General features: G+C 69.9%; 52 protein-coding genes and 5 pseudogenes (2 of these 57 only partly in view). 37 read left to right on the forward strand and 20 right to left on the reverse strand.

Annotated features, from left to right (window positions below):
- The 3 genes from P3H78_RS12240 to P3H78_RS12250 form a co-directional block, all read left to right on the forward strand.
- Window positions 1–1147 carry the 3' portion of an ABC transporter transmembrane domain-containing protein gene (locus P3H78_RS12240; RefSeq protein ID WP_276108947.1) on the forward strand. 869 nt of this gene lie to the left of the window's left edge, so only the last 1147 of its 2016 coding nucleotides appear in the window; its start codon lies off the left edge, out of view; its stop codon occupies window positions 1145–1147.
- The gene (locus P3H78_RS12245) at window positions 1144–3006 is read left to right on the forward strand and encodes an ABC transporter ATP-binding protein (protein ID WP_276108948.1); all 1863 of its coding nucleotides are present in this window, start codon (window positions 1144–1146) and stop codon (window positions 3004–3006) included. The genes P3H78_RS12240 and P3H78_RS12245 overlap by 4 nt, the downstream gene beginning before the upstream one ends.
- Before the next feature lie 244 nt (window positions 3007–3250).
- Window positions 3251–3724: a DUF5709 domain-containing protein gene (locus P3H78_RS12250; protein ID WP_276108949.1), complete on the forward strand. Its 474-nt coding sequence runs from the start codon at window positions 3251–3253 to the stop codon at window positions 3722–3724.
- A gap of 119 nt (window positions 3725–3843) precedes the next feature.
- Here the strand turns inward: P3H78_RS12250 and P3H78_RS12255 are convergent, their stop codons facing one another.
- Complete coding sequence (locus P3H78_RS12255) at window positions 3844–4638, reverse strand: metal-dependent hydrolase (protein ID WP_276108950.1); 795 nt, start codon at window positions 4636–4638, stop codon at window positions 3844–3846.
- 85 nt (window positions 4639–4723) lie between these two features.
- Between P3H78_RS12255 and P3H78_RS12260 the strand changes: the two genes are divergently transcribed.
- Window positions 4724–7297, forward strand: coding sequence for a DEAD/DEAH box helicase (locus tag P3H78_RS12260; protein WP_276108951.1), 2574 nt, complete (start codon window positions 4724–4726; stop codon window positions 7295–7297).
- A gap of 19 nt (window positions 7298–7316) precedes the next feature.
- Window positions 7317–8183: an acyl-CoA thioesterase gene (locus P3H78_RS12265; RefSeq protein WP_276108952.1), complete on the forward strand. Its 867-nt coding sequence runs from the start codon at window positions 7317–7319 to the stop codon at window positions 8181–8183.
- Between the two features lie 25 nt (window positions 8184–8208).
- Here P3H78_RS12265 and P3H78_RS12270 read toward each other — a convergent pair whose 3' ends face one another.
- Window positions 8209–9135: a DUF6397 family protein gene (locus P3H78_RS12270; RefSeq protein ID WP_276108953.1), complete on the reverse strand. Its 927-nt coding sequence runs from the start codon at window positions 9133–9135 to the stop codon at window positions 8209–8211.
- Window positions 9136–9256: 121 nt separating this feature from the next.
- Window positions 9257–9670: a roadblock/LC7 domain-containing protein gene (locus P3H78_RS12275; RefSeq protein WP_276108954.1), complete on the reverse strand. Its 414-nt coding sequence runs from the start codon at window positions 9668–9670 to the stop codon at window positions 9257–9259.
- A gap of 92 nt (window positions 9671–9762) precedes the next feature.
- Between P3H78_RS12275 and P3H78_RS12280 the strand changes: the two genes are divergently transcribed.
- Window positions 9763–10191 (forward strand): PPOX class F420-dependent oxidoreductase, encoded by a 429-nt coding sequence (locus tag P3H78_RS12280; protein WP_276108955.1) that lies wholly within the window; start codon window positions 9763–9765, stop codon window positions 10189–10191.
- Window positions 10192–10244: 53 nt separating this feature from the next.
- On the opposite strand, the gene P3H78_RS12285 is transcribed toward P3H78_RS12280, so the two are convergent.
- On the reverse strand, window positions 10245–10850 hold the full coding sequence (locus P3H78_RS12285) for a GTP-binding protein (RefSeq protein WP_276108956.1): 606 nt from the start codon (window positions 10848–10850) through the stop codon (window positions 10245–10247).
- Window positions 10851–11069: 219 nt separating this feature from the next.
- On the opposite strand from P3H78_RS12285, the gene P3H78_RS12290 reads away from it, so the two are divergent.
- Window positions 11070–11669, forward strand: a complete 600-nt coding sequence (locus P3H78_RS12290) for a class I SAM-dependent methyltransferase (RefSeq protein WP_276108957.1) — start codon at window positions 11070–11072, stop codon at window positions 11667–11669.
- A gap of 84 nt (window positions 11670–11753) precedes the next feature.
- Here the strand turns inward: P3H78_RS12290 and P3H78_RS12295 are convergent, their stop codons facing one another.
- Entirely contained in the window at window positions 11754–12509 is a 756-nt protein-coding gene (locus P3H78_RS12295; protein WP_276108958.1) for an alpha/beta fold hydrolase, read from the reverse strand.
- 126 nt (window positions 12510–12635) lie between these two features.
- Between P3H78_RS12295 and P3H78_RS12300 the strand changes: the two genes are divergently transcribed.
- Window positions 12636–13169: a PadR family transcriptional regulator gene (locus P3H78_RS12300; protein ID WP_276108959.1), complete on the forward strand. Its 534-nt coding sequence runs from the start codon at window positions 12636–12638 to the stop codon at window positions 13167–13169.
- Here the strand turns inward: P3H78_RS12300 and P3H78_RS12305 are convergent.
- A complete protein-coding gene (locus P3H78_RS12305) occupies window positions 13146–14051 on the reverse strand; it encodes an oxygenase MpaB family protein (protein ID WP_276108960.1) in 906 nt (301 codons plus the stop codon). The genes P3H78_RS12300 and P3H78_RS12305 overlap by 24 nt on opposite strands.
- Before the next feature lie 99 nt (window positions 14052–14150).
- On the opposite strand from P3H78_RS12305, the gene P3H78_RS12310 reads away from it, so the two are divergent.
- From P3H78_RS12310 to P3H78_RS12320, 3 genes are all read left to right on the forward strand, one after another.
- Window positions 14151–14459 (forward strand): hypothetical protein, encoded by a 309-nt coding sequence (locus P3H78_RS12310; protein ID WP_276108961.1) that lies wholly within the window; start codon window positions 14151–14153, stop codon window positions 14457–14459.
- A gap of 119 nt (window positions 14460–14578) precedes the next feature.
- Window positions 14579–15445: a hypothetical protein gene (locus tag P3H78_RS12315; protein ID WP_276108962.1), complete on the forward strand. Its 867-nt coding sequence runs from the start codon at window positions 14579–14581 to the stop codon at window positions 15443–15445.
- Between the two features lie 186 nt (window positions 15446–15631).
- On the forward strand, window positions 15632–17020 hold the full coding sequence (locus P3H78_RS12320; RefSeq protein WP_276108963.1) for a tannase/feruloyl esterase family alpha/beta hydrolase: 1389 nt from the start codon (window positions 15632–15634) through the stop codon (window positions 17018–17020).
- Between the two features lie 4 nt (window positions 17021–17024).
- Here P3H78_RS12320 and P3H78_RS12325 read toward each other — a convergent pair whose 3' ends face one another.
- Both P3H78_RS12325 and xylA read right to left on the reverse strand, forming a co-directional pair.
- Window positions 17025–17207 (reverse strand): tail-anchor membrane protein, encoded by a 183-nt coding sequence (locus P3H78_RS12325; RefSeq protein ID WP_276108964.1) that lies wholly within the window; start codon window positions 17205–17207, stop codon window positions 17025–17027.
- A gap of 271 nt (window positions 17208–17478) precedes the next feature.
- Window positions 17479–18645 (reverse strand): xylose isomerase, encoded by a 1167-nt coding sequence (gene xylA / locus P3H78_RS12330; protein WP_276108965.1) that lies wholly within the window; start codon window positions 18643–18645, stop codon window positions 17479–17481.
- A 186-nt stretch (window positions 18646–18831) separates the two neighbouring features.
- Here xylA and xylB point away from each other — a divergent pair, with 186 nt between their 5' ends.
- From xylB to P3H78_RS12365, 7 genes and pseudogenes are all read left to right on the forward strand, one after another.
- The gene (gene xylB / locus P3H78_RS12335; protein ID WP_276108966.1) at window positions 18832–20277 is read left to right on the forward strand and encodes a xylulokinase; all 1446 of its coding nucleotides are present in this window, start codon (window positions 18832–18834) and stop codon (window positions 20275–20277) included.
- A gap of 130 nt (window positions 20278–20407) precedes the next feature.
- Window positions 20408–21616 (forward strand): ROK family transcriptional regulator, encoded by a 1209-nt coding sequence (locus P3H78_RS12340; protein ID WP_276108967.1) that lies wholly within the window; start codon window positions 20408–20410, stop codon window positions 21614–21616.
- Between the two features lie 602 nt (window positions 21617–22218).
- On the forward strand, window positions 22219–22815 hold the full coding sequence (locus P3H78_RS12345) for an N-acetylmuramoyl-L-alanine amidase (RefSeq protein WP_276108968.1): 597 nt from the start codon (window positions 22219–22221) through the stop codon (window positions 22813–22815).
- Between the two features lie 133 nt (window positions 22816–22948).
- Entirely contained in the window at window positions 22949–24259 is a 1311-nt protein-coding gene (locus P3H78_RS12350) for a GAF domain-containing protein (protein WP_276108969.1), read from the forward strand.
- Window positions 24260–24353: 94 nt separating this feature from the next.
- Complete coding sequence (exaC, locus tag P3H78_RS12355) at window positions 24354–25877, forward strand: acetaldehyde dehydrogenase ExaC (protein WP_276108970.1); 1524 nt, start codon at window positions 24354–24356, stop codon at window positions 25875–25877.
- A gap of 1249 nt (window positions 25878–27126) precedes the next feature.
- Window positions 27127–27228: pseudogene (locus tag P3H78_RS12360) on the forward strand (IS5 family transposase); the annotation flags it as partial.
- A 127-nt stretch (window positions 27229–27355) separates the two neighbouring features.
- Window positions 27356–27505: a hypothetical protein gene (locus P3H78_RS12365; protein ID WP_276109241.1), complete on the forward strand. Its 150-nt coding sequence runs from the start codon at window positions 27356–27358 to the stop codon at window positions 27503–27505.
- A 238-nt stretch (window positions 27506–27743) separates the two neighbouring features.
- Here P3H78_RS12365 and P3H78_RS12370 read toward each other — a convergent pair whose 3' ends face one another.
- Complete coding sequence (locus tag P3H78_RS12370; RefSeq protein WP_276108971.1) at window positions 27744–28262, reverse strand: hypothetical protein; 519 nt, start codon at window positions 28260–28262, stop codon at window positions 27744–27746.
- A gap of 119 nt (window positions 28263–28381) precedes the next feature.
- Between P3H78_RS12370 and P3H78_RS12375 the strand changes: the two genes are divergently transcribed.
- The 4 genes from P3H78_RS12375 to P3H78_RS12390 all read left to right on the forward strand — a co-directional run bounded on the left by P3H78_RS12375 (window position 28382) and on the right by P3H78_RS12390 (window position 31308).
- Window positions 28382–28891: a tyrosine-type recombinase/integrase gene (locus P3H78_RS12375; RefSeq protein WP_276108972.1), complete on the forward strand. Its 510-nt coding sequence runs from the start codon at window positions 28382–28384 to the stop codon at window positions 28889–28891.
- Window positions 28891–29217: a helix-turn-helix domain-containing protein gene (locus P3H78_RS12380; protein ID WP_276108973.1), complete on the forward strand. Its 327-nt coding sequence runs from the start codon at window positions 28891–28893 to the stop codon at window positions 29215–29217. The genes P3H78_RS12375 and P3H78_RS12380 overlap by 1 nt, the downstream gene beginning before the upstream one ends.
- Window positions 29218–29220: 3 nt before the next feature.
- Window positions 29221–30681: a site-specific integrase gene (locus P3H78_RS12385; RefSeq protein WP_276108974.1), complete on the forward strand. Its 1461-nt coding sequence runs from the start codon at window positions 29221–29223 to the stop codon at window positions 30679–30681.
- Between the two features lie 84 nt (window positions 30682–30765).
- Window positions 30766–31308, forward strand: a complete 543-nt coding sequence (locus P3H78_RS12390) for an SUKH-4 family immunity protein (protein WP_276108975.1) — start codon at window positions 30766–30768, stop codon at window positions 31306–31308.
- A 217-nt stretch (window positions 31309–31525) separates the two neighbouring features.
- Here the strand turns inward: P3H78_RS12390 and P3H78_RS12395 are convergent, their stop codons facing one another.
- The 3 genes from P3H78_RS12395 to P3H78_RS12405 form a co-directional block, all read right to left on the reverse strand.
- Window positions 31526–31834 carry a hypothetical protein gene (locus tag P3H78_RS12395; protein ID WP_276108976.1) on the reverse strand — a complete coding sequence of 103 codons (309 nt, stop codon included), beginning with the start codon at window positions 31832–31834 and terminating at the stop codon, window positions 31526–31528.
- A 75-nt stretch (window positions 31835–31909) separates the two neighbouring features.
- Window positions 31910–33307 carry a DUF4331 domain-containing protein gene (locus P3H78_RS12400; RefSeq protein ID WP_276108977.1) on the reverse strand — a complete coding sequence of 466 codons (1398 nt, stop codon included), beginning with the start codon at window positions 33305–33307 and terminating at the stop codon, window positions 31910–31912.
- 75 nt (window positions 33308–33382) lie between these two features.
- The gene (locus tag P3H78_RS12405; RefSeq protein ID WP_276108978.1) at window positions 33383–33709 is read right to left on the reverse strand and encodes a hypothetical protein; all 327 of its coding nucleotides are present in this window, start codon (window positions 33707–33709) and stop codon (window positions 33383–33385) included.
- Between the two features lie 1053 nt (window positions 33710–34762).
- Between P3H78_RS12405 and P3H78_RS12410 the strand changes: the two genes are divergently transcribed.
- Together P3H78_RS12410 and P3H78_RS12415 are read left to right on the forward strand one after the other, a co-directional pair.
- The gene (locus P3H78_RS12410) at window positions 34763–35347 is read left to right on the forward strand and encodes a sigma-70 family RNA polymerase sigma factor (protein WP_276108979.1); all 585 of its coding nucleotides are present in this window, start codon (window positions 34763–34765) and stop codon (window positions 35345–35347) included.
- Entirely contained in the window at window positions 35344–36093 is a 750-nt protein-coding gene (locus P3H78_RS12415) for an anti-sigma factor (RefSeq protein WP_276108980.1), read from the forward strand. Before P3H78_RS12410 ends, P3H78_RS12415 begins: the two co-directional genes overlap by 4 nt.
- Window positions 36094–36395: 302 nt before the next feature.
- Here the strand turns inward: P3H78_RS12415 and P3H78_RS12420 are convergent, their stop codons facing one another.
- Window positions 36396–37439 (reverse strand): saccharopine dehydrogenase family protein, encoded by a 1044-nt coding sequence (locus P3H78_RS12420; RefSeq protein ID WP_276108981.1) that lies wholly within the window; start codon window positions 37437–37439, stop codon window positions 36396–36398.
- A gap of 127 nt (window positions 37440–37566) precedes the next feature.
- Here P3H78_RS12420 and P3H78_RS12425 point away from each other — a divergent pair, with 127 nt between their 5' ends.
- Complete coding sequence (locus P3H78_RS12425) at window positions 37567–38502, forward strand: helix-turn-helix domain-containing protein (RefSeq protein ID WP_276108982.1); 936 nt, start codon at window positions 37567–37569, stop codon at window positions 38500–38502.
- Between the two features lie 357 nt (window positions 38503–38859).
- Here the strand turns inward: P3H78_RS12425 and P3H78_RS12430 are convergent, their stop codons facing one another.
- From P3H78_RS12430 to P3H78_RS12450, 5 genes are all read right to left on the reverse strand, one after another.
- On the reverse strand, window positions 38860–39519 hold the full coding sequence (locus P3H78_RS12430) for a fasciclin domain-containing protein (protein WP_276108983.1): 660 nt from the start codon (window positions 39517–39519) through the stop codon (window positions 38860–38862).
- Window positions 39520–39620: 101 nt separating this feature from the next.
- Window positions 39621–41252, reverse strand: coding sequence for a molybdopterin-dependent oxidoreductase (locus P3H78_RS12435; protein ID WP_276108984.1), 1632 nt, complete (start codon window positions 41250–41252; stop codon window positions 39621–39623).
- A 227-nt stretch (window positions 41253–41479) separates the two neighbouring features.
- Window positions 41480–41716 carry a chaplin gene (locus P3H78_RS12440; RefSeq protein WP_276109229.1) on the reverse strand — a complete coding sequence of 79 codons (237 nt, stop codon included), beginning with the start codon at window positions 41714–41716 and terminating at the stop codon, window positions 41480–41482.
- 478 nt (window positions 41717–42194) lie between these two features.
- Window positions 42195–42995 (reverse strand): transposase family protein, encoded by an 801-nt coding sequence (locus P3H78_RS12445; RefSeq protein WP_276108985.1) that lies wholly within the window; start codon window positions 42993–42995, stop codon window positions 42195–42197.
- A gap of 302 nt (window positions 42996–43297) precedes the next feature.
- Entirely contained in the window at window positions 43298–44227 is a 930-nt protein-coding gene (locus P3H78_RS12450) for a transposase family protein (protein ID WP_276108986.1), read from the reverse strand.
- A gap of 137 nt (window positions 44228–44364) precedes the next feature.
- Between P3H78_RS12450 and P3H78_RS12455 the strand changes: the two genes are divergently transcribed.
- From P3H78_RS12455 to P3H78_RS12475, 5 genes and pseudogenes are all read left to right on the forward strand, one after another.
- Window positions 44365–44940 carry a TetR/AcrR family transcriptional regulator gene (locus tag P3H78_RS12455; RefSeq protein ID WP_276108987.1) on the forward strand — a complete coding sequence of 192 codons (576 nt, stop codon included), beginning with the start codon at window positions 44365–44367 and terminating at the stop codon, window positions 44938–44940.
- A gap of 93 nt (window positions 44941–45033) precedes the next feature.
- Complete coding sequence (locus P3H78_RS12460) at window positions 45034–45366, forward strand: cupin domain-containing protein (protein WP_438827961.1); 333 nt, start codon at window positions 45034–45036, stop codon at window positions 45364–45366.
- A 27-nt stretch (window positions 45367–45393) separates the two neighbouring features.
- Window positions 45394–46002, forward strand: coding sequence for a DUF4865 family protein (locus P3H78_RS12465; RefSeq protein WP_276108988.1), 609 nt, complete (start codon window positions 45394–45396; stop codon window positions 46000–46002).
- Between the two features lie 292 nt (window positions 46003–46294).
- Window positions 46295–47532 (forward strand): annotated as a pseudogene (locus P3H78_RS12470) (IS701 family transposase).
- Between the two features lie 142 nt (window positions 47533–47674).
- Window positions 47675–47988 (forward strand): annotated as a pseudogene (locus P3H78_RS12475) (transposase); the annotation flags it as partial.
- Between the two features lie 318 nt (window positions 47989–48306).
- On the opposite strand, the gene P3H78_RS12480 reads toward P3H78_RS12475, so the two are convergent.
- Window positions 48307–48978, reverse strand: coding sequence for a LysE family translocator (locus P3H78_RS12480; RefSeq protein WP_276108989.1), 672 nt, complete (start codon window positions 48976–48978; stop codon window positions 48307–48309).
- Between the two features lie 63 nt (window positions 48979–49041).
- On the opposite strand from P3H78_RS12480, the gene P3H78_RS12485 reads away from it, so the two are divergent.
- Window positions 49042–49614, forward strand: a complete 573-nt coding sequence (locus tag P3H78_RS12485; RefSeq protein WP_276108990.1) for a CGNR zinc finger domain-containing protein — start codon at window positions 49042–49044, stop codon at window positions 49612–49614.
- A gap of 780 nt (window positions 49615–50394) precedes the next feature.
- Here P3H78_RS12485 and P3H78_RS12490 read toward each other — a convergent pair.
- Complete coding sequence (locus P3H78_RS12490) at window positions 50395–51273, reverse strand: LysR family transcriptional regulator (RefSeq protein ID WP_276108991.1); 879 nt, start codon at window positions 51271–51273, stop codon at window positions 50395–50397.
- A 112-nt stretch (window positions 51274–51385) separates the two neighbouring features.
- On the opposite strand from P3H78_RS12490, the gene P3H78_RS12495 reads away from it, so the two are divergent.
- The 6 genes and pseudogenes from P3H78_RS12495 to P3H78_RS12520 all read left to right on the forward strand — a co-directional run.
- Window positions 51386–52390, forward strand: a complete 1005-nt coding sequence (locus tag P3H78_RS12495) for a DMT family transporter (RefSeq protein WP_276108992.1) — start codon at window positions 51386–51388, stop codon at window positions 52388–52390.
- Between the two features lies 1 nt (window position 52391).
- A pseudogene (locus P3H78_RS12500) lies at window positions 52392–53905 on the forward strand (leucyl aminopeptidase).
- A gap of 47 nt (window positions 53906–53952) precedes the next feature.
- Window positions 53953–54303 (forward strand): annotated as a pseudogene (locus tag P3H78_RS12505) (RidA family protein); the annotation flags it as partial.
- Entirely contained in the window at window positions 54300–55202 is a 903-nt protein-coding gene (locus tag P3H78_RS12510) for a PhzF family phenazine biosynthesis isomerase (protein ID WP_276108994.1), read from the forward strand. The pseudogene P3H78_RS12505 and the gene P3H78_RS12510, both read left to right, overlap by 4 nt.
- Before the next feature lie 171 nt (window positions 55203–55373).
- The gene (locus tag P3H78_RS12515) at window positions 55374–56291 is read left to right on the forward strand and encodes a cyclase family protein (RefSeq protein ID WP_276108996.1); all 918 of its coding nucleotides are present in this window, start codon (window positions 55374–55376) and stop codon (window positions 56289–56291) included.
- A gap of 413 nt (window positions 56292–56704) precedes the next feature.
- Window positions 56705–56726 carry the 5' end (the start) of an ester cyclase gene (locus P3H78_RS12520; RefSeq protein WP_276108997.1) on the forward strand. Its footprint extends 395 nt past the window's final position, so 22 of the gene's 417 nt are visible here — the first part of the coding sequence; it begins with the start codon at window positions 56705–56707; its stop codon lies off the right edge, out of view.

The raw sequence follows: 56726 nt of genomic DNA on the forward strand, positions 1-56726 counted from the left end.
CACGGTCTACAGCTCGGTCATGGTGCTCACCTACCCTCTCCGGTACTTCGAGGAGATCGCCATGGCCTACTCCTTCTCCCGCCCCTCGGCCACCAGGACGGCCGGGGTGTTGTCCCTGACGCGGTCCACGGAAACCGCCGGGAGCGGGACGACGGACGAGGTCCCCCGAGGGGATCTGCACGACCCGCTGACCGGCCTGATCGCGCCGTCCGGCCGGCTGACCGCCGTGGTGTGCGGCGACCCGGACGCGGCGGGCCGGCTGGCGGAGCGGCTCGGTGGCCACCCGGCCGAACGCAGCACCTCGGCCCGGCTCGGCGGTGTCCCGCTCGACGAGCTGTCCCTGACCTCCGCACGCACGGCCGTCCTGGTGCAGGACAAGGACCCGGTCCTGCTGTCGGGGTCGCTGCGCTCGCTGCTCGACGTGCCGCGTTCCGGCGCCGTGGACGCGGAGGACGCGCTGACGGCCGCTCAGTGCGGAGACGTCCTGGAAGCACTGGCGCAGGCGTCGGTGGGCGCCGAGGACCCGATGGACGTACGCATCACCGAGCGCGGCCGGTCCCTCTCCGGGGGCCAACGCCAACGTCTGGCGCTGGCCCGTTCCCTGGTCACCGACCCGGAGGTGCTCGTCCTCGACGAACCGACCTCCGCCGTCGACTCGCACACCGAGGAGCGGATCGCCGCGGGCGTGCGCGATCTGCGCTCCGGGCGCACCACGGTGGTGTTCACCTCCTCGCCGCTCGTTCTGGAGCTCGCCGACCGGGTGGTGCTGGTGCAGGAGGACGCGGTCGCCGCCGTCGGCACGCACCGCGAGCTTCTGGGGGCCGAGCCCGCGTACCGGGCGGTCGTGACGCGGGAGACCGACGGGGAGCCTGCCGCCCTGGCGGCACAGGTGGCCGGTGCCGGCATGCCGGGCGCCGGTGCGAGCACGTCGTCCCGGCAGACCGCCGAAGCGGCGCCCGGCCGGGACGACGCGGCCGGAACGCTCGGTCCGCACCGGGACGGTCGGGACGGTCTGCCCGAGGCCGGGCACGCTCCCGGCCGCCGCCGACCCGTGGAGGACGACGAGGGCGCGCTCGCCCGGTCCGCGCCGCCTGACGCCCGGACCGCGCCGCGCGGGCTCCGGCACGAGATCGAGGAGAACGCATGATCGGCGTGGCCCCGCCGGCGTACGACCCGGCGGCTCCGACGACGGCGAGCACTCTGCCCGTCGGCGCCCCCGCGACCGTGCGCGCCTACGTCGCCGAACTGTTCCGCCGCCATCGGCGTGCCTTCCTGCTGCTCGTCGCCGTGAACACCGTGGCCGTGCTGGCCTCCATGGCGGGTCCGTGGCTGCTGGGCGATCTGGTGGAGCGGGTGTCGGACCGGTCCGCCCCGTGGCATCCGGGGCTCACCGTGACCCTCTTCCTGCTGGCCCTGCTCGTCCAGGCCGTCTTCGTGCGGCAGGTGCGGCTGCGCGGGGCGATGCTCGGCGAGCGGATGCTGGCCGACCTGCGCGAGGACTTCCTCGTCCGCTCGGTCGGGCTGCCGCCCGGTGTCCTGGAGCGCGCGGGCACCGGCGACCTGCTGTCCCGCATCACCACCGACATCGACCGGCTCGGCAACGCCATGCGCGAGGCAGTGCCCCAGCTCGCGATCGGAGTGGTGTGGGCCGTGCTGCTGCTCGGCGGTCTCGTCGTCACCGCGCCGCCGCTCGCCGCCGCGGTCCTGCTTGCCCTGCCGGTGCTGGTGGCCGGCTGTCGCTGGTACTTCCGGCGCGCACCGTCCGCCTACCGGGCGGAGGCCGCCGGGTACGCGTCCGTGGCCGCCGCCCTCGCCGAGACCGTCGACGCCGGACGCACCGTGGAGGCGCACCGCCTCGGCGACCGGCGCCGGGCCCTGTCGGACCGGCGGATCCGGGAGTGGACCGCCTGGGAGCGCTACACGCTGTGGCTGCGGTCGGTGCTCTTCCCGGTCATCAACGTCACCCATGTGACCGTCCTCGGATCCGTGCTCATGGTCGGCGGCGTGTTCGTCCTGCACGGCTGGATCGGGGTGGGCCGGATGACCACGGGCGCCCTGATCGCGCAGATGCTGGTCGACCCGGTGGGGCTGATCCTGCGCTGGTACGACGAGCTGCAGGTCGCGCAGGTGTCGCTGGCGCGTCTGGTCGGGGTGCGGGACATCGAGCCGGACGCGGGGGACGCCTCGGCGGAACCCGGCGGACGGGACGTGCACGCGGACACGGTGCACTTCGGGTACCGGGAGGGCGTCGACGTGCTGCGGGAGGTGTCGCTGCGGGTCCCGCCCGGCACCCGGATGGCGCTGGTCGGACCCTCGGGCGCCGGCAAGTCCACACTGGGCCGGCTGCTGGCGGGGATCTACGCGCCCCGCGCGGGCCGGATCACCCTTGGTGGCGCCGAGCTGTCCCGGATGCCGGCCGAGGTGGTGCGCTCCCATGTAGCGCTCGTGAACCAGGAGCACCACGTCTTCGTCGGCTCCCTCCGCGACAACCTCCTGCTGGCGCTGCCGCCCGCCCGGCTGGGCCCGTCCACGGAGTCCCACGGTGCGGCCGCCGACGGGGACGGCGGCGTCGGCACCGGCTCCGCCGCCGGGGGTGTGGAAGCCGAGCTGTGGGCGGCGCTGGCCGCGGTCGACGCCGACGGCTGGGCGCGGGCTCTCCCCGAGGGCCTCGACACCGAGGTCGGCTCGGGCGGAACCGCGCTCACCCCGGCCCAGGCCCAGCAGATCGCGCTGGCCCGGCTGGTGCTCGCGGATCCGCACACGCTGGTCCTGGACGAGGCCACCTCGCTCCTCGACCCGCGGGCGGCCCGCCATCTGGAGCGGTCGCTGGCCCGCGTGCTCGACGGCCGCACCGTGGTCGCCATCGCCCACCGGCTGCACACGGCCCATGACGCGGACGTCATCGCCGTCGTCGAGAACGGCCGCATCAGCGAGCTCGGCGGCCACGACGAGCTGGTGACGGCGGGCGGTCCCTACGCGGCCCTGTGGAGGTCCTGGCACGGCTGAACGGGACCGCACCCGGCCGGTCGCGGGCACATCGGCCCGCGGCGCCGGGCGGGGACGTCGTCACGGTTCGGCGCCGTGCCGTTGCGCGGTGGCGAACAGGGGTGGAAGTCTGGGAAGGGGCACCGGCCCGGGGAAGGCCGGGGAGCCCCCGGGATCGCGCAGAGCACGACCCGTGCCCCGTACGTCGGCGGCCGCCGGCCGCCGACGGTGAGCACGGGCCCGTCCCCACCCCCTGGAGGTACTCGTGGACAGCGCCGACGGATGGGGAGACGACGTCTACCAGCCCGATGACGGTGCCGAGGTCAAGGATGACGCCGGGCTGCTCGACGTGGAGGACACGCTGGAGAACGACGGCGTCGACGATCCCCTGGACCGGGGCTGGTCCCCTCCGGAGCGGCCCTGGGCGGTCGAGCACACCGGTGTGACCGCGGCGGAGGGCCGAAGGGGCGAGACGCTGGATCAGCGGCTCGCCGAGGAGCTGCCGGACGTTCTCCCCGCTGACGGCGACGACCTCGGCGACTGCCAGGGCACCGACGGCGAGCTCCTGGACAACGAGGTCGGGGCGGCCCGCTCCGGCCGTCTCGTCGCACCCGACGAGGGGGCTCACGAGGACGAGGAGAGCGCGCTCGTCGCCACCGATGTGGGCATCGACGGGGCGGCCGCCTCCGCGGAGGAGGCGGCGATGCACGTCGTGGACGAGGGGCCCCTGTCCGGCTGACCGTTCCGGGCGCCTGCCGGTGACTCCCCCGTGTCCGTGGCGTGCCAGGCCGCGCCGCACCTGCCGTGCCGGCCCGGGCATCTGCCGTTCCGCCCCACGAGCCGGAGGCCGCGGAGTCCTCAGATGAAGTTCAGCGCCGCAGCGCAGCCCACTCCGCCCAGCAGCATGAACGCCGGCATGAGCACCTTCAGCTCCACCCAGCTGCCGGCCCGGAACCGCATCACCTTCGGCGGCCCCAAGGGGTACCAGCGCTTGCGGCCCACCGGTATCGGCCACAGGATCGGGCAGCCCGAGACCGTCAGGGCGTCCCCGATGTCGTGCACCAGCGCCCCGAGCACGATCGGCAGCCCCAGCCACAGGTACCCCTGGCCCGGCGCCGTGAACAGCCAGTGCGCGCCCTTGCCCGGCTTGGCCAGGATCCCGCCGAGGATCCACGCACTGGTCGCGGCCAGCAGCCATACCAGGACATCGCTGCTGGAACCGCGGGCGGCCCGCCACAGCAGACCCTCGATGGCCAGCACCATATGGACGAAGAGGATGCCCAGCACCGCCCAGCGTCCGCCGGTGATCGCCGCGACCGAGGAGCCCGCGCCGACCAGCACCGCCCACAGCCAGGTGTGCGTCAGCGTCCGGTGGCCGCCGGAGCGGCGGGCGTCGCCCGGCTTCCTGGTCGCCTTGTAGACGGCGTACGACAGCCTGTCGACGATCTCGCAGATCCAGCGGGAGATGGGTCCGAAGGCGCGCGAGATCGTCGCGGCCTTGTGATCGAGATCGGGGGCGAGGGCGGCGCCCGCGCAGATCAGCGCTCCCACCAGCAGTACCGGCCAGGGCATCGGATGACCGGCGGCTGCGGCCGCCGCTCCGACGCCGAGCCAGGCGGCGGCCCCCGACAGTGAGTGTGCTGGTCCCATCATGGCCGTTCCCCGCCCCGTTCCTCTTGCACCGCTGTCGAGTTGACCCGCTGCGTCGTTGATCCGTCGACCGCCCAGCGTATCGTTCATGATCTTCGAACCGGCAGCCGATTCCCGTCTCGGACGGGTCGGCAGGCAAGATGGGGGCGTGACCCTCATCGATCAGCTGCCGCCGACCGCCGACCCCGACGCCCTCTACGAAGCCTTCGAGTCGTGGGCCCAGGAGCGCGGTCTCACGCTCTACTCCCATCAGGAGGAGGCGCTGATCGAGGTGGTCTCCGGCGCGAACGTGATCGTGTCCACGCCCACCGGCTCCGGCAAGAGCATGATCGCGGCGGGTGCGCACTTCGCGGCCCTCGCCCGCGACGAGGTCACCTTCTACACGGCGCCGATCAAGGCCCTGGTGTCGGAGAAGTTCTTCGAACTGTGCAAGATCTTCGGCACCGAGAACGTCGGCATGCTCACCGGCGACGCCTCCGTCAACGCCGACGCCCCCGTGATCTGCTGCACCGCCGAGGTGCTGGCGTCGATCGCGCTGCGTGACGGCAAGGACGCCGACGTCGGTCAGGTCGTGATGGACGAGTTCCATTTCTACGCGGAGCCCGACCGCGGCTGGGCCTGGCAGATTCCGCTGCTCGAACTGCCGCAGGCGCAGTTCGTCCTCATGTCCGCCACGCTCGGCGACGTCTCCTTCTTCGAGAAGGACCTCGCCCGGCGCACCGGCCGTCCCACCTCCGTGGTCCGCTCGGCCACCCGCCCGGTCCCCCTCTCCTACGAGTACCGGCGCACCCCCCTCACCGAGACGCTCACCGACCTGCTCGACAGCCGGCAGTCGCCCGTCTACATCGTCCACTTCACCCAGGCGCAGGCGGTGGAGCGGGCGCAGGCGCTGATGAGCATCAACATGTGCTCGCGCGAGGAGAAGGAGCAGATCGCCGAACTGATCGGCAACTTCCGTTTCACCACCCGCTTCGGCCGCAACCTCTCCCGTTACGTCCGGCACGGCATCGGCGTCCACCACGCCGGCATGCTGCCGAAGTACCGGCGTCTGGTGGAGAAGCTGGCGCAGGCCGGCCTGCTGAAGGTGATCTGCGGTACCGACACCCTCGGCGTGGGCGTCAACGTGCCCATCCGCACGGTGCTGTTCACGGCGCTCACCAAGTACGACGGCAGCCGGGTGCGGACCCTGCGCGCGCGGGAGTTCCACCAGATCGCGGGCCGTGCGGGGCGTGCCGGCTTCGACACCGAGGGCTTCGTGGTGGCACAGGCTCCTGAGCACGTCATCGAGAACGAGAAGGCTCTCGCCAAGGCGGGCGACGACCCGAAGAAGCGTCGGAAGGTCGTCCGCAAGAAGGCGCCGGATGGCTTCGTCGCCTGGTCCGACACCACCTTCGACAAGCTGATCACCTCCGAGCCGGAACCGCTGACCTCCCGCTTCCGGGTGACGCACACGATGCTGCTGTCGGTGATCGCCCGTCCCGGCAACGCCTTCGAGGCGATGCGGCGGCTGCTGGAGGACAACCACGAGCCGCGCAAGCAGCAGATCCGGCACATCCGGCGGGCCATCGCGATCTACCGCTCGCTGCTGGACGGTGGAATCGTCGAGAAGCTCGACCAGCCGGACGCGGAGGGCCGCATCGTCCGCCTCACGGTCGATCTGCAGCAGGACTTCGCGCTCAACCAGCCGCTGTCCACCTTCGCTCTCGCCGCGTTCGAACTCCTCGACCCGGAGTCCCCGTCGTACGCCCTCGACATGGTGTCCGTCGTGGAGTCCACGCTCGACGACCCGCGGCAGATCCTCGCCGCCCAGCAGAACAAGGCGCGCGGCGAGGCCGTGGCCGCGATGAAGGCCGACGGGGTCGAGTACGAGGAGCGCATGGAGCGCCTCCAGGACGTCACCTACCCCAAGCCGCTGGAGGAGCTGCTCTTCCACGCCTACGACACGTACCGCAAGAGCCATCCGTGGGTCGGGGACCATCCGCTGTCCCCGAAGTCGGTGATCCGCGACATGTACGAACGGGCGCTGTCCTTCACGGAATTGGTCTCGCACTACGAGCTGGCTCGCACCGAGGGCATTGTCCTGCGCTACCTCGCCAGCGCCTACAAGGCCCTGGAGCACACCGTCCCGGACGACCTGAAGTCGGAGGACCTGGAGGACCTGATCGCGTGGCTGGGTGAGATGGTGCGCCAGGTGGACTCCAGCCTGCTGGACGAGTGGGAGCAGCTGGCCAACCCGGCGGAGATGACCGCCGAGGAGGCCCAGGAGAAGGCCGACCAGGTCAAGCCCGTCACGGCCAACGCGCGCGCCTTCCGTGTGCTGGTGCGCAACGCCATGTTCCGCCGGGTCGAGCTCGCCGCGCTGGACCAGGTCGACGAGCTGGGCGGGATGGACGCGGAGGCCGGCTGGGACGCCGAGGCGTGGGGCGCGGCCATGGACGGCTACTGGGACGAGTACGACGACCTCGGTACCGGCCCCGACGCGCGCGGCCCCAAGCTGCTGGTGATCCAGGAGGAGCCGCAGAACGGGCTGTGGCGGGTGCGCCAGATCTTCGACGACCCCAACGACGACCACGACTGGGGGATCAGCGCGGAGGTCGATCTCACGGCCTCGGACGCGGAGGGCCGCGCGGTCGTCCGCGTGACCGCCGTCGGACAGCTGTGAGCAGCGGAGAGGCCCGCCCATGACGAACCCGGCCGAAAGACTCGTCGACCTGCTCGACCTGGAGCAGATCGAGGTGAACATCTTCCGCGGCCGCAGTCCGCAGGAGTCCCTGCAGCGCGTCTTCGGCGGCCAGGTCGCCGGGCAGGCGCTGGTGGCCGCCGGGCGCACCACCGACGGGGACCGTCCGGTGCATTCGCTGCACGCGTACTTCCTGCGGCCCGGCCGGCCCGGGGTGCCGATCGTGTACCAGGTCGAGCGGGTCCGGGACGGCCGGTCCTTCACCACCCGCCGGGTCACCGCGGTGCAGCAGGGCCGCACGATCTTCAATCTGACCGCCTCCTTCCACAAGCCTGAAAAGGGAGATTTCGAGCATCAGCTGCCTCCGGCCCGCACGGTGCCGGACCCCGAGACCCTGCCGACCGTCACGGACGAGATCAGGGAGCATCTGGGCACGCTGCCGGAGCAGTTGGAGCGGATGGCGCGACGCCAGCCCTTCGACATCCGCTACGTGGACCGACTTCGCTGGACGAAGGGGGAGGTCGAGGGGGCCGAGCCGCGCAGCGCCGTGTGGATGCGGGCGGTCGGACCGCTGGGCGACGATCCGCTTGTGCACACCTGCGCGCTGACCTACGCCAGCGACATGACGCTCCTGGACGCGGTACGGATCCCGGTCGAGCCGCTGTGGGGCCCGCGGGGCTTCGACATGGCCTCCCTGGACCATGCCATGTGGTTCCACCGGCCGTTCCGTGCGGACGAGTGGTTTCTTTACGACCAGGAGTCCCCCATCGCCACCGGCGGGCGCGGTCTGGCCCGCGGACGCATCTACGACGTGGAGGGGCGGCTGCTCGTGTCGGTCGTCCAGGAGGGACTCTTCCGCTCGCTGTAGGGGCGGATGCCGCCGGGCCGCGGGCTCAGGCGGATCTGTGGAAGATGCGCCGCATCAGGCCGCAAGCACGCCGGGGACCATCGGGCACGCCGCGGTGGTCGTGTCCTGCCCGGCGACCCCCGGACGAGTGCCCGACGGCCGGGTCCGGGCCGCGGTCGTGCGCTCGCGCCTCGTCGACGGCGTTCGTCAGATCGGCCCGGAGCCAGGCGACTTCGTCGGGCTCGTCGGCCGTCATGAGGCGCTCCACTAGCCGGGCGGCGGGCGAACCGGATGTGCCGAGCGGAGAGTGCCGGGACCGCAGGCGGTCCAGTACCGCGCGTTCGCGGGGATCCGTGACCGCATGGGCCACCTGGTCCGGGGTGAGGAGCGAGGCGATGGCGGCGGCCCTGGCCCAGGGATCGTCGGTCACGCGGAGCAGGAAGCCCAGGTGCCGTCCGCGCCAGTTGCGCGGACGGAGATCGAGTCCCCCGGCCAGCTGGTCCCTCAGGCCTTCGGGCAGCGCGCGGTTGAGGAGCGGCGCGTTCCTCTCGTCGGCGGCGAATCGCTCCAGGTCGTCGGTGAGATACAGCCACACGACGGCCCGGTAGCGATTCAGGTAGAAGGAGACCGGGACCAGGAGGCCGAGGCGGGCGAGCCGGGTGAACCGGGCTCCGGTGATCCCCAGGCGGGCCGCGCCCGCGCGGGTGCCTGCGGTGGCGACGCGCTGCCGGAGGCCTCCCGGGAAGCCGTCCTGGGCGCGCAGCCGGTCGATCTCGGCCCGGGCGACGCGGCGGCCTCCGCCGCCTTCGTCGGGCAGGGTGCGCAGGAGGCCCAGGTGGACGGCCAGGTCGTACTCGCTGCGCCTGAGGCCCAGTTCCCGTGCCGCGCGGCCGGGGGCGAAGGACGTTCCCCCGTCCCTCGTCCCCGATGCCTCCGCGGCCGGAGCGTCGTGCGTGATGGTGTCGCCGGACATGTGTGCCCCCGTGGTGAGTGCGGCCCGCGCCGTGTGCGTCCGCCTGCGAAAAACCGTAGCCGGGATCGCACGCTGCGCGCCGAGCCTGTGGACAACTCCACCGCGGTGACGAAACTGCAGGTCAGAAGTCGGTGGCGCGAGCACGCTCGGGTCGGCGTTCACCGACGTCGAGGTGTTCGCCGACCCGGTTCACCAGCAGGGTCATCTCGTAGCCGATCTGGCCGATGTCGGCCTCGGCGCCGCTGAGCACGCACAGGCAGCTGCCCGTGCCGGCCGCGGTGACGAACAGCACCGCGTCGTCGAACTCGACCATGGTCTGGCGCACGGTGCCTGCGCCGAAGTGGCGTCCCGATCCCTTGGCGAGGCTGTGCAGCCCGGACGACACCGCGGCGAGGTGTTCCGCGTCCTCGCGCCGCAGCCCCGTGCTGGCCCCGGTGACCAGCCCGTCGTTGGACAGGACCAGTGCGTGCCGTACGTGTTCCACCCGCTGGGTCAGGTCGTCGAGCAGCCAGCCGAGTGTCTGGTTCTGCGCCATGTGCGGTCTCCCCGTGTGACGTATCCCCCTGGTCCGGAGGATCTCCCGCCAGCCTTCCCCAGGACCGCTGTCCCGGCAAGAAGGATGGGGACATGGCACAGAAGATGTCCGATGAGGAATGGCGGGCCTTCGTCTCGCACGGCACCCGCACCGCCAAGCTGTCGACCGTGCGGGCCGACGGAAGCCCGCACATCGCGCCGGTCTGGTTCCTGCTCGACGGGGACGAGGTGGTGTTCAACACCGGGAAGGACACGGTGAAGGGGCGCAACCTGGCCCGTGACGGCCGGGTCTCGCTGTGTGTGGACGACGACCGGCCGCCGTTCACGTTCGTGGTGCTGCAGGGCCGGGCGCTGCTGTCGGAGGACCTCGAGGAGGTCCGGGGCTGGGCCACCCGCATCGCGGGCCGCTACATGGGCGAGGACCGCGCCGAGGAGTTCGGTGCACGCAACGGCGTCCCGGGCGAACTCCTCGTGCGGGTCGCGATCGACAAGGTGGTGGCACTGAAGGACCTGGCGGACTGAGCGCGGCAGACGACGCCCCCGTGAAGTGCCGTCGGCCCCACGTCCGTTCCCGTCTACCCGACGGCGGCGAGCAGCCGGGCGGTGTGCATCCGCCCGGCGTACTCGACCAGTTGGATCAGCATCTCCTTCCCCGAGTCTCGGTCGCGGGCGTCGCAGAGGACGACGGGTGTTCCCGGGTCGAGGTCGAGGGCCCGGGCGACGTCGTGGGGCTGGTGGGCGCGGGCGCCCGGGAAGCGGTTGACGGCCACCACGAACGGGATCCGCCGGTGCTCGAAGTAGTCCACCGCCGGGAAGCAGTCCTCGAGCCTCCGGGTGTCCGCGATGACCACGGCTCCGAGCGCGCCGAGCGCCAGCTCGTCCCACAGGAACCAGAACCGGTCCTGTCCGGGCGTCCCGAACAGGTAGAGCAGCAGATCGGGCCGGATGGTGATGCGCCCGAAGTCCATGGCGACCGTAGTGGTGGCCTTGTCGTCCACCCCGTGGGTGTCGTCGACCAGTTGCCCGGACCGGCTGAGCGCTTCCTCGGTGCGCAGCGGGCGGATCTCGCTGACCGCACCGACCAGGGTGGTCTTCCCCGCACCGAATCCGCCGGCGACCAGTATCTTCAGGACGAGGGGAGCTGTCTCGCCGTACGGGGCGTCGGTGGGCTCGGATGCCATGGATCACTTCTCTCGGGAGGGACGGGCGTGCGAGGTCAGCATCATGACAAGCACGACACTCTTTCGGGTGATGCGACCACTATTTCCCCGATCTGATCGCCTCGCGCCCATCCACTGCCCAGGTGCACACCCGGTCGAGACCGGAAGGGTCGCGGTGCGGGGGCACTCTCCGATCGGCCGCGCTCGCCTCGCCCTGCGGCATGAGGGATCATGCGCAGCATGAGCGACGACCGCACACAGGTCCAGGAGTTCTTCACCGCCCGCGCCGCGGACTGGGACAGCCGCTTTCCCGACGACGCTCCCGCCTATGCCTCCGCTGTGGCCGAGTTGGGGCTGCGCACGGGCGACCGGGTGCTGGACGCGGGCTGCGGCACCGGGCGCGCTCTGCCTCCACTGCGCGCGGCCGTGGGCCCGTACGGACTCGTGGTCGGGGCCGATCTGACTCCCGCCATGCTGCAGGCCGCGGTGCGGGCGGGCCGGGACCGGGACGGGTGGCTGCTGCTCGCCGACGCCGGCGCACTCCCACTGCGGTCCGGATCGCTCGACGCGGTGTTCGCGGCCGGACTCATCGCCCACCTGCCGCAGCCGGCGGAGAGTCTGCGGGAGCTGGCGCGTGTGGTGCGCCCCGGCGGCACGCTGGCGCTGTTCCATCCGGTCGGCCGCGCCGCTCTCGCCGCGCGCAAGGGGCGGCGCCTCACTCCGGACGACCTCCGTGCCGAGTCCAACCTCGGCCCGCTGCTGGCCGGGTCGGGGTGGCGCATGACGTCGTACGCCGACGAGACCGCCCGCTTCCTGGCGCTGGCCGTGCGCACGGGCTGACCGGCATCGCCATCCCGCGGGCCGATCACGCCCCCTCGGGACAGCAACTGCCCCGTGTGCGGCGCCGGTCCCGCCGGCCCTGAGTCACAGCCGCCCCGAGACAGCGGCCGCGAACACGTCCGGGTTGTCGAACATGATGTTGTGCCCCGCCCCTGGCACGGTCACCACGCGGACTCCCGACGCCTCCAACGCGTCCCTGCCCTCCAACGCGCCGCTCAACTCGCCCTGCAGATACAGACGCTCCACGTCGAGGCCCTGAAGAATGTGGCGCATGGTGGGGTCCGACCCGCGACGCAGGTGCACCGCGCTGCGGTGCAGGGCGCGCGGGCCGGCCAGCCGCATCGTCGCCGCCCAGAGCGGTCCCGCCTTCTCCAGCACGCGCGCGTGACCGCCGTCGACGAACTCCTCCTCACCGAAGGACGCGATCCCGCTGCTGCCGGCCGTGGCCGGCGGGTAGGGGTCGAGATTGGCCTCCGTGAGGACCAGCCGGGAGACCAGGCCGGGCCTGCGGTGGGCCAGTACGACGGCGACGGAGCCGCCCATGCTGTGCGCGATCAGTTCCGCCCCGGTCAGCTCCGCCTCGTCCAGCGCCGCGGCCAGGGCGTCTGCGTGCTCGGCCAGCGCGTAACCGTACTGCTCCGGGCGATCGCTGATGCCGTGTCCGGGGAGATCCACGAACAGGCTGCGGCGGCCCGCGACATCGGGACGGGCCGCGATGTGCGCATGGTAGGCGGCGGACATCGCTCCCAGTCCGTGCACGTACACCCGCGCGGGCTCCTCACCGGGCGTCTCCGTCCAGCGGACGACACTTCCCCTGCCGTCGAACTCGGCCTGCCGCATGGCTTCCCTCCCTCATGGACCACCGCGCCGGACAGCGACCCTTGAGGACCATACCTCGATCACGATGTATCCCTCGACCGGTATAGATAACTTCCGAGGTATCACGGGATGCGGAAGAATGCAGGAATGCTGGAGTTGGCCATCCTCGGGTTCCTGTACGACGCACCGCTGCACGGGTACGAACTGCGCAAGCGCATCACCGCATTGACGGGGCATGTGCGCCCCGTCGCCGAGAGCACCCTCTATCCTGCGATCAAGCGCATGGAGAAGGCCGGGCTGCTGGAGCGGGCGACGGAGCCCGGTGCGGTGGCCGCGCCGCGCCACGTCCTCACGCTCACCGAGGACGGCCGTCGCGAGCTGCGCGGGCGGCTCGCCGAGCCGGTGCAGCGGGACATCACCGACGAGAACCGCTGGTTCACCGTCCTGGCCTTTCTGCGGCACCTCGGCGATCCTGCGGCGCAGGTAGCCGTACTGCGCCGTCGGCAGGACTTCCTCCAGAGCCCGTCGAGCTTCTTCTACGAAGGCGACCGGCCGGTGCGCGCCGAGGAACTGGACGACCCCTTCCGCAGCGGCATGCTCACCATCGCGCGTGCCACGTCCCGGGCCGAACTGGGCTGGCTCCGCACCACGATCGCCTCACTCGACGAAGCCGCCCGCTGAGTCACCGGCGCGCCGCACCGGGCAGCCGCGCAGACCGGGGACGGGCCGGGTGCCGAGGTCGGCCACCCGGTAGCCCTCCGGGTAGCTCCTGATCTCCCGGTTGTGCCGCGCGAAGTGCGCGGTCCGCCGGGGCGGCAGAAGCCGTACAAGACGCCCTCGGGCCCGCACGGCCCGGCGAACGAGCCTGCGGGTCGAGTCCGACGGCGCCTCGTAGCCGAAGGCACGAAGCAGTGGTTCGTCGAGCAGGGCGAGGGCCGCCGTACGCAGGAGGGGCGCGAGGGGACGGGGATACCAGGAGGCCATCAGGTCGAGCGTGGCGTCGGAGACGCTCCGGGCCTGCTCGTCCGGGGCGAAACAGGCCTTCTCGTAGGCGTCCAGGTGGGCCTCGAAGTCCGCGTAGGACTCGGGGATGTCCTGGATGCCCATGTGCCGGCCGAGGGTGCGGTAGTGGACGGTGGACGCGACGGTCTCGTGCTCGGACAGCCTGCGCCAGCCATAGGCGTCGATCCACCGCTTCGGCATGACCACGAACGTGCAGAGCACGTAGCGCATGTCGTCGTTGCCGATGTCGTAGCAGCGGTGCATCTGGTTGATGCGGCGGACGGCGGCGCGGCCCTGCTCGGCGGTGAAGCCGTGCTCGACGACGGCATCGAGGAGCAGGGAGGTGTCGTCGTAGCGCTTCTGCGTGCGATCGGTGAGCTCGGCGGTCTCGGCGAGCAGACGGCCGATGCTGGGAACGGCGTACGTGCGGTAGAGGGCGAACTCGAGGGCACGGGTCACGTCCCAGGGGAACTCGTGGGCGACGGTGAGCCGGTAGATCTCCGTCGCGTCGGCCACCGGGTCCATCCGGCGGATCCGCTCGAGCCGCTCGAACCGTTTCACCGTACCGTCCCCCTTCTGCCGCCGGGGCTCCAACTCTACGTTGAGTAGCAGCAGATGAGCGATCAGTGCAGGAAACCGCGCAGGAAGAGGTGGCCCGCGATGTTCGACAGATTCCGCACATCCTTCACCAGACTTCTCACCACACCGGGTTCGGACGGCGGCGCCCGGGACCGGCGTGCGCCCAACCTCTTCGAGGCCGCGGCCACCTATGTGGCGGCCTGCGCGGACGACGACCGGGACGGGATGGACGAGGCGGCCACCTGGGTGTCGCCCGAAGCGCTCTCGTACGGAGTGAGCGAACTGGCGTGCCGCGCCGTGATCACCCTGGCACGCGAACGCGGCGAGTCGCCGCAGGCGGTGGCCCGGTCCCTCCTCGGTCTCCCGGCCTCCCGAACCACGGGCGCCTGATGGTCGTTTCGCCCCTCTCCAGGTGGAAAACTGCAGGTCCACGCGTGCACGGAGTCGTGACAACCACCTTCCGGTCCCACTAGGGTGCGCGCCGTACGACGAACGATGGGGAGGCTGGGATGGCTGGGACGGACGAGGAAGCCGTCGCTGCCGCGGACGACGCGCTCTATGTGCTGACGGCGGTACTGCTGACGCCGGCGCAGTTCCCGAGCGTGCTGGGCGACGACTACCCGGAGGCCTGTACGGCGCTCGGTCTCGCGCCGCGCGCCGACGGGTACGGGCTGGTGCTCGGCCAGGACGGTGAGGGCGCCAGGTGGACCGTGGTCATCGACGACGTGTCGCTCGTCGCCGTGGCGATCGCGTCCTGGGACTGCGGCATGGAGTACGACCTCTCGCCCGACGAGCGGACGGTGGTCGCGGCCCTTCCCGGCTGGCCGCTCGCGGTCGCCGTCGCGGCGCCCGGGGTGCCCGCACCCCACGACCCCGACCCGGAGACGGCGGACGGGCCTCCGCTGTCGCCGCCCGACACCAGCGTCTGGGGACCGGCCCAGCGTCGGCTGGGCGCCGACGAGATCGCACTGCAGTGGGCGGCATGGCGGGGCCAGCTCGACGACGACGAGTTCCTCGCTCCGGGTGACGGTGCCACGTCGGACGAGGCGTCAGCAGGAGTCGACGGCCCGGAGCAGTCCGGTACGGGGGGTGCGAGGACGCCCGCGGGCCACGGCGGGATCCGGCGTGTTCTCGCCGAGGCGCACGCCTACGTCGCCTCCCCGCCACCGCTGGGCCGGGTCCGGTCGTCCTTCGCTCCGGGCGAGGCCCGGACGCTGCGCGCCGACGGTCCAGGCTGGTCGATGGTGGCCCGCACCGACGACATCGCCTTCGTGCTGCTCGACGACGAACCGGGGGAGGTCCTCCCGGTGGGCCGGGGGCGGGAGTTGCCGCGTCTGCTGGAGGCTCTCGACAAGATGGCGGTCCGCCCCAGCTGATCGCCGGCCGACCCTGCTCCTCCGCACGACGCCTCCCCTCCGGGCATGTTCCGCCCCGCCATCCCGCGACGCAGCTCCATGTGGTCCCGGCCCATGGGCGGGGCGGGACCAGGGCCGCAGGATGGGGCAGCTCCGGGCTCTCCCGCCCGTGCTGCCCCACCCGTCGCGTCGCTCCTGGAGGCCGTCATGCGTCTTGCCCGAGGTGTCCCGCTCGTTGCCGCCGCTCTGGTTGCTGCGGCCGCCACCTGGCCGGTTCCCGCCGGTGCCGCGTCCGCCGGAGGGGCCTGCGCGGGCCGGGACGGCGTGCGGGTGCCCGGGGCGGCCTTCCAGCAGAGCGCCTGCCTGCCGGATCTGACCACGACCGGGCTCGCGGGCACCGCGTACACGGATCCGGCCGATCAGGCCGGGCTCACGGCACGGGCGACCCGCACCCCCTCCGGGGTGCCCGGGATGCAGATCGACGGCTACTTCCCCGACTCGTCCCACTTCAACGCCACGCACGGCTGGAAGCACGACGCGCAGTTCGTGATCCGGCTGCCCGACCGCTGGAACGGCGGCCTGGTCGTCACCGGAGCCCCCGGCACCCGCAAGCAGTACTCCACCGACAAGGCCATCTCGGACCGGGTGCTTGCCGAGGGGTACGCCTACGCCGCGACCGACAAGGGGAACAGCGGGCCCGACTTCTACCGCGACGGCACCCGGCCCGGCGACGCCGTCGCCGAATGGAACATGAGGACCACCCAGCTCACCCGGGCCGCGCGGCGAGTCGTCGCCCAGCACTACGGCCGTGCGCCGCGGCGGACCTACATGACCGGGATCTCCAACGGCGGCTACCTCACCCGCTGGCAGCTGGAGCACCATCCGGAGCTGTACGACGGCGGGGTCGACTGGGAGGGCACGCTGTGGACCGCCGACGGCCCGAACCTGCTCACCTCGCTGCCCACGGGGGTGGCCCGGACCCTGGGCAGGGCCGACGACGCGGACATGTACGCGGCGGGCTTCGCCCGGGGCTCGGAGTTCTTGTGGCCGTACCACGAGCAGGCGTACTGGGGCGTCACCCAGAAGACCTACCGTGCCGAGTTCGACCCCTCCTACGACGCCGCCTGTCCCGGCGCGTCCGCGGGGAGCACGGTGCAGGAGATCCTCGCCCCGTGTCCCTCCGATGCCTCGTACGACTACGCCTCCCGCCCCGCGGCGGTCCACCGGGCCGTGGCCCGTGTGGCGCTGACCGGGCGGATCGGCAAGCCGATGATCACGCTGCACGGTGACCTCGACGCCCTCCTGCCGAAGGCCGTGGACTCGGACGTGTACGCGCGCATGATCCGCGCCCGAGGGCGGGACGGTCTGCACCGGTATTACACGATCCAGGACGGCACGCACGTGGACGGCCTGTACGACACGTATCCGGACCGGCTCCGTCCCATCCTGCCGTGCTACTGGTCGGCCTTCGACCGCCTGGTGTCCTGGGTGGAGCGCGGGGTACAGCCGCCCTCGGACCGGACCGTGGCCAGGCCGGCGAGCGGCGACGTCGTCAACTCGTGCGACCTGACCGGCGGGGCGGCGCGGGGGCGGTGACGCCTCAGCGGCCGAGCTCCTTGCGGCCGGCGCGGCGCAGTCTGCGTCGCTGCGAGGGGTCCAGCGCGAGGTAGGCGGCGGCCGGGACTCCGAGCACGATCAGCAGCGAGGCCCACCAGGGCAGCCAGATCAGCAGGATGAGCCCGACCGCCACACCACCTGCGGCGATCTTCGCGTTCGTCGACATGTGTCGCCTCCTCCACAGCCACTGCGGGTCTCTGTGGTGAGAACGGGTCTGCGGGTCCCGCAGTTCCGCCCCACACCCCTGATCCGCCCCTGAGCCGCCCCTGAGCCGCCCCTGAGTCGCTCCCGGGGAGCGGCCCGGTACCAGGTCCGGTCGCACGGCTCCTCCGGACACATGGCGAGTGGGCGGGTGAGCGCCGGCCGGAGCACCGCCACGCGCGCGTGCCGACCGGCCCTCTCCTCCGGCCCGGGCGGGGACGCGTGCTCCCCGTCCGTCAGCCGCGAGCCCCGAGCAGGTGGTCCATCGCGAGCTGGTCCAGGCGCTCGAAGGCCATGCCACGCCCGGCCGCCGCCTCCACGTCGAACTCCTCGAAGGCGGACCGGTCGTCGAGCAGGGACTGGACGCCGTCGGACGCCGTCGGCTGCGCCAGCTCGTCGAGACGGGACGCCTGCAGGGCCTCCTGCACCTCGGGGTCGGCGCGGAAGGCGGCGGCACGATCCTTGAGGATGAGGTAGTTGCGCATGCAGCCGGCCGCCGACGCCCAGACGCCGTCGAGGTCCTCGGTCCGCGGCGGCTTGAAGTCGAAGTGGCGCGGGCCTTCGTAGCCGGCGGTCTCCAGCAGGTCGACGAGCCAGAAGGCGGCGCGCAGGTCGCCTGCGCCGAAGCGCAGGTCCTGGTCGTACTTGATGCCGGACTGACCGTTGAGGTCGATGTGGAAGAGCTTGCCGGCCCACAGGGCCTGTGCAATGCCGTGCGGGAAGTTCAGTCCGGCCATCTGCTCGTGTCCCACCTCGGGGTTCACGCCGTACAGCTCCGGGCGCTCCAGGCGCTCGATGAAGGCGAGCGCGTGCCCGACGGTGGGCAGCAGGATGTCGCCGCGCGGCTCGTTGGGCTTGGGCTCGATGGCGAAACGCAGGTCGTACCCCTGCGAGATGACGTACTCCCCCAAGAGGTCGAACGCCTCCTTCATGCGGTCCAGTGCGCAGCGCACGTCCTTCGCGGCACCGGACTCCGCGCCCTCACGGCCGCCCCAGGCGACATACGTCCGGGCACCCAGCTCGGCGGCCAGGTCGATGTTCCGGATGGTCTTGCGCAGGGCGTAGCGGCGGACGTCGCGGTCGTTGGCGGTGAAGGCGCCGTCCTTGAACACGGGGTGCGTGAAGAGGTTGGTCGTCGCCATCGGCACGCTCATGCCGGTCGCGTCGAGTGCCTGGCGGAAGCGCTTGATGTGGGACTCGCGCTCGGCCTCGGACGATCCGAAGGGGATCAGGTCGTCGTCGTGGAAGGTCACCCCGTGGGCGCCCATTCCGGCCAGGCGCTGCACCGTCTCGACCGGGTCGAGAGCGCGGCGCGTGGCGTCGCCGAACGGGTCCCGTCCCTGCCAGCCGACGGTCCACAGGCCGAAGGTGAAGCGGTCCTCGGGGGTGGGCTGGTAGCTCATGCCGTGGCTCCTTGTGTGCGGGCGACTATTTCGTCATGGCGGTTTACAAATTAGTGTCCCAACGCTTCCCTGGGAAGGGACAGGGTGTCCCCGACACCGGGGGCCTCCGGGCCGGGGCGGCCGGGAGGCCACAGGAAGACAAGGTCAGACGCCGCGAGCAGTCCTCGCGGAAAAAGGGAGAGCCGGATGTCAGCAGCCGAGGGTCCGCTCGTCATCGGTGTGGACTCGTCCACACAGTCCATCAAGGCACTCGTCGTCGACGCGGCCACCGGGCACGTCGTCGCGAGCGGCCAGGCGCCCCACACCGTGTCCTCCGGGGCGGGCCGCGAGAGCGACCCCCGTCAGTGGTGGGACGCCCTGTGCTCGGCCCTGCACCAGTGCGGCGACGCGGCACACGAGGTTGCCGCCGTCTCGATCGGCGGCCAGCAGCACGGACTCGTCACGCTGGACGCGCAGGGCGAGCCGGTGCGACCCGCCCTCCTGTGGAACGACGTGCGCTCGGCCCCGCAGGCCCGCCGTCTGGTCGACGAGCTGGGCGGGCCCAAGGCCTGGGCCGAGCGCATCGGCAGCGTGCCCGGAGCCTCCTTCACGGTGACCAAGTGGGCCTGGCTCGCCGAGCACGAGCCGGAGGCGGTACGCGCCACGAAGGCCGTGCGGCTCCCCCACGACTACCTCACCGAGCGCCTGACGGGCCTCGGCACGACCGACCGCGGCGACGCCTCGGGCACGGGCTGGTGGGCGTCCGCGACCGAGGCGTACGACGAGGAGGTCCTCGGGCACATCGGGCTGGACCCGGCCCTGCTGCCCCGTGTGGTGCGGCCCGGCGAGGTGGCGGGGACCGTGCGCGACAGCCACGAGCTGCCTTTCTCCAAGGGCACCCTGGTGGCGCCGGGCACCGGTGACAACGCCGCCGCCGCGTTGGGTCTCGGCCTGCTCCCCGGCACGGCGGTGCTGAGCCTCGGCACCTCCGGCACGGTCTACGCCGTGTCGCGCAACCGCCCGGCCGACCCCTCCGGCACAGTGGCCGGCTTCGCCGACGCACGCGGGGACTGGCTGCCGCTGGCCTGCACACTGAACTGCACCCTCGCGGTCGACCGCGTCGCAACCCTCCTGGGCCTGGACCGGGAGGCCGTCGAGCAGGGGTCCGAGGTGACCCTCCTGCCCTTCCTCGACGGCGAGCGCACCCCGAACCTGCCCCACGCCTCCGGCCTCCTGCACGGCCTGCGTCACGACACCACGCCCGGACAGATCCTCCAGGCCGCGTACGACGGGGCCGTCCAATCCCTGCTCGACGCGCTCGACGGCGTGCTCGACCCGGACGCCGACCGCCACGCACCGCTGCTCCTCATCGGCGGAGGCGCCCGGGGCAGGGCCTGGCAGGAGACGGTGCGGCGGCTGTCCGGGCGTCCGGTCCAGGTGCCCGCGGCCGGCGAACTGGCCGCGCTGGGGGCCGCCGCCCAGGCCGCCGGGGTGCTGACCGGAGAAGACCCGGCCGCGGTGGCCCGCCGGTGGCGGACCGCCGACGGACAGGTGCTGGACGCCGTGGAGCGGGACGAGGCGGCACTGACCAGGATCGCCGGGGTAGTCTCCGACGCGGCCCCGCTTCTGGAGCGGGGCACGGACACCCCGTGACGGGCGCGCCACAGCACTCGGCGGCGGACACCCTGCGAAACCCGGCCACGGCAGCCGCGTGACGCACCCCGCAGGGCGCACGTCCCGACGCCGGACCGCCGACGAACCCCGAACCAGGACGGACGGAGGCATGACCGCACCGCCGCACGAGGCACCTCAGGCAGGTCCCGGCCGCTCGCTGCCCGACACGCAGCAGGGCATGCGCCGCCGCAACCTCGCGCGCGTGATGCACACGGTCAGCGCCAAGGGCCCGCTCTCCCGCGCCTCCGTCGCCTCCCGCATAGGCCTGACCCGTGCGGCGGTCTCGACCCTTGTCGACGAGCTGATCCGCTCCGGGCTGCTGGAGGAGCTGGGCCCCGAGCGGCCCGGCCGGGTGGGCCGTCCCGGCTCGGCGCTCGCCGTCAGCGGACACGGGCCGGCCGGTCTGGGTGCCGAGGTGGGCGTCGACCACCTCGCGGCCTGCGTGGTCGACCTGCGCGGCGAGGTGCGCGCACGGGCCGTGCGGCACGGCACGAACCGGGGGCGCGCTCCCGAACCGGTAGCACGGGAGCTCACCGAGCTGATCCGTGAGGTCGTCGCCGAGGCGGACCGACAGGGGCTCGCACCCGCCGGGCTGGCCGTCGCGGTGCCCGGTCTCGTCGCCCGCGACGGCCGCACGATCGTCCGCGCCCCGAACCTCGGCTGGCACGAAGTGGATCTCGGCCTCCTGATGCCGCCGGAACTCCTGACGGCCGTGGACAACGAGGCCAACTTCGGCGGTCTCGCGGAGCTGTGGCTCGGCGCGGAGACGCCCCGGGACTTCCTGCACGTGTCCGCCGAGATCGGCATCGGCGCCGCGGTCGTGGTCGAAGGCCAACTACTGCGCGGACGACGCGGCTTCGCGGGCGAACTGGGCCATGTGCCGGTCGTGCCGGACGGTCCGGCCTGCCGGTGCGGCGGCCGCGGATGTCTGGAGCAGTACGCGGGCGAGGAGGCCGTGCTGCGCGCGGCCGGGCTGGAACCAGGTGCGGACCGGGTCGCTCTGCTGGCCGCCCGCGCCACCCAGGGCGACCAGGACGTGCGGCGCGCGCTGCGCGACGCGGGGAAGGCGCTGGGCATCGCGCTGACCGGCGCCGTCAATCTCCTCGACCCCGAGGGCGTGGTCCTCGGCGGTGCACTGGCGGAACTGGCACCGTGGCTCCTGCCCTCCCTGAAAGCCGAGTTGGCCGGCCGCACGGCCGGGCCCGCGTGCCCCGTGTCCGTCTCCCGGCTGGGTTCCGACGGTCCGCTGCTCGGTGCCGCGCACTCGGTGGTGCGGGCGGTGCTGGACGATCCGGCGGCGGTGGCGGAGCCCGCCTGACGGGCGGTCGGCGGACGGCCCGACGGGCCTGGGGCTGACGCTGCCGCTGCCGCTGCCGCTGCCGCTGCCGCTGCCGCACGACAGACCCCCGCAGACCCCGCCCCTCACGCGGCTCGCGGGGCCCGACGAGCGTCCTCCACCCGGTCGTTCCGCCTCCCAACTCACCCGTTCGAGCGACCGAGTTATCCACATACGAGGGCCCGTCCACGGAAACTCGCCGCGCTCCCCCGGCCGCCGCCTCGCCGCCCTACCGTGAATCACGCGAGGCGCAAGCCCTGGCACCGGGCCGAACACGGCGCAGTACCGGTGACACGGGGCAACGGACGTGGGGACGAGAGGAGCAGGGGGCATCATGATCAGCGAGCTGGAGGAATTCCGCCCGTGCCGCACGGAGCGGCGAGTGCCTCGGAATGGTGGGTCAGGACCCGCGACACCAGCCGCACGCCGGTGGCCGAGCTCCGCGAACTGCGGCCCCCTGTGCGCGACACTCACCGCGGACCGCACCCGCGGCTGTGCGACGCGGCCCCCTCTCCGGCGGGCCGGTCGAGTGCGGGCCGGCGACGGCCGTCCGAGGCTCACCTCCCAGAGAACGGCGATCGCCCATGGACCGGACACGACCTCTACCCAGCAGGCGCAGGTTCCTCCAAAGCGCAGTCCTGACGGCAGTACCGGCGCTGCTCCCCGCCACGACCGCGGCGGCGACAGTCCCTGCCGTCGACTACCCGGCGGCCGAGTGGCAACCGGCCGCCGACGCCAACTACACGGCCGCCAACCGGCCCACGTCGCACTCGCTCGACCGAGTGATCGTCCACGTCACGCAGGAGACCTACACGAACACCCTGGCCATTTTCCGGAACCCGACGAAGGCGGTCTCCGCGCACTACGTGGTCCGCGCGGCCGACGGGCACGTCGCGCAGTGCGTCCGCGAGGCGGATGTGGCGTGGCACGCGGGATGCTGGGACTACAACACGCGCAGCATCGGCATCGAGCACGAAGGATGGGTGGATCGGCCCGCCTCCTTCACGGACGCTCTGTACACGGCGTCGGCACGGCTCACTTCGGCGATCTGCGCCGCCTACCGCATCCCCAAGAACCGCACGCACATCATCGGCCACTACGAGGTGCCGGGCACCGACCACACGGACCCCGGGCCGCTCTGGAACTGGGACCGCTACCTCGAACTGGTCAACCTGAACTGAGGCAGGCGCCGCCGTCACGGCCCGGCGGGAGCCCGTCCCTCATCCTTCGAGTGAGCGCGGTCGAAGTGGTTGTCGGCGCGCACGCCCGGAGCAACGATGTGACCGAGCCGCATCGCACTCCGGGGAGGCAGAGTTGACCGATCCCTGGGTGGCCCTGGAGCCGGGGGCCGACCCATCCGAGCGCCGTCGGGCGCTGCGCCGCGCGCACGAGACGTTCACCGAGGCGGGCACGGTGCACAGACCGGTCCGTGCCGTCGTGGCCGACTCGTGGCGGCGGTCCGCGCGGGCCGGGGTGGGTCCGGACGGCACCGCGACCGTGGAACTCGAGGACGGCGACCTCGGCGCCTACCGTGCGGAGCACCCGCTGGCCACCGTCATGCCGCTGTTCCGGGAGCTTCTGGGCACGTTCGCCGCGGACGGCGAACACCTCCTGGCGGTGTGCGACGCCCACGGGAGGCTGCTGTGGGTCGAGGGCCACCCGACGACCCGGAAGCTGGCGGGGCAGATGAACTTCGTGCCGGGTGCGCGCTGGGCGGAGTCGGCGGTGGGCACCAACGCCCCGGGCACGGCCGTCATGGTCGACCGTCCGGTGCAGGTCTTCGCCGCAGAGCACTTCGTCCGCCGGGCGCAGCCCTGGACGTGCGCGGCGGCTCCGGTCCACGATCCGCGGACCGGTCTGGTGCTCGGCGCGGTCGACATCACCGGTGGGGACGGTCTGGCGCACCCGCACAGTCTGGGCTTCGTCCAGGCGGTGGCGCGGGCCGCCGAATCCCACCTCGCGCTGCTCACTCCGCGCGGGCCCGCCGAGGACGCACCGGAACTGGCGGTGCTGGGCCGGGACGAGGCACGGCTCTCCGTGGAGGGCCGCACCGTACGGCTCAGCCGCCGGCACAGCGAGATCGTGGTGCTGCTGTCCCGCCATCCGGAGGGCCTGACCGGCGACGAGCTGTCCTGTGCGCTGTACGAGGACGAGTCGGTCACGCCGGTCACCCTGCGCGCCGAGTTGGCCCGACTGCGCCGGCTCCTCGGTCCGGGACTGCTCGCGTCCCGCCCGTACCGGCTCACGGTGCCGGTCGGGTCCGACGCGGCCCTCGTGGAACGGCGGCTGGAGACGGGGGCGATCGCGGCGGCCGCTGCGGCGTACGCCGGTCCCCTGCTGCCCTCGTCCCAGGCCCCGGCGGTGGCGAGGATCAGACGGCGCCTGGCGGACGGACTGCGCGGCGCGCTGATCGCCCGCCGCGACCCGGACCTGCTGGCGGACTGGGCTCACGCACCGTGGGGAGAGGAGGACATCGACGTCTGGCGAGCGCTCGCGGCCACCCGGCCCACCGCGGCGGTCCGGACCCGGCTCGCCGCGCTCGAGACCGAACTGGCCGCCGCTTCGGTCCGCCCCCTGCCTCGTGCGGGGAGACGTGCGGAGGGAGGCCGAGCGTCCGCCCCGTGACCGGGCGCGCAACGTCGTTGCAACGTCCCCCGGCCTAGCCTCGCGCCGAGAGCTGCCCGACGGCGGGCAGCGCTGCTGAGGGAGGCACACCAGGATGACCCGTTACGCGGCACCCGGCACCGACGGCGCGATCGTCTCCTACCAGGCCCGCTACGACCACTTCATCGGCGGCGAGTACGTGCCCCCGGCCCGGGGCCAGTACTTCGAGAACCCGTCGCCGGTGAACGGACTGCCGTTCACGGAGGTCGCCCGCGGCACCGCGGAGGACGTGGAGCGGGCCCTGGACGCGGCGCACGCGGCGGCCCCGGCATGGGGACGGACCTCGGTGGGCGCGCGCTCCGACATCCTGCTGAAGATCGCGGACAGGATGGAGCAGCACCTCGAACCCCTGGCGGTCGCCGAGAGCTGGGAGAACGGCAAGCCGGTCCGCGAGACGCTGGCGGCCGACATCCCTCTGGCCATCGACCACTTCCGCTACTTCGCAGGCGCGGTGCGTGCGCAGGAGGGTTCGCTCGGCGAGATCGACGACGACACGGTGGCGTACCACTTCCACGAACCGCTCGGTGTGGTCGCGCAGATCATTCCCTGGAACTTCCCGATCCTGATGGCGGCCTGGAAGCTGGCCCCCGCGCTCGCGGCCGGCAACGCGGTGATCATCAAGCCGGCCGAGCAGACGCCCGTCTCGATCCACTACTGGATGAGCCTGATCGCCGACCTGCTGCCGCCGGGGGTCGTCAACATCGTCAACGGCTTCGGGGTCGAGGCGGGCAAGCCGCTCGCGTCCAGTCCGCGGGTGGCCAAGGTGGCGTTCACCGGTGAGACCACGACGGGGCGGCTGATCATGCAGTACGCCTCGGAGAACATCAAGCCGGTCACCCTGGAGCTGGGCGGGAAGTCGCCCAACATCTTCTTCGACGACGTCTCGGCGCACCAGGACGACTTCCTCGACAAGGCGCTCGAGGGCTTCACCATGTTCGCGCTCAACCAGGGCGAGGTGTGCACCTGCCCGTCCCGGGCGCTGGTCCAGCGCGGCCACTACCGCGAGTTCCTCGACGCGGCGGTCGCCCGTACCGAGCTGATCAAGCCCGGCCATCCGCTCGACACCGACACGATGATCGGCGCGCAGGCCTCCAACGACCAGTTGGAGAAGATCCTCTCCTACCTCGACATCGGGCGGCAGGAAGGGGCACGGGTCCTCACCGGTGGCGAACGCATCGAGCACGACGGCGAGCTGAAGGGCGGCTACTACGTCCAGCCGACCATCTTCGAGGGCGACAACCGCATGCGGATCTTCCAGGAGGAGATCTTCGGCCCGGTGGTGTCGGTAGCCTCCTTCGACGACTTCGACGACGCCCTCAAGATCGCCAACGACACGTTGTACGGCCTGGGTGCCGGCGTGTGGACCCGGGACATCAACACGGCCTACCGGGCAGGCCGCGCGATCCAGGCCGGCCGCGTCTGGACCAACTGCTACCACGCCTACCCGGCTCACGCCGCGTTCGGCGGCTACAAGCAGTCCGGCATCGGCCGCGAGACGCACAAGATGATGCTGGACCACTACCAGCAGACGAAGAACATTCTTTGTTCATACAGCCCTCAGAAGCTTGGCTTCTTCTAGAACCTGAAGTCGGGTTGCCTGGGGGCATCGTGGGGCTCCAGGCAACCCACCATGCAGGGTACCCACCGTAATCGATTGATTTCTTGCAGCTACCTGGCGACATCCAAGGGAGTTCCCGCCGGACCATTCGCGGACCAAAGAACGCCGAACCGTCATCCGAAGACCACGAAGAGGACAGCCCGGAAGAACCGGGCAAGGGGGCCGCGCGAGGAAGACTGCCCCAAGCTCCTGACGCGAGCAAGGCCGTTGTCAGTACCGGGTGCGACCCTCACCCCGTAGCGGGTACTTCAGGGGAGGCTGGGTGGCGACGGGACGTCCGCGGCAGGATTCACGCCATCCGGTGCTGATAATGCGGGATGCCGGGCCCAAACCGCTGGAGCCCTATCCAGGAAGTGACAAGCCTTGGCGCTGCCGCCATGAAGCGTGCGGGAGAGAAGTGTCACCGCGGCTGGGCAACATTGCCGCAGGTCGGCTGCCGGTACTGCTCGGGCACGGCTCCGATTCCTCCGGAGGAGGCGGTGGCGTTGATGCGCTCGGCCGGCCTGGAACCGCTGGAGCCGTGTCCCGGGGCGACATCCCCTTGGCGCTGCCGGCACGTGTCGTGCGGTCGGGAGGACAAGCCGCGCTACTCGTACATCAAACGCGGAGGGGGCCGCGCCGATGGTGCGCGCCGAACGCGCCGGTCGGTCCGGACCAGGCCGCCGCGCTCATGAGGTCGGCGGGTCTGGAACCGTTGGAGCCCTATCCCGGGACCGACATCCCCTGGCTGTGCCGCTGTACAACCTGCGGCATCATCGGTCTTGATCAAGTCTTCCCCCTTCATCCCGACGTCTCGGCAGCCACCGCCCACGGCCCCTCGGGCCCGCACCTGGCGGCAAACGATCCTTTGACGACAGGTAGTCGGCGCGTCCAATGAACCCGTGCATAAGCTGCCGCAGCCTCAGTGCGCTGGGGCAAACCGAATCTCCTTCGAATCCTGCAGTGCGGGTGATCATTCAGGCAGAGATGCCAGTGTGGTCGCGGGCATGAAGAATCGGGCCCCCTGGTAGTGACGTGGTTGTTGAGGCCGGTCACGAGCAAGGAGTCCCGTTGTTTGACGTTGACCATCCCTGCTGTATCCGCGTCCACCACGGTCCCCCCTGAGTGTGACTGCTACGTGCACCGGTTCGGTTCGATCGCTCTGGGACAGCGGGCGCGGTGCTGTCCGAGTGACATGACGGATGCGGAGTGGGCCGAGGTCCGCGCCGCGATGCCGGCGCCGGCCTGGCTGCTCAAGCAGGGTGGGCGCCCGGAGGCGTACTGCCACCGCGAGATGCTCGACGCTGTGCGCTACCTGGTCGACAACGGCGTGAGGTGGATGGCCATGCCGGTCGACTTCCCGAACTGGCGGGCGGTCTACGACTCCTTTGGAGCCCGCCGAGCGGGCCGCGCTCGACCAGGGGACGACCGCACGGCGAGGCCAGGGCTACACCCTGCGCGTGACCGCTGTCCCCGCCGTGCACCGCCAGCTCCTCGCCCGCTGTCACCCGCTCGACGGCGGCCAGGGCATCCCGGCTGTTCCGGCCAAGCGCAAGGCGCGCCGCGAGTACGAGAACCGCGTCAGCACCCTCACGCCGATCGGACCATGATCGATCTCAGCGCCAACCGCTGTACCGATGTTCCTACCGGCGCCAATTGCATCGGATGCGAATAGGCGACACTCGTCCTGGAAGCCGGCCGGAGACGGTACGGAAGCGGTCCGAGCAGGGCCGTTGGCCTCGGAGTCACCGGTAGCGGTCTTGTTGGCTGCCATCTGCGGGCCTCACTCCATCGAGCGATTGAACTGCGAAGACGCCTCCGAGTCGCATCTGATGCGAAATTCTCGCGTCAGATGCGATAGACGGAGAGTAATGGCGGATGGGTGGGGACGGTCTCGTTCCAGGGTCTGCTCGGCTGCACCTGATCGACGGTCTGCCGTTGCTGCGGCCGGACGAGCAGGTCTTCGAGGCGATGATCAAAGGCTGGCGCAACCAGCAGCTCGCCCGGAACCTCTCGCCGGGATACGTCGATGGTCAGGAACGCACGGTCCGCGCCTTCACCCGGCACGCCGACGCGATGCCGTGGCAGTGGACGCCGCAGCACGTCGATGAGTGGTCGGCCGATCTGCGGGCCGCGCACGGTTGCGTCCGCTCCACCCTGCGCAACTACCAGGGCTCCGTGCGGCAGTTCTGCGACTTCCTGACCAACCCGGCCTACGGCTGGAACGACGAGTGCCTGCGCCACTTCGGTACCCACCCAGTCCAGGTGGTCTACGACTGGAACGCTGCCACACACGCCGACGAAGCCGAGGGCGAGCCGGAACGACGGGCCTTCACCCGGCCCGAGCTGGAAGCGTTCTTCGACCACGCCGACGAGGAAGTGCTGCGTGTTCGCGGCAAGGGCCGCAAGGGCTGGCTGCCGGCCTTCCGGGACGCCGCCTGTTCAAGGTCGCGTACGCCTACGGCCTGCGACGCAACGAGACCCGGATGCTCGACCTCACCGACTTCAGCCGCAACCCAGAAGGCGGGGAGTTCGGTGAGTACGGCACCCTGCTGGTCCGCTACGGCAAGGCCAAGAAGGGATCGCCGCCCAAGCGCCGCAGCGTGCTGACCGTCTGGCGCTGGACACCCGGCACGATCGAGGAATGGATCAGCGAAGTCCGGCCCGGGATGCGGCATTCGCCAAGCCGGGCCCTCTGGCCGTCCGAGCGGGGCCCGCGAATCGGGGTCCAGCGGCTGGACTCCCGCTTCGCCGCCTACCGGGAGGCCGTCGGCCTGGACCCCGCGCTGGAGTTCCACTCGCTGCGCAGGTCCTACATCACCCACCTGATCGAGGACGGCCACGACCCACTGCTCGTCCAGCAGCAGGTCGGCCATGCCCGCGCCTCCAACACCGCGATCTACACCTGCGTCTCCTCCGACTTCCGCACCCGCTCCCTGCGCCGCTTCCTGGACGCCACCATCGAGGCCGCTCTGCGGCCGGGAAGGACCTCCTGATGCCACGCCAGATCAGCTACCGGTGGCGCCTGCGCGAGCTGATGGCCGCCCGCGACATGTTCACTGTCGCCGAGCTCATGCCGCACCTGACCGAACGCGGCATCACGCTGTCCTCCTCCCAGGTCCACCGCCTGGTCTCCGGCACCCCGGAACGGCTCTCGCTGCCGGTGCTGGCCACCCTCTGTGACATCCTCGACTGCACGCCCACCGACCTGATCACCACGTCGGCCCAGAACCTCCCGGCCCGCCGCGCCGCCGGCGAAGAGGCTCCGATCAACCTGGCCGCCCGGCGACCCACACGGGTCCGGCTGACGCCCGAGGAGTGAGCGGTGACGCCGGAGGAGTACGAGCGTTGGATGATCCGTGACTGCGCACGCTGCGGCCGTCGGGCCTCGAAGTCCGCCGAGTGGTCGGACGGCCCGATCTGCCGGACCTGCTACGAACGCGCGATGCGCCTCCGCGGCCGCTGCCCCTGTTGCGGCACCGACCGGCTGCTGCCCGGGCGGGACACCGATGGCACACCGATCTGCCGCGACTGCGCGGGCATCGTCCGCGACTTCTTCTGTGATCGCTGCGGCTTCGAGGGGCTCCTACTCGGCGGGCGTCTTTGCGAACACTGCACCCTCGCCGACACGCTCGCCCACCTCCTCGACGACGGCACTGGCCGTGTCGCTCCGGCGTTCCTGCCGCTGGTCAAGACCCTGCTGGAGATGGACCGGCCCAAGAGCCGACTGATCTGGCTGCGCAACCCCAACGTCGTCCGCCTCCTCCAGGGACTGGCCACCGGCAGCATCCCACTCACCCACGACGGGCTGCACCAGGAAACCCCCTGGCGAACCGTTACGCGCCTGCGTGACCTGCTGATGGACAGCGGAGTCCTGCCACGCCTCGACCGGCAGCTCCTCCCCTACCAGCGGTGGCTGACCGAACGGCTCGCCACCATCGAGGAGCCCGAGCACCGTCAGCTTCTCCGGCACTTCGCCACCTGGCACCAGATGCGGCGCCTGCGGGCAAAGGCAGAGAAGGCACCCCGGGGACGCTCCCAGACCAACCACACCAAGCAGGAAGTCACCCAGGCCGGTGCCTTCCTCGCATGGCTCGCCAGCCAAGGACGTGCCATCGGGCAGTGCCAGCAGGCCGACATCGACGCCTGGCACACCGAGAGCCTGGCCACCCGCCGTCCGTCCCAGTCATTCCTGCGGTGGTGCATGAGGACCGGCCGGATGCCCCGCCTCACGCTGCCGCCCGCCGTCATCACCCAGGACCCGGAACCGCTGCACCAGCACCGCCAGCTCGCGATGCTCCGCCACGTCCTCAATGACGACTCCTTGCCCCTGCGGGCCAGGGTCGCCGCCGCGCTCGTTCTCCTCTATGCGCAACCCGTCAGCCGCATCGTCCGCCTCACCATCAACGACGTCACCGACGACGAGATCACCGTCACCGTCCAGTTGGGAGACCCACCGTCCCCGCTGCCGGAGCCCGTCGCCGACCTGATGCGGGCCTACCTCCGGTCCCGCCAGCACCTGCCCTACGCCAGCAGCAGAAGCTCACAATGGCTCTTCCCCGGCCGCCAGCCCGGACAGCCGATGAACCCGGTCAGCCTCCAGGTCCATCTGCGCGAGATCGGCGTCCCGCCGCAGCGCGGCAGGGCCTCCGCAATCCGGCACCTCATTCTCCAAGCCCCGGCCCCCGTCATCGCGAAGGCACTCGGCTATCACGACAAGACCACTACCCGCCTGGTCACCGAGGCCGGCGGAACCTGGAGCCGATACGCCCCCGGCGATCACTGAGGAGTGCGTCCTCGATGGGGCCACGTGCCTGTCAGCCCCGCTCGATAGGGTCCGCATCGCAGCCAGCCGCGGAAGGACTCTCACATGACAACGTTTGACGAGCTCACTGCCTGGGCCGGCACAGGGAACGTCACAAGGGCAGACTCGGCAGTCGTGTCGGGCTGGCAGATCCCCGAGGATCAGAAGGCACTACTGGTTGATGTCGGGATTCCCATCGTCGATCAGTTGATCGAGTACGTATCGTTCCAGGTGGAAGCGGCTCCAGCACTCCAGACGTCAGATGGTAGGTCGCTCTACCGCCTCACCCAGAATCACCATGGCAACCTCGTGCCCGGTATGGAATGGTCGTTCGGCGTCGAACCCGGGACAGGCACGGTCCACTACATCCTTCCGCAAGGCGAGGCATGGTTCGCCAACTCCTCCATCGACCTCTGGCTGCGGACCCTTCACCACTACGGCCGGCACGTCAGCGAGTCCGAGATCCTCAGCGATCCGGATGACCGCGAGGAGGAAGCCCTGGCCGAGCTCAGCATGCTCGCTGACGAACTCAAGAAGATCGATCCGCCTGCCTTCGACGGCTACAACGGTTTCATCTGGGCCGAGTTCCTCGACCGCTGGCTCTGGTAGTTGCCCGCGGCCGCCACGATCCCCAAGCGATCACTCCCGTGTCCGGCGGGTCGAGCGGCTCGCGAATACGCGACACCGCAACATGCGAGCCCACCGGTCCCGAGGCCGCAGCAGCCCGGCACGGGGACGAAGGCATTCGCCGGAGCCGTCATGTAAGAGCGCTCGGGGTTCATAGGCCAGCGGTCCTTCAGCGCATGCCATGAGGAAGACACGCGTGTTACCAGTGGTATTCGGTGACCTCTCCGCCAGTGAGCGTGACGGTTCCGTGTGCGGTGCCCTCGTTCTTCCAGACCGTGTAGGTGCCGGCGGGCAGGGGGTGGATGAGGACGCAGTGGATGGTTTGGTCGGCGACGTGGCGGGGGCGCACGGCGGCGTGGGTGCGCCGCTCGGGCCGGTTGACGGGGCTGACGTGGATTTCGAGACCGTTGTGTTCGGGCGCGGTGTGGATGATGAGCGCTGCGGTGTCCTCGCCGATATCCAGGACCACGCTGCCCTGGGTGGAGGGGCGGGAGATGTGCTGGTGCATACGGGGCTCTTTTCGCTCGGGGTGGTGGCGGGGCCGCCGTTGCCGGGAGGGGCGGCCCCGCCGGTGAAGCGCTGATCAGGAGGCGGGATGGTGGTAGCCGTCGTAGGGGACGCCTAGGTAGGGGAAGGAGTTCAGGTAGGGGTTGGTGACGTCGGCCGGAGTGAGGCCGTCGGTCACCTTGGATGCCGCGGCATCCGGTGTGTAGCTCTTGTCGACGAGCGGGAGGGTGGCGCCGGCCACGGCGCGCAGTTCGACGGTGACGACGTCGTCGTAGACGCGTCGGCCGTTGGGGAAGCCGGCCGGATCGCCGCCGATGAGGCCGAGGATGTTCGGCTTCGACGCCGGGGGGACGGCGGTGTTGAGGCGGATCATGTCGGCCTGGGTGGGACCGGTGTAGTTCTGGAAGCCCGGGACGACTCCCTTGGGGATGCCGGTGAGCAGGATGGCGAGCAGGTCCGCGCGGGGCTTGCCGGACTTGTTGTAGGCGTCCAGGTGGGGGAAGACGCCCGGGTAGAGGGCCGGCAGCAGCTTGGCCAGTTCGGGGTGGGCGACGTAGGTGGCGAAGCGCTTGTCGTCGGCCGGCGGGAGCGCGTTCCACTCGTCCTTGTGGCCGAGCGGTACCAGGACTTCGTTGAACAGGGGGTTTCCGAGGCGGGAGACCTGGGCGTAGGGGCCGGTCTCCAGGTCCCGGCCGTTGCCGGGCTCGATGACGCGGGCACGGCGGCGGCTCGCGGACGTCCACACCCCGATGGTGGCGTGCGGGTCGGTGACGTCCCTGACTCGGCGCCCCTGCTGGGTGAGGTCGGTGACGGGCACCTGGATGGCGAGGGAGTGGACGTTGAGTTCCTTGGTGGTGTTGACGCCGTCGGCGGGCTGGGTGAAGACGCTCATGCCGAACTGGTTGTGCAGGTTCTGGAACGGGCGCAGGTTGCCGAGGTCGAAGATGGCGCCCAGGTCGACGTAGAAGCCCTCGGCGCGCTGTCCGGCGAACACGGTGCGGTTCTTGCCCACCGTGTGGACCGCCTGCTGGGCCAGCCGCTGGTAGTTCGGGGTGGACAGCGGGCCGATGTTGCAGGGTGGGCACATCAGGTGGCGGCCCAGCACGGAGCGTCGGCCGCTGCTCTCGACGCGGGTGAGGGTGTAGGTCTGGTAGCGGTTCCAGTTCGGTGAGTCCAGGCTCAGGATCGGCCCGGTGTTGTAGAGGAAGCTGTCCGGGTGACGCAGCTGGGTGGTGAACTCGAACTGGTAGGTGACATCCGCGCGCCCGTCGCCGTCGTTGTCGATGTGGATCTCGTAGAGCACGTCGTCGCCGAACTCGTAGAAGTTCGGGCCGCCCGCGGGGTTCTGCAGCGGGATGTAGTTGGCGATCAGCGTGACCGTGTCGGGTGTGTCGGGGCTGACGAAGGCGTAGACATCGGTGCTGTCGGCGACCGGGTCCTTGGAGATCTCCGGCGCTTCACGGTGGGAGGACATCAAAACCTCACTTGCGTCGATGGGTGTGTTGCGCGGGCAGCTTCAGCGGCCCGGGTGAGCGTGGGGGTCGTCCGGTCAGCGCGTGTGACGCAGCAGAGCCGCGGCCAACTCCCGGTCGACTACGCGGTGATGCCGCTCTCCGTGGAAGACGTCCAGTTCGCCCTTGGACGCGTCGCGCACGTGCACCACCAACGGCTCGTGCGGGCCGGCCGCCTCGGCCGGCGCCGCCTTGGCCACCGCTCCGTCCCGACGAGGCGCAGCCGCAACAGCGGGCTCCGCAGCACCCAGGACCACGCCCGCGGCAAGGCCCGCGAGGCCCAGCTGCGTCGCCCCGCGCATCACCCCGCGGCGGTCGAGACCGGAAGAGGCTTCCTGCTGGGGCCCGGACTGGAAACTGTCCATGATCACTCCTGTCGACTGGGTGACCACGAGAAACGGACCGCTACAGGCAACCGGCAGACCGATCACCACGTATGAAAGATCGGTACAAGAACAGACGCGGCTCACCTGCAGTGGGCGCTTCCCACGGTCTGAGCGAAGAGACCGAATGCGCCGAAGACGCGTCTGATGGCAGACGCAAGGGCCTGTGGCAGAGAGGAGGCCGGCGCTTCGCCTCGAATGGAACGCCCAACCTCGCGCTCGGTCAAGCCTCCCTCGCCACTGCGTAGTCGAGGCACCTTGCCGACGTGTCACTATTAGCGCAGCTCAGGTGCCCAGAGGTTCGGCTGAACGAGGGAAATCCGCTTTCTCCTCTCACCGGACCAAGCCGGCGCTGGACCTGCACCGGATTACTGACGGCAGAAGACCGACAGAAGAAGGTGGTCAACGAGCGGCCGTCAGGTCTGGGCAGCGTGCAGCAGCAGCTTTCACCAGCTGGTTCACCGAGCCGTGCGCCTCAAATGTGGGTGTAGCAGGAAGGTTCCGTCTCTGGCTCAAGCTGTCGCACCCATTTACGGAGCGCTACGCACTGATCGAGCAGTCCGCGGTCGCGAAAGGACGGGCGCGTATGCCCAAATTCGCCATCGCCCTGATCCCCACGACTCTGCGGACATCCCGCTCTGCAAAGGGACAGGCAGCCCAGTGATACTCCTGTTGGTTTTGCTCCTGTGCGCGGCCGTGTCCGTGTCTGTTCTATGGACGCAGCAGGGCGCCGGCCTATGGCCCGTGACCGCCTTCCTGTGCGGGCAGCGTAGGCCAGGCGCCCGCGACGACTGAGGGGCGTGCACCGGCTTCCCCGTGGCGCAGCCGGATCCCCCGGTCAGTCCCTGACCGGCCCGGGAAGATCCACCGGGACTCTGGGCCGGCACTGGCCAACTACGGATCAGCCGTCGGCCGCAGCAGATCAGTAAGTCGTCCTGATTTCTACTGCCACAATTCATACAACCAATCCGCAGTTCACGTGGCCCCGGATTACACAGGGATGTTCCGGCCGGTCACGCCCACGGGAGAGCCATTGTGAAGGAACCAGTACATATCGGGAAAAGTCCATCTGCGAAACCTGATCTGCAGCAGCTGTTGCACGAGGTGGCGCTGGGTGATCAGGAGGCGTTCGCCGCGGTCTACGACGCGGTGGCCGGCTCCGTCCTCGGGATCGCCCGGGCAGTCCTGCGCGACCATGCGCAGTCGGAGGAGGTGGCGCAGGATGTGCTGGTGGAAGTATGGCGCACAGCCCCGCGCTACCGGCCCGATCGCGGCACGGCCATCAACTGGATCCTCACCCTCGCTCACCGGAGGGCGGTGGACCGGGTCCGGTCGGTGGAGGCCGCAGCGGCCCGAGACACCAAGGCCGCTCTGCTCGAGCATCAGCCGGCGTACGACGAGGTGACCGAGCAGGTCGAGACCCGCCTGGAGCAGGAGCAGGTAAGGCGCTGCCTGCGCACCCTGACCGAGCTGCAGCGCCAGTCGGTCACCCTGGCTTACTACCGGGGCCTGACCTACCGGGAGGTCGCCGAAGCGCTCGCGCTGCCGCTCGGCACGGTCAAGACCCGGCTGCGCGATGGACTCATCCGACTCCGAGACTGCCTGGGGGTGACCGCATGACCACGACCGATCTGCACGGTCTGACAGGCGCCTATGCGCTGCACGCGCTGCACGGTGACGAGCGTGCCGCCTTCGAGCGTCACCTGGCCGCGTGCGACACCTGTGAACAGGAGGTCGCGGAGTTCACCGCGACCACCGGACGCCTGGCGCTGGCCTCCACGGTGCGCACGCGCCCCGTCCTGCGGGAGCAGGTCCTGCGGGGCATCACCACTGTGCGGCAGGTGCCGCCCGGTGCCGTGCCGCTGGAGCGGGTGCGCCGTGGGGTGCGGCGCGGACGGGGCCTGGCCCGGTGGGCACTGGCCGCCAGTGTGGCCGCTGCGGCCGCCTTCGGCGGAACCGCGGTATGGCAGTACGAACGAGCCCAGGACGCGCAGAACCAGGCCGCACAGGCTCAGCGGCACGCCGAGGATCTGGCCGGTGTGCTGGCCTCACCTGATGCCAAGTCACGTTCGGCGAGGGTGGCGGGCGGCGCGGGCACGCTGGTGGTCTCTGCCAGCCGGGACCAGGCCGTGTTCGTGGCGTCCAGGATGGCGGCGCCACCGCGGGGCAAGGTGTACCAGCTGTGGTTCGCCGACGGCGGGAGGATGCGCTCGGCCGGGCTGATGGATCCCGGCCGCAGCAGCCAGGCCGTGCTGATGCAGGGAGCGGTCGACGGCGCCTCCGGCGTCGGCGTCACGGTGGAGCCGGCGGGCGGGTCGAAGCAGCCGACCTCGCCGCCGGTCGCCCTGCTCGGCGTGCCGGCGTGAGGGCGCCCGTGGGGAGCCCGGCGGGTGGGCTCCCCACGCGGCTATCGGCGTCGGCGCGGGGCCAGGGGAGGACGGCTCTGGTGCGTGCCGCGTACGCGGCCCCACCGAATCGTCCGGCCATGTGTCGTTCCAGCAGACGTTTCTCGCTTCCGTTGATCAGCAGCACGCTCATCACCAGGGTGAGACCACGGACATCGCGGCCGCCTGCCATCCCGCGTCGCAGGCAACATCGAACGAGGACGCCGACGCCTATGCCGGCATGGCTCGCCGTGGGCAGCCAACAGCTGGGCGGATGGCTGATGTCAGGCAGTCTGCTTCTGCGGGTTCAGGTCGAGTGCGATGTGCGGGGCAAGTGCCTGCAGGAAGTCCGGGGCGTCGAAGATCTCGCCGGCGGAGGCAACACCGATGGTCTTGGTCCGCCCGGTCAGGACGCGCTCGAGGGCCTCGGCGACAAGGGGCGCGGTGACGGCGTAGATGTCCTGGCCGCTGGCCCTGGCCCGGCGTTCGGCTCCGCCCGAGCGCACGATGACGTCGACGAGGAAGGTCTGCTCCGAGCGCCCGCTGTCGTCGGCGGCGATCGGGGCTGGTGTGTGGGAGGCTGCGACGTCGCTGACCGCCTCGGCGGTCATGTAGGTGGTCACGTCGGGGATGGACAGGTGCTGGGGGACGGTGACGACGTCCGCCATCGTGAACTCCCCGATCACCGGCCGGGGTCCCACCGGATCCGGGAAGCTCCACTCCAGGGTGGGCGCGTCGTCGGTGCGGTGCTCCCACTGTCCGCCGCTGTAGCGCAGGCGGTTGGCGCCGCGCCGCTGACGGGAGACCGCGCCCGAGAGCCGGGTGCCGACGGTGGGGTGCCAACTGCTGAGCGCGTAGGCGATGTGTGCCTCGTCGGCTTCGGTCCAGTCGCCCATCGCCGCGGTGGCCAGCAGGTCGCCGAGACCGCCGAAGAAGGCCATGGCCGGGACGATCACCGCTCCCGCGTCCCGGGCCCGCTCACGGTAGTGGGCGAAGGTGTCGAGGTTTGCCTCGAGTTCGGCGGCCACGTCCAGGTACGGGATTCCCGCGCGCAGCGCGGCCTCGATCACGGGGCCTGTGGTCGAGGCGAAGGGGCCGGCGCAGTTGATGACCGCCGCCGTTCCCGCCAGGGCCCGGTCCAGCGAGGCCGGGTCCTCGACCGATGCCACCCGGGCCTCCAGCCCGTGCTCGTCGGCCAGCTCCTCCAAAGCCTGCGCGTTGCGCCCGGATAGCACCGGGACGAACCCGCGCGCGGCCAGCTCCGCCACCACGAACCGTCCGGTGTGACCGTACGCGCCGAACACCGCCACCAGCCGACCTGACCCCATGAGACTGCTCCCGTGTACTCGAACGCCCGCTGCGATGCCGATCCGCAGTGGCCTGACACCCACATCCTGTCCGTGGACAGCACCCTGTACGAGCGTCGGAAACGACATGCCACGTACAGTTTCGGACATGCCCGCTGCCGCGCTGGCCGTCACCGACGGCATGCTCCACTACGAACTGTCCGTGGCCGTCGAGGTCTTCGGGGCCGACCTGACTCACATCGTGGACCCCTGGTACGACTTCTCCCTCTGCGGGAGCGGTCCGGTGCGCGTTGGCCGCTTCCGCTTGGACCCCGACCACGGACTCGACCACCTCGCGCACGCGGACACGGTGATCGTCCCCGGCTGGGCCGACACGGATCGCGAACCGCCTGCCGAACTGGTCGACGCGGTGCGCGCCGCCCATGCGGCCGGCGCCCGCGTGGCCTCACTGTGCACGGGCGCCTTCGTCCTGGGGGCGGCAGGACTGCTCGACGGCAGGCGCGCCACCACACACTGGGCCCACACGCGGGAACTGGCCCGGCGCCACCCAGCGGCCACCGTCGATCCCGACGTCCTCTACGTCGACAACGGCGACGTCCTCACCTCCGCGGGCAAGGCCGCAGCCATGGACCTATGCCTGCACCTGGTACGCCTCGACCACGGTTCGGCCATCGCCAACACGATCGCTCGACGCTTGGTGATCCCGCCGCACCGCGACGGCGGCCAGGCCCAGTTCATCGCAACACCTCTCCCCTCTCCGAGCAACCACCCCCTGGGCGAGCTCTTCCCGTGGGCGCTGGAGCGACTGGACCAACCACTCACCGTAGAGGATCTGGCCCGCCAGGCCCGCATGAGCTCACGCCACCTCAGCCGCCATTTCAAGCACCTCACCGGCACCACACCACTGCAGTGGCTCCACACCCAGCGCATCCGCCACGCCCAGGAACTGCTGGAGACCACCAACGCCACCGTGGACACCATCGCCGTGGCCACCGGCATGGGCACCGCCACCACCCTGCGCCGCCACTTCCACCGCAGCGTCGGCGTCCCACCCGACACCTACCGCCGCACCTTCCGCCCCTAAGGAGTAGCCCCAAGGCCCCATCAGGCAATCGAACAACGGCACGCCACGGTGCTGTCCCATGTGCTGAACAACCGCTGCCCAAACTCGTGAACAAAGCCAGACCAGGACGTGCGCGGGGGCCAGCCCCGCCACTCCGCTGCCAATGACGGCCGTGCAACGCCTAGCCTGCCGGCCGTTCGTCCGTCCCGGCTTCTCCCCGGCCCGTATCGCACCGGACGGCTTGTGCATGACTGGTCTCTCCCTTCCCAGATGAGTGATCAACGCGGCCGTGGGCCGGTGCGCGACTGAGCAGACGCGGACCGGCCCACGGGAAGCGCCTCAGGACCCAGCGACGGGGCTGGCGGGCGCTGCGGTATATCACATCTTGGGCATCAGGACGCTGTCGATGATGTAGACGTTGGCGTTGGCGGTCTTCACGTTGCCGCAGACGACCTTGGCGGAGTCGTTGACCGTGTAGGACTCGCCCGAGCCGGACGTCATCACCTTCGACTTCTCCAGCGTGTCGAAGGAGCCGTTCTCCAGGTCCTTCGGCGTGAGCTTCTGGCCGACGACGTGGTAGGTGAGGATCTTCGTCAGCATGGCCTTGTCCTTCAGGACCTTGTTCAGCGTGGCCTTGGGGATCTTGTTGAAGGCGTCGTTGGTCGGTGCGAACACGGTGATGTTCTGTGCGTTGTTGAGGGTGTCGACCAGGCCGGCCTTCTTCACTGCGGTCACCAGCGTGGACAGGGCCGGGTTGTTGGAGGCGGCGGTGGCCACCGGGTCCTTGGCCATGCCGTCGAAGGAGCCGGCGCCGTTCTTCGGTACGGCGGAACAGGCCGGGCCGAACGGCTGGTCCATGCTGCTCATGTCGCCGCTGGGGCTGGCCATGTCGTCGCTGCTCTTGGTAGCCGGGGCCGACGCCTTGTTGGAGGAGCCGGACTTGCCCGAGTCACTGCTGCCGGAGCAGGCGGTCAGCGCCAGGGGCAGCACGGCAGCGGCGGCGAAGAGGCCTGCGGTACGGCGGATACGAGTGTTCATCATGTTCTCCTGTTGAAGGTGCAGCACGCTGCTGCGTATCGGGGTTATGGGAAAAGTGGCTTGAGGGGGAGGGCACGAGACTCTTGGAGTGCGGCCGGCGGTCACTCGATGGTGATGACCACCGAGTGCCACCCGCTGGCGCCGTCGGGAATGGTGCGGGTGCGCTGGTCCGTCTGCACCATGCCGGTAAGGTCGGTGGCGCGCACCGTGAGGGTGTGGCCGCCCTTGGTGGCCTGCCAGGGCAACGACCACTGGCGCCAGGTGTCACGGGTGTCCTCGGCAGCCAGATGGGCTTCCTGCCAGGGCCCGTCGTCGAAGCGGACCTCGACCTTGTCGATACCACGCTGCTGCGCCCAGGCGACCCCGGCGACCATCACCGTGCCCGCCTTGGGCCGTGCGAACGGCTTCGGAGTGTCGATCCGTGACTCGGTCTTGATCGGCGCTTTGCGGGCCCAGCCCCGCTTGACCCAGTACGGGTCATAGGAATCGAAGGTGGTGAGCTCGATGTCCTCGATCCACTTGCAGGCCGACACGAAGCCGTACAGGCCCGGGACGACCATCCGGACCGGGAAGCCGTGCTCGAAGGGCAGCGGCTCGCCGTTCATGCCGAGCGCGAGCATCGCGTCGCGACCGTCCATGACGTCCTCGACCGGACTGCCGATCGTCATGCCATCCACGGACCGGGACACCAGCTGATCCGCCCGGCCGCCTCGGGACGGAGGCTTGACCCCGCACTCGGCAAGCAGATCGGCCAGCCGCACTCCGATCCAGCGGGCATTGCCCACATACGGGCCACCGACCTCGTTGGAGACACACGTCAGGGTGATGTCCCGCTCGATCAGCTCCCTGCGCAGCAGGTCGTCAAAGGAGTAGGTGGCCGGGCGGCGCACCCCCTTGCCGTGGATCCGCAGCCGCCAGGCGGCGGCGTCCACCTTGGGCACCACCAACGCGGTGTCCACCCGGTAGAAGTCCTTGTTCGGGGTGACGAAGGGGCTGATCCCAGCAACGCGCAGCCCGGCCCTCTTCGGTACCGGTTGCGCCGGCGACCCGGGATTCGGCAGCACGACCTTGTTACGTGAGGCGATGGCGTCCTTGCCGTGCGAGGCGTTCAGCGACCGGCCGACCGCGCCCACCACTGCCGAAGCAGCGGCGGCAGATGTAGCCGCGAGGACGAATCCCCGCCGGTCCCACCCCTCGGACGCAGGCACACCATCGGCCTCGTCTTCGCTGCCAGAGCCGGACTGCGGCGCCTTCGATCGGGCCGGCGCTGTGAGACGGCTCACCAGAACGTACAGCAGCAGAGCCCCTGCAACCGCTCCTACGACCGAGGGCAGCGCGTCGGTGAAGCTGGTGGAGTCGGGTCGACTGACGGCGGCTGCCGCCCCGATGACCCCGAAGAGAAGGACCCCGGCGGCTCCGACCCGCCGAAACCGCACCGCCAACGCACCCAGCACCAGGGCCAGGGCGGCCAACACGACCAGGATGCCGAGCTGCAATACCAGCTTGTCGTTGGTGCCGAAGTGGCGGATCGCCCAGTCCTTCACCGGGGCGGGCGTCGCGTCGATGGACGCGCCACCCACCGCGATGACCGGACTGGACTGCGGACGCAACCCCGCAGCCACCAGTTCGGCCACCGCCAGAGCGGCGAACCCGGCCAGCACCCCGCTCAGCGCACCCAGCGCCAGCCGCGGCCAACCCGGCCTCACTCGCTGATCCTTCTCTTCGTCCCTCACGCAGGGAATCCGGTTCTGCCCGCCCGGCGGATTGGTCCCAGACCTGATCAGGTGAAAAAGGATCTCGGACCAATCCCCAATGCATTCCGCAACGGATTACCCAGTTCAACACCGACGGACATCGCCGTCCCTGCTGCACCGGGGAACAGAGGCATCAGCCTGGCCGAGGGTGCCTGAGCAGGGGCCCGGGCACCCTCGGACAGCTCTGCCGCAGTGACGCCAGTGCGTCACATGCCGGTATCGACGCAGGCATTGCCGAAGGCAGGGTTCAGCGAGCCGATCACGTCGACGGTGTTGCCGCAGGCGTTGACCGGGATGTTGACCGGGACCTGAATCACGTTGCCCGACAGGACACCGGGCGAATCGATCGCACCCCCCTGCGCGCCGCTGTCGGCCGACGCAGCCGCCGCGCCACCGAGCACCACCGCGCCCGCAGCCGCCACCAGACCCGCACCCCGCATCATCCGAGACTGCAGATACGTCATGTTCACGTGCCTCCCTCCTCATTGCGACGGCAGTTGCCGCCGGCCGGCCGCGTGCCGCGACCAGGCATCCGTAATCCGCCGCCGCCATGCGCGCGGACTGCTCAAAACGGCCTGGATCACCCGATCGCACTACACAGCGGCCATGGCGCAGCCGTCGAGCCCGAGGTTCGACGGCTGCGAGGCCCCTGATCCCGCCACCCGCATCAGCGTCCGCCGTAACGCGCCTGTAGAGGACAACCGCACTCGGGGCCGAACAACCCGTGCCGGCGCACAGGGGCGACCACGCAACTGGACACGCTCATCCAGCCGTGGCATCCGGTTGCCGACATACCCCTTGTTCCGACAGATGCCGACGCGCACCAAGCCTTCCGCCCCAACAGCCACGGATCCAGTGCGTGACAGACAGGGCGCACACAGGTGCCCGGCAGAGAAAGGGTGTCGTTTCGATGTTGCAAGGTCAGTGCCTGCATCCGGGCTCTGCAGCTCTGGGGGTGCGGCACCTCCCCCAGCGGCCGCATGCTGGGAGGGTGAGGATGGCCTTGGCGATGACGGTCATGCGGTTGGGGCTGATGCGGGCTCTGCGGAAGATCTGCCAGGACTTCAGCCGTGCCATGCCGCGTTCGGCGGGAGCTCGGGCCTGGGCCAGTGCGCGGTTGACGGTGCGCTGTGTGGGGGTCAGTTCGCCGCCGGGTGGTCGTTTGAGCCCGGTGGTGACCCAAGGGCCGGCGCCCTGGTAAGCGCGGTCGGCCAGGACGGGGACGCCCTGTCGCTCGCAGATCCGAATGATCCGGTGGGCACGGGCCGAGGTCAGGTCATGGGTGCGGCCCGGCAGCGCGGGCGAGATCCACAGCATCTTGCCGGCGGGGTCGGTGACGACCTGGACGTTCACCCCGTCGCGGCGGTGCTTGGCCGAGTAGTCGTCGCGACCGTCGCCGACCCGATCGCATTCGGTGAGGGTCCCGTCCAGCAGCACGAAGTCCGGATCGCTCTCGCGCAGGACTTTCAGCAGGCCCGGAGCACGGTCCGCGAGCAGACCGACGACGGCCGTGACGTAGGCGTGAGCGGTACCGACGGATATCCCGAAGGCGGCCGCGATCCGCGCCAGCGTGTCGTGGCGGTGCAGGTACACGAGGGCGACCAGCGCACGCTGGTGCGGCGGGAGCTTGCAACGCCGGTCACCCTCACGGGTGACGATGAGCATCGTGACCCACTCGACCAGGGCGTGAGGGAGGTCGAGTGCGGCAGGATAGGGAACCAACGAGGCTCCTGTGCCGATGGGTTGAGACTTCGAACACCTCCCTCAACGGCACGGGAGCCTCGTGCGTTGCGGTTCCTCGCCCCGGGCAGCACCGTCACCCGTTCAGTGGCAACGCTGAAAAGGCTCAATGATCAACACGACTGCCGAAAGCTCTGCTCTCGCAGAGACCCAGGTCAAAGCGCTCTCAGGAACCCGACAGGCTTTGCGCCGGTTTTCGTTCCGATGTTCCTCACCCCCCTAACGAGCTCGTGCACGGTAGGCGGTGAGGCGTCGAGCGGCCCGGCGGGGCTGGGTTTTCACCACTATCGGGCAGGGATCAGGTCCTCGGCTTGCTGATGGCTGAGTAGGGCGGCAACGGCTTGGACGGTGTCGCTCATGTGCTCCCGGCGGCCGAGGTGGCGGGCCAGAGCCCGCCAGTTCTTCAAGTGGGCGATGCCGTGCTCGACCCGGATGCGGCGCGAAGAGTGCGCCTTGCGCTGTCTCTCGTGCATTTCTTCGTACCAGTCCGGGGCGTTCTTCTTGAACTTGCGGTGCGGTGGTGTCACCACCCGGCCGCCGGTCTGAGCCCCGAGGCCCTGGTAGCCGGCATCGGCGAGGATCTCCACTGCCGGGCCGTCGGCCAGTAGCTTGACCAGCCCTAACTGGCGGGCGTGGGTGATGTCCGCGCAGCTTCCGGGGCTGGCCGGGCTGTAGAAGAGCACTCGTCCGTCCCTGGCCGTGAGGACCATGGACTTGACGGCGTTCTGCTTGTTCTTGCCGGAGATGAACTTGTCCCGGTCCTTGCGTCCGGCGGCTGGCCGGCGGACCCGGATCTCGGTGCCATCGATGATGCCGGTCATTTTGCTGGCGCCGAGGTGGTCGATAACCTCGGCGAGAGATCTGAGCCGCACGCCGGGGCTGATCGTGCACCCACGCTCGGCGAGCAGCGGTCGTATCTCGCCGATGGCCCGGGTGATGGTGGAGCGGTCCACGCCGAACCAGCAGGCCAGCACGTCGTGGGTGGTTGCGTGGCGAAGATGGACGAGCGTCGCCAGGAGCCGGTCGACGAACACGAGCCGGTGCTTCGCACCGGCACCGACCGCACGCTTCCGCGGTCGGGACACGAGCACGGCCTGGTGCCGTTCGTGCCACAACGGACCAACCTCGGCTACGAGTTCAGCGATCACTGCGGCCGACAAACCCGTGACCCTCCGGTCGCCGATGATTGCTTCACGCGTCGCGTTCCCCACCACACGACCATGATCAACGATCAGACGCTCGACGCCTCACCGCCTACCGTGCACGAGCTCGTTAGTCAAGGCATGTGGATTGGCCCTCTGCAGGGTGCCCTTCGCGATTTTCCGTAACTACTAGTGTGTACACTGCTCGCATGAGCACCAGAGAACAACTCATCACGAGCACTCGTGAGCTCCTGTGGGAGCGTGGCTACGTGGGCACCAGCCCCAAGGCCGTCCTGCAGCGGGCGGGCGTGGGGCAGGGCAGCATGTACCACCACTTCAGCGGCAAGCGGGATCTCGCGCTGGCCGCCATCCGTCGCACAGCGGAAGAGCTGCGGGCCAAGGCGGAGGAGCAGTTCACCGCTACGGGGACGGCGTTGGAACGCATTTCCGCATACCTGCAGCGCGAGCGCGATGTCCTCAAGGGCTGCCCGGTCGGCCGACTGACCCAGGATCCGGATGTGATGGCCGATCCCGCGCTGCGCGCTCCAGTCGACGAGACCTTCGACTGGCTGCGCCACCGCCTTGCCGCGGTCCTGAAGGAAGGCCGCGACGACGGCGAGCTCAATGCGGCGATGAATCCTGCAGAGACCGCCTCAATGGTGGTCGCGGTGCTTCAGGGCGGTTATGTCCTGGCGCGTGCGGCCCACTCAACGGAGCCGTTCCAGCACGCCGTCGCCGGCGTGCTCGGACTCCTCGCCTGCCAGGCCACGACTCCATCCCAGTAGAGGAATCACCTTCCCGTTGCGAATCATTCGCATCCCCCTGACACCGCCGCCGCACCCCCTGAGTGGGTTACCGGCACGGCCTGGATCGATGAAATCGCAGCGCCTACGGGTTCGTCTCGGCTGCGCATCGACAGCGTGCACTTCACTCCCGGCTCCCGCACGATCTGGCACCGCCACCCGTTCGGCCAAGTCCTGCATGTCACTGCCGGTTCAGGTCTCGTCCAGCGTCGTGGCGGCGCCGTGGACACCATCCGCGCTGGTGACACCGTCCGGATCGAGCCGGGTGAACGGCACTGGCACGGCGCCGGACCCACCACTTTCATGACTCACCTGGCCGTCCAGGAAATTGCTGACGACTGCACCGAGGCGGAACGGGGCGATGCCGTCGCTCCTGGCGAATACCCGAGCCAGCGTCCAGTTGGCTGAAGACACCCGCAGAAAGAATCGACCATCATGTATGCCAAGCAGTACGAAGTCACCCTGCCCGCCGACTACGACATGGGCATCATCCGCAAGCGGGTAGCCGATTTCGGACACATCCTCGACAACCGAGCTGGGCTTGGACTGAAGGCGTACGTCATCCGTGAGCGCGGCGTGAACGGCTCGCCGGTCAATCAATACGCCCCCTTCTACCTGTGGAACGACACCGGCGCGATGAGTCATTTCCTCGTCGGCGGCGGCGGCTTCCAAGGCATCATCCGAGACTTCGGCCGCCCCGCTGTTCATCACTGGACCGGCATAGCCAGCCACATGGGTCTGTCTCGTGGCGCGACCCCCAAGGCTGCCTCACGTCGCCTGACCAAGATCGTGGTCGACTCCGACCCGACGGGCATGGGCGTCACGCACCTGATCCAGAACGAAATCGACAAGCTGAACGACCTAGCCCAGCGCGACGGCGTGCACACCGCCGCTCTCGCTGTCGACCCCTTTCACTGGCAGCTGATGCGCTTCATCCTGTGGGAGCACGCCGTTCCTGAGGCCGAGGACACCACCGAGCGATACGAGGTGCTGCATCTGTCCACACCTCACCTGTCCGATCTCCCGGAAGGACGCCACTGGTAATCCCCTCGTCTCCGTGGTGGCCGCTGACCGCACCTTCCTCGCTGTCACCGCAGCCTGCCCGGGGGCCACGCTGCTTGAGCCCCGGCCGTTCGATCAGCTGGTCACCTTCGAAGCGGGCTCCGGGCGGACGAGGCGACGAGCTGCGGCGCGGTGACCGCTCGCCAGCGAGCCTGGGCGGACTCGACGAGCTTGAACACCGTCGCGTGGTGCGTCAGGGGCGGTCTTGGCAGACCGCCCCTCCAACGAATGACATCGAGAACTGGCTGCGCGGTGATGAGGGCAGCCTCCCAGCGTGATCGACGACCTTTCCGACGCGACCTGGGACCGTGAACTCGACGACCTCTTCCTGCGCATCGGCCACCGTCTCGGCCGCGCCGACCTGCGACGCCGCATGCGTGACTACGTCCGCGCTCTGCTCGGCCCGGTCGGCCGCAAGAACGGCTGGCAACTGGCCGAACATGCAGGTCACCGCACCCGCGACGGCCTGCAGCGGCTGCTGAACGGGGCCACCTGGAACGCCGACGATGCCCGCGATGACCTGCAGGCGTACGTCGCCGACGAGCTCGGCGAGGCCGACGGGGTCCTCATCCTCGACAACACCGGCTTCGTCAAGAAGGGCACCACCTCCGCGGGAGTGCAGCGCCAGTACTCCGGCACCGCCGGCCGCACCGAGAACTGCCAGATCGGCGTCTTCGCCGCCTACGCCACCACCCGTGCACGCGCCCTGGTGGACCGCCAGCTGTATCCGCCCAAGTCCTGGACGGACGACCGCGAACGCTGCCGCGCCGCGTAGATTCCTGATGAGAGGGGCTTCGCCACCAGACCAGAGCTGGCCAGGGCAATGGTGCTGCGCGCACTCGCCTCCCCGCTGCCGATCGCCTGGGTGACCGCGGATGCCGCCTACGGCCAGGAGTGGCGCTTTCGCCGGATGCTGGAAGAAGCCACGGTCGGCTACGTGCTCGCCGTCCCGAAGTCACAGCCGGTGCCCCGCTTCGGCCGAATCGACTATCTCTTCGCGCAGGCGCCGCATGAGGCGCATGGGAGCAACGCTCGTGCGGCGACGGCGCCAAGGGCCCGCGCGTCTATGGCTGGGCGGCCGTTCAGCTCCCGGTGATCGAGGGCTTCGACGGTGAGCGGCCCACTCATCACCGCTGGGCGCTGGCCCGGCGCAGTATCAGCAGACCCGATCAGATTGCCTACTACCTCGCATACGCGTCGGTGGGCACCTGTGTCGACCGGCTCGTGCGCGTTGCCGGGCGCCGGTGGGCGATCGAGGAATGCTTCCAGGCAGCGAAGAACGAGTGCGGCCTGGACCAGTACGAAGTCCGCGGCTATGTCGGTTGGATGAGGCACGTCACCCTGGCCATGCTCGCGCATGCCTTTCTCGCGACCACGGCGGCACAGGCGGCGGCAAAGGGGGATGCAGAAGCGGTTCCACCCTGGTTCCGCTCACCGTGGCAGAAGTCCGCCGGCTCCTGGCAACTGGCCCCGCACACCGGCACCGCCCGCCACTTCGCTTCCATGCGCTGAGCTGGTCGCGAGGGCGTCAGGCCGTGGCCCGGCACTGTCACTACCGGCGACGATGTCATTCGTTGGAGGGGCGGTCTGCCAAGACCGCCCCTGACGCACCACCAGCCCACTACACTCCGGACGATGCCTCTGACCAGGCCAGATAGCGAAACGCTGCTGGAGTACTAAGTTGGCGGAGTTCGTTGCCGATGTGTCCGCCTCAGTACCGCGGCGGGATCAGCGGCGGTGGGGCGAGTGTTATTTGCGGGGTCTGATGTTGGACGGCCGGCGTAAGTCGATCCAGCCGATGGTGAACCGGTCGCCGTGGGAGTAGACGCCGGTGTGACAGCGGAACGCCCAGCGGTTGTGCGAGGCCGTCAGCCCTGAGGTGTGGATGGTCAACGACGTGTCGTCTCCCGAGGGCGGGCGTCGGCGGGGGTGGCCCGGCAGCACTGCGGAGCGCTGGTCAAGCGGGCGTGGTCTTGTTCGTCATGGGTTCCACCTGGTCGTAATTGGCGTGATAAGCGGACTCCAGATGCCCGCGCGGGACGTGATGCCGCCGCGGGAGATGATGGCGCGGATGTCGAGGGTGACGGTGCCATCGTTCTTGAGGGAGGTGCTGACGCGGCCGTAGTCGGTGTCGGTGTCCAGGACGACCGAGCCCCTTCGGCGGTGGCGGAGTGGACGGGGATGTCGCCGGACTGGGCGCGGAGCACGACCGTGCCGGGCACGGCCTCGGCGAGTCGGATGTCGTCCGTGGGCGAAGCGGAGCCGTTGTGTCCGCGCTCTTGAAGGTCACATGGACTTGAGCGCCTCTGTGAAAAGGAGAGCCGCGAGTGTGCCGAAGGTGAGGCCGGCGACGACGTTCAGAGCTATGGCTGCGTTGCTGCCTTGCCGCAGCATCGTGGAGAGGCGGCCTGCGGAGAGCCCGACAACACTGTCCCAGGCCAGGCCGATCACCAGAAAGATCAGCCCTAGCGTGAGGAACTGCACGGAGGAGGGACCATGGCCGGAACGCGCGAATTGGGGTAGAAACGCAGCAAAGAACAGGATGATCTTCGGGTTCGTGAGATTGGTGAGGACGGCACGGCCAAGGATCCGATGATCCGGCGCCGCCGCGGGTCCGGCAACGCCGGCCTGCCGTGCGCTGCTCAACGTGGTCACCGCAAGCCAGGCGAGGTAGGCCGCCCCGGCCAGACGGACCACGGCCAATACCGCGGGAGTCGACCTAAGCATGAGCGACAGTCCTAGTGAAGCCGCCGTCACGTGCACCACCATGCCCAGCGACATGCCCACTGCGGAGAGCACGCCGGCCCGCGGGCCCCGGGCCACCGCGACAGCGATGATGTACGCATTGTCCGGCCCGGGCGGGAGCGTGACGAGCAGGACCGCGAGGAGATAGCCGGGAAGAACTCCGGGATCCAGCACAGCACCTCCGCAACGTAACGCATTGAAGACGAATTGCACGTTACGTCACCGACTCCCACGCGCGCAACGCACTATTGCCGTTCTTCGCGTTACAGTGGCCATGTGGCTATCACGGTCGAGGCGATGTCCCCGGAGACGCTCGTCGAGCTGGTCAACGGCTGGGGCAGCGACCCGCGCAGCGCCGATGGTCGGAGTGGCACGGCTTACCCGCCCGCCGCGGAGATCACCGGCCGCCTTGCCATGGCTGCCGGAGTCGGAGACACCGTCACGGCGGAGCAACTGCCCAGGGCTGCCGACCGGCTACATCGTGTTTTCGACACGGCCCAGCCGCGCGAGCGAGCTCGGCTGGTCACGGAGCTCCTCGACGAAACAGGGATCCGCCCGGCTCTGCACATGGGCCCGACCGACTCTCCGCATCTCAGCTGGCTCGTCGAGCAGGGCCCCATGGTCGTTCTCGCCTCAGCTGCCGTCACCCTGCGCGACTACCTCGGCAAGCACGGCATGGGCCGTATAGGCGTGTGCACCGGGAACCGCTGCGCCGACGTCTACATTGACGCTTCACCGGCGGGCCGACGCCGCTTCTGCTCGGTGACCTGCCAAAATCGCGCGCGCGTCGCGGCGTTCCGCAGTCGGCGCGGGGCAGGCGGGCGTGGCCCACGATCCATGAATGCATGAGCGGAGTCGATCGGGCCGTATCAAACACCCTTCAGACGTCAACCAGATGAAGGTGGGTAAGGCCGCCTCGGCGTGGACACCGGCGGGGTTCCCCTTCTGCGAGTCCACCAGGGGTTTGCCCTCGCATCGCACGTGGGTCTTGATGCTCGGCGTGCTCACGGAGAGCCGGCCACTGGGTTTCAAAGAGGACTGACACAAGAAGCGCAACACCGTCGAGCGGGCCGTCAACAAGATGAAGAACTCCCGGGCCGTCGCGACCCCCGGTCGCTCACGGTTGACGCCCCAACCCCTGGATCTCCCGGGCAGCGGAGATGCGGCGACCCCACACGCTCCAGTGACGACAGGTGCGACATCACGTCACATACCGCCCTCTCGGAGGGTATTTAGGGATAAATTATGGCGCTAAGTGGCTGCCGTGATCGACAATCTTCGGGCTGATCAGCACCTTACGTACACCTTCACGGCCTTTCAGGTGCCGACCCGCGTGCCCGTTTGATCCGCTTCTCGGCGCTGGATTTCGTCTGGCTTAGTAATGGAGCGGAAGGTTACCACCAGTGCGGGGTTTCGAGGCATTTCAGACTGCGCACATTGGTGTTGAATGCGACAAAATGAGTCGAAACGCCGATCGCAAATCAACGTTAAATGCCCACTCAGGTCAGTAACCTGCTTCCACCTCCGGCAGAGTCTGTCCCGGTGCATTCATCGTCCACCACCCGCCCGGGAATGCCTGCCCGCCGCCCTTCCCGCACGGAACCGCGTCAAGCCGGCTCTCGTGCCGCCTCAGTCTCCTGCCTTGGCGGCATCGTGCAACGCGTCCAGCAAGGTGCGCATCGCGGACTGCGTCAGGGCGCCTTCCCGGACCGCCATGTAGATGTCGCGGGCGGGCTCGGGACGGTGGACCTTGCGCACAGCGACGCCTGGAAGGTGGCTGCCCAGGCCAAGCCGGGGAATCAGGCCGACACCGAGTCCGGCCGCGACGAGGCCGACGGCGGTGGCGTAGTCCTCGCTGGCTGCGACGTAGCTCGGGCTGAAACCCGCTGCGGCGCACGCGTCGACCGCGATGTCCAGGCAGGGGCCGGGCGGTTCGCTGCTGATCCAGGGCTCGCCGGCGAGATCGGTCAGGCTGAGCACTCGACGGGCAGCCAGGGGGTGATGGGCGGGCAGGACTGCGAGGTACGGGTCGTCGAGCAGGTGGATCAGACGGACGCCTTGGCGGATCCGGTCACCGGGCCGGACCACGATGGCCAGGTCCGCGTTGCCCTGTTCCACTTCAGCCAGCGGGTCCTGCTGGTCGCCCAGCTTGAGGTCGATCTGGACTCCGGGATGCTCGCGGCGCAGCCGGGTCAGGGCCGGCGCCATCAGGGTGGGGCCGACCGAGGTGAAGTAGCGGATCGCCAACCGGCCGGTGCGTCCGGCGCGCAGGTCGGCCAGTGCGGTCTCGGCCTCGGCGACGTTCTGGCTGATGATTTCGGTGTAGCCGATGAGCAGTCGGCCCGCCGCCGTCGGCCGCACGCCGCGCCCGAAGCGCTCCAGCAGCGCGATTCCCGCTTCCTTCTCCAGCGCCGCCACCTGCTGGCTGATGGCCGACGGTGTGTATCCCAACTGCTCGGCTGCCGCCGTCATCGATCCGTTTCTGACCACCGCCCGCAGGATCTGCATACGTCTTACCTCAAGCATGCAGTTGAGCTTAACGCACGTGCAGTTTTCTTCGCTTGTTCTACCAGATCACGTCATGCATCTTTCAGAGCACGGACCTGGGAGGGGAACGACGGTGGGTGATGTGGTGGGCGGGGCGAGGGCGTTGGCGCGGATAGCCGTGCTCGCCCTGTTGTGGGGCTCGACCTTCCTGTGGATCAAACTGGCTCTGGCCATGCTGACCCCGGTCCAGGTCACCCTTGCTCGCTGCGTCCTGGGGGCCGGCGCTCTCACCGCCGCGTGTCTGTGGACCGGGCATCGTCTCCCCCGCGGGTTCCCGTTCTGGCGCCGGGTCTTCATCGCGGCGTTCTTCTGCAACGCGCTGCCGTTCACGATGTTCAGCATCGGCGAGCAGCGCTTCGACTCCGGTGTGGCCGGCGTCCTGAACGCGACGACCCCGCTGTGGTCCCTGCTGATCGGCATCGCCCTTGGGACGGAGCGTGCGGTCCGCGCGGTCCGCCTGGTCGGGCTGCTCCTGGGTTTCGGCGGCGTGCTGCTGATCTTCGCTCCCTGGGAGAGGGCCGGTGGTATCGACGTCGGCGCTCTGGCGATCGTGGGAGCGGCGATCAGCTACGCCATCGGCTTCACCTACATGGGACGCGCCCTTGTCGGCAAGGGCTTCTCCACCGTCGTCCTGTCCGCCTCCCAGCTCATCGCCGCCACCGCCCTGACCGCGCTGACCCTGCCGGCCGGCGGCCTGGCCTCGATCCCATGGCACCCGAAGGGCTTGATCGCCACGGCGGCCCTGGGGATCTTCGCCACCGGGATCACCTTTCACCTCACCTACCGGATCATCGCGGCAGAAGGCGCGACCAACGCCGCGACGGTCGGCTACCTGCTGCCGGTTGTGTCGGTGGGGCTGGGGGCTGTCGTGCTCGGCGAAGCCTTCAACCTGCGTATCGCAGCGGGGATGGCGATCGTGCTCGCCGGGGTCGCCCTGACCCGACGCAAGAGGAAGCCGTCTGCATCGCCCTCCGATCCTGGCGGCGACATCCACTGCGCCGGACAGCTGACATTCCCACGACACTCCGTCCAACACATGCGGGGCATACCTCGGACCCGGAAGAACAGGACCCATTGAAATGACCACCTTGACGGTGAGTACTTCCAAGGCGACGTCGCTGCTCGTAGACGCCATCGTGATCGGTGTCGCCAAGGACCTGGGCGGCCCGGTCGTGGCATCCGGGGGCGACGGCAGTGCCGCGATGCTGGATGGCGAATTCGCCGCAATCCTGGGCAGTGTTGGCATGACCGGAGCCGAGGGCGAGGTGGTCAAGCTCCCCGCCCCGAAAGGATGTGAGGCGCGGGTGGTTCTCGCAGTGGGTCTCGGTCCGATGGGGAAGGACGGGATTCACGACGCGGAGGCCCTGCGCCAGGCTGCCGGGACAGCCGCCCGCACCCTGGCGGGGACCACGAGGGCTGCGCTCGCACTTCCGGTCGACTCCGCCGATGCGGCGGAGGCGGTGGCACTGGGCGGCCTGCTCGGCGCCTACAGCTTCGGCGCTTACCGGAACGACCGGGACTGCAGGTCCCCAGTTCGCGAGTTGGTCATCGTTGCGACTCCTGAGATGCAGCGAGAGGCGGAAGCCGGCGTGCACCGCGGCATGGTGATCGGTCAGGAGATGCACCGCTGCCGCGACTTGGTCAACACGCCGCCCAACGACCTGTGTCCGGAGAGTTTCGCCGCCGCGGTCGAGGCGATCGGCAGGCAGTACGGGCTTTGCGTCGAGGTGCTCGACGAGCAGGCGCTGGCCGAGTCCGGCTTCGGTGGCATCCTCGGGGTCGGCCGGGGCTCGGCCAGACCGCCACGACTGGTGAAGATCGTTCACAGCGTCCCGGGGGCGAGGACACGCTTGGCCTTCATCGGCAAGGGCATCACCTACGACTCCGGCGGCATCTCACTGAAGCCGGTGGGCTTCAACGAGATCATGAAGCGCGACATGTCCGGTGCCGCCGCGGTGCTGGCCGCCGTGGTTGCCACCTGCCGACTGAACCTGCGGGTCGAGGTCATCGGCTGGCTGGCGCTGGCGGAGAACATGCCCTCCGGCACGGCCACCCCCCGGCGACGTGTTGCGGATGTACGGAGGGAGGACCGTCGAGGTGCTCAACACCGATGCAGAAGGGCGCCTGGTGCTCGCCGACGCCATCGTCCGCGCGGCCGAGGACGACCCGGACGCCATCGTGGATGTGGCCACCCTGGCCGGCGCCATGAGGATCGCGCTGGGCAACCACCTCTTCGCGGTGATGTCCGACGATGACGACTTCCGTGACCGCGTGGTGGCCGCCGCCGCGGCCAGTGGCGAACGCGCCTGGCCCATGCCGCTGCCCGGCGAACTGCGCACCAGCCTGGACTCGACGGTGGCCGACATCGCGAACAGCGGAGAGCGGATGGGTGCCGGCCTCGCGGCGGGCCTGTTCCTGAGGGAGTTCGTCCCGGACGGCCGCCTCTGGGCCCATCTGGACATTGCAGGGCCCGCGTTCAACGAGGGCAGCCCTCACGGATACACCCCCACCGGCGGCAACCGGCTCGACGGTCCGCACTCTGATCCAGCTGGCGCAGGAAGCCGCAGCCGGCGTCGACTGCCCCGCAAGGTGATCCCCCTGATGCCCTTCCTCGACTCCATCACCACCGACGCGGCTCCGCAGCCGCTCGGCCACTATTCGCAGCCCATGGTTACGCCGGACGGCACCATCCGGGTTTCCGCACAGCTGCCTCTGGGCGGTGGCGTCCATCCCGACTCCCGCGTCGTGGAGCAGGCACGTCAGGCACTCGCCAACGTCCTGGCAATCGTGGAGTCGACCGGTGCCTCCGGGAACTCCATCGCCAGGATCACCGTCTATCTCAGCGACATCTCCGACTGGGAAGTCGTCGACGCGGTCGTCGGCGAAGTGCCCGGTGAGCATCGTCCGGCACGCACCGTACTGCAGGTATCGGGGCTGCACCGCGGGTTCCGCATCGCCGCCGACGCCGTTGCCCACCGAGTCCTGTCATGAGGACCCTGTATCAGGTCGACGCCTTCACCAAGTCGCCGTTCACAGGCAACCCAGCCGGCGTCGTGCTCGACGCGGACGGACTGACCGACGCCCAGATGCTCGCGATCGCACGAGAATTCAACAACTCCGAGACGGCGTTCGTCCTTACCGCAGACGGCCCCGACCACGACGTGAGGGTCCGTTTCTTCACGCCCACCACCGAGGTCCCCGCCTGCGGGCACGCCACCGTCGGCACGCACTTCGCCCGAGCAGTTGAGCACGGACTGGCGTCCGGCACAGTGGTCCAGAAGACCGGCGGTGGACTTCTGCAACGCGTGGAGATTCTCCGGGACGCGGACCAGCTGCGGATCGGCATGCATCAGGGGCCCGCCGAGTTCGGTCCGGAACTGGATCAAGCCCAGATCGGCCGACTCCTGCGTGCACTGGGCGCCGCCTCAACCGACCTCGCCGAGGACTCTCCGGTCCAGATCGTGTCGACCGGACACTCCAAGGTACTCATCGAACTACGAAGCCGTGCCACGGTGGACAGACTGCGGCCGGGCGGGGCAGCGCTGACGGCCATCAGCCACGAGGTGGGCAGCAACGGCTTCTTCGTCTTCACCCGCGACGTCGCCGAACCCGGCCTACTTACCTGGTCCCGTATGTTCGCACCAGCGATCGGCATCCCCGAAGATCCTGTGACCGGCAACGGCCACGGCCCGCTCGGGGCCTACCTGGTGCGGCACGGCCTGGTCCTGGCACCCGACGGTCGGCTCTCCTTCACCGGACGGCAGGGCACGGCGATGGGGCGGCCGGGCGACGTCTGTGTCCGGGTCGAAACAGACTCCAACCGCAGGGTGCTGGCATCGATCTCGGGCGATGCCGTCATCGCGTTCCAGGGACAGCTGCACCACTCCTGACACACGCCCCGGTCTGGCCCGGGGCGTGGTCCTCCGGGTTTATGGAACTGCGGCTGGTGGCTCTGTGAGTGAGGTTTTCTCAACGGTGATCTCTTCCAGATTCCGTTGGGGTAGCGACACTTCAGAACTTCGAGGTTGCAGGCAAGCAGCGCCCTCCATGACCATCGGCACATGGAAAGCAGCGAGCAGTGGCGCGTACAGTTCAACGCCGACGTGACGTTCGTCAACGGCGGCGGACTCCAGGTGCAGGAGTTCAGGCTGGATGTGCCGGGCCCGAGCATCACTGACCGGGAGGTGGGAGAACTGTTCCTGCGCCACCTCGGCCTGTTGATGGTGGGCACGGTGCAGATCACTGGGAAGCAGCTGCTGCAGGAGCCTCACAAGGGCTCTCGCGGGACGGTCGGCTCCGCTCGTCCGTCCGGACGCCGAATGGTGGATCTGAGCCATCCGATCCTGCACGATATGGTGACTCTCCCAGGACTGCCTGGTCCTCAGATCGGCGAGTACATGTCCCGGATCTCGTCCCGGGATCTTTACGCGGCGGGCACCGAGTTCTCCATCGGTCACATTGCGATGGTGTCCAACACCGGCACCCACCTGGACAGCCCCTTCCACCGTTTCGAGGACGGTGACGATCTCGCGGCCCTGCCGCTGGAGCGACTGAGTGACCTGGAGGGCGTGGTGGTACGTGCGACGGGTGCAGAAGGGCGTGCGATCGACCGGGCGCTGTTGCTGCCGCACGATGTGGCAGGGAAGGCCGTCCTGATTCACACCGGCTGGGACCGGCACTGGGGCACGGAGCAGTATGGGTCCGATCATCCGTTCCTCACTGCAGAAGCCGCCACCTGGCTCGCCGATCAGGGCACGGCTCTCGTGGGGATCGACTCGCTCAACGTGGACAGCACCACCGATGGGACGAGGCCCGCCCACACCACTCTGCTGGGCGCGGGAATCCCGATCGTGGAGCACCTGCGAGGGCTGGAGCACCTGCCACCGCATGGGTTCCACTTCCATGCCGCACCGCCTGCGGTCGCAGGCATGGGCACCTTCCCGGTCCGGGCCTACGCCCTTGTGGACGCAGGCCGGTAGTTCGGTGGTGACGCTCGTGGCGACCACGGGGCGGGCGGGAGCGGCCCTTTCTGCTCGCCGCCCTGGTGACATAGGCGCCTTCGCGGTGACCGAGGGGAGCCCCGAAGTCGGGGTGATCATCCGCTTCGCCTGCGAGGCGCCCTGCCTTCACTGGCCATGGTGGATGGCTTCCTGTCCGCGGGACTGGTGGTCTCCCGGCTCAAGTACCGTGCAGCCTTCCTGCTCGCCGCTGCCCGCTTCCTGGTGTGCCACGCCGTTGTCGCAGTCCTCCGAGCGGACTTGGCGCGCCCCAACACGATCCGACACCTCTCCCGCTGCCGGGCATGGGTGGTGGAGCGGTTCACGCCGTGCTCGAAAGCAGACTCACCTACGTTCCAGGTCGATGAGCCTGCTCCTTGGGCGATAATGCGAGGATGACCATGGCCAAAGAGGTGG

The organism is Streptomyces tropicalis (genome assembly GCF_029269835.1).
Taxonomy (GTDB): Bacteria; Actinomycetota; Actinomycetes; order Streptomycetales; family Streptomycetaceae; genus Streptomyces; species Streptomyces tropicalis.

Bases quoted from the DNA above. Each gene is read 5' to 3' on its own strand.
- P3H78_RS12340 (WP_276108967.1), top strand. From the start codon at position 20,408: ATGACCGCACCGCCGCACGAGGCACCTCAGGCAGGTCCCGGCCGCTCG.
- P3H78_RS12430 (WP_276108983.1), bottom strand. From the start codon at position 39,519: ATGAACACTCGTATCCGCCGTACCGCAGGCCTCTTCGCCGCCGCTGCC.
- P3H78_RS12265 (WP_276108952.1), top strand. From the start codon at position 7,317: ATGACGAACCCGGCCGAAAGACTCGTCGACCTGCTCGACCTGGAGCAG.
- P3H78_RS12380 (WP_276108973.1), top strand. From the start codon at position 28,891: ATGCCACGCCAGATCAGCTACCGGTGGCGCCTGCGCGAGCTGATGGCC.
- P3H78_RS12300 (WP_276108959.1), top strand. From the start codon at position 12,636: ATGCTGGAGTTGGCCATCCTCGGGTTCCTGTACGACGCACCGCTGCAC.
- exaC (WP_276108970.1), top strand. From the start codon at position 24,354: ATGACCCGTTACGCGGCACCCGGCACCGACGGCGCGATCGTCTCCTAC.
- P3H78_RS12455 (WP_276108987.1), top strand. From the start codon at position 44,365: ATGAGCACCAGAGAACAACTCATCACGAGCACTCGTGAGCTCCTGTGG.
- P3H78_RS12345 (WP_276108968.1), top strand. From the start codon at position 22,219: ATGGACCGGACACGACCTCTACCCAGCAGGCGCAGGTTCCTCCAAAGC.
- P3H78_RS12280 (WP_276108955.1), top strand. From the start codon at position 9,763: ATGGCACAGAAGATGTCCGATGAGGAATGGCGGGCCTTCGTCTCGCAC.
- P3H78_RS12425 (WP_276108982.1), top strand. From the start codon at position 37,567: ATGCCCGCTGCCGCGCTGGCCGTCACCGACGGCATGCTCCACTACGAA.
- P3H78_RS12260 (WP_276108951.1), top strand. From the start codon at position 4,724: ATGATCTTCGAACCGGCAGCCGATTCCCGTCTCGGACGGGTCGGCAGG.
- P3H78_RS12420 (WP_276108981.1), bottom strand. From the start codon at position 37,439: ATGGGGTCAGGTCGGCTGGTGGCGGTGTTCGGCGCGTACGGTCACACC.
- P3H78_RS12245 (WP_276108948.1), top strand. From the start codon at position 1,144: ATGATCGGCGTGGCCCCGCCGGCGTACGACCCGGCGGCTCCGACGACG.
- xylB (WP_276108966.1), top strand. From the start codon at position 18,832: ATGTCAGCAGCCGAGGGTCCGCTCGTCATCGGTGTGGACTCGTCCACA.
- P3H78_RS12295 (WP_276108958.1), bottom strand. From the start codon at position 12,509: ATGCGGCAGGCCGAGTTCGACGGCAGGGGAAGTGTCGTCCGCTGGACG.
- xylA (WP_276108965.1), bottom strand. From the start codon at position 18,645: ATGAGCTACCAGCCCACCCCCGAGGACCGCTTCACCTTCGGCCTGTGG.
- P3H78_RS12465 (WP_276108988.1), top strand. From the start codon at position 45,394: ATGTATGCCAAGCAGTACGAAGTCACCCTGCCCGCCGACTACGACATG.
- P3H78_RS12325 (WP_276108964.1), bottom strand. From the start codon at position 17,207: ATGTCGACGAACGCGAAGATCGCCGCAGGTGGTGTGGCGGTCGGGCTC.
- P3H78_RS12405 (WP_276108978.1), bottom strand. From the start codon at position 33,709: ATGGACAGTTTCCAGTCCGGGCCCCAGCAGGAAGCCTCTTCCGGTCTC.
- P3H78_RS12270 (WP_276108953.1), bottom strand. From the start codon at position 9,135: ATGTCCGGCGACACCATCACGCACGACGCTCCGGCCGCGGAGGCATCG.
- P3H78_RS12285 (WP_276108956.1), bottom strand. From the start codon at position 10,850: ATGGCATCCGAGCCCACCGACGCCCCGTACGGCGAGACAGCTCCCCTC.
- P3H78_RS12390 (WP_276108975.1), top strand. From the start codon at position 30,766: ATGACAACGTTTGACGAGCTCACTGCCTGGGCCGGCACAGGGAACGTC.
- P3H78_RS12375 (WP_276108972.1), top strand. From the start codon at position 28,382: ATGCTCGACCTCACCGACTTCAGCCGCAACCCAGAAGGCGGGGAGTTC.
- P3H78_RS12310 (WP_276108961.1), top strand. From the start codon at position 14,151: ATGTTCGACAGATTCCGCACATCCTTCACCAGACTTCTCACCACACCG.
- P3H78_RS12275 (WP_276108954.1), bottom strand. From the start codon at position 9,670: ATGGCGCAGAACCAGACACTCGGCTGGCTGCTCGACGACCTGACCCAG.
- P3H78_RS12320 (WP_276108963.1), top strand. From the start codon at position 15,632: ATGCGTCTTGCCCGAGGTGTCCCGCTCGTTGCCGCCGCTCTGGTTGCT.
- P3H78_RS12515 (WP_276108996.1), top strand. From the start codon at position 55,374: ATGGAAAGCAGCGAGCAGTGGCGCGTACAGTTCAACGCCGACGTGACG.
- P3H78_RS12395 (WP_276108976.1), bottom strand. From the start codon at position 31,834: ATGCACCAGCACATCTCCCGCCCCTCCACCCAGGGCAGCGTGGTCCTG.
- P3H78_RS12400 (WP_276108977.1), bottom strand. From the start codon at position 33,307: ATGTCCTCCCACCGTGAAGCGCCGGAGATCTCCAAGGACCCGGTCGCC.
- P3H78_RS12510 (WP_276108994.1), top strand. From the start codon at position 54,300: ATGAGGACCCTGTATCAGGTCGACGCCTTCACCAAGTCGCCGTTCACA.
- P3H78_RS12255 (WP_276108950.1), bottom strand. From the start codon at position 4,638: ATGATGGGACCAGCACACTCACTGTCGGGGGCCGCCGCCTGGCTCGGC.
- P3H78_RS12415 (WP_276108980.1), top strand. From the start codon at position 35,344: ATGACCACGACCGATCTGCACGGTCTGACAGGCGCCTATGCGCTGCAC.
- P3H78_RS12440 (WP_276109229.1), bottom strand. From the start codon at position 41,716: ATGATGCGGGGTGCGGGTCTGGTGGCGGCTGCGGGCGCGGTGGTGCTC.
- P3H78_RS12290 (WP_276108957.1), top strand. From the start codon at position 11,070: ATGAGCGACGACCGCACACAGGTCCAGGAGTTCTTCACCGCCCGCGCC.
- P3H78_RS12490 (WP_276108991.1), bottom strand. From the start codon at position 51,273: ATGCAGATCCTGCGGGCGGTGGTCAGAAACGGATCGATGACGGCGGCA.
- P3H78_RS12315 (WP_276108962.1), top strand. From the start codon at position 14,579: ATGGCTGGGACGGACGAGGAAGCCGTCGCTGCCGCGGACGACGCGCTC.